The sequence below is a fragment of the Sulfuriflexus mobilis genome, from assembly GCF_003967195.1.
Taxonomy (GTDB): domain Bacteria; phylum Pseudomonadota; class Gammaproteobacteria; order AKS1; family AKS1; genus Sulfuriflexus; species Sulfuriflexus mobilis.
Genome location: NZ_AP018725.1, coordinates 1,770,692 through 1,828,362 on the forward strand (window position 1 = coordinate 1,770,692; position 57,671 = coordinate 1,828,362).

58 protein-coding genes and 1 tRNA gene (2 of these 59 running past the window's edge) are annotated in these 57,671 nt (G+C 50.6%); 4 read left to right on the forward strand and 55 right to left on the reverse strand.

Translation table 11 applies throughout. The features are described 5' to 3' along the window. From EL386_RS08755 to uvrB, 4 genes are all read right to left on the reverse strand, one after another. Positions 1 to 972 carry the 5' portion of a mannose-1-phosphate guanylyltransferase/mannose-6-phosphate isomerase gene (locus tag EL386_RS08755; RefSeq protein WP_126455368.1) on the reverse strand. 444 nt of this gene lie to the left of the window's left edge, so 972 of the gene's 1,416 nt are visible here — the first part of the coding sequence; its start codon is at positions 970 to 972; its stop codon lies beyond the left edge, outside the window. An 18-nt stretch (positions 973 to 990) separates the two neighbouring features. Further along, positions 991 to 1,959 carry a GDP-L-fucose synthase gene (gene fcl / locus EL386_RS08760; RefSeq protein WP_126455369.1) on the reverse strand — a complete coding sequence of 323 codons (969 nt, stop codon included), beginning with the start codon at positions 1,957 to 1,959 and terminating at the stop codon, positions 991 to 993. A 40-nt stretch (positions 1,960 to 1,999) separates the two neighbouring features. Then, a complete protein-coding gene (gmd, locus tag EL386_RS08765) occupies positions 2,000 to 3,088 on the reverse strand; it encodes a GDP-mannose 4,6-dehydratase (RefSeq protein ID WP_126455371.1) in 1,089 nt (362 codons plus the stop codon). A gap of 105 nt (positions 3,089 to 3,193) precedes the next feature. After that, positions 3,194 to 5,233, reverse strand: coding sequence for an excinuclease ABC subunit UvrB (gene uvrB / locus EL386_RS08770; protein WP_126455374.1), 2,040 nt, complete (start codon positions 5,231 to 5,233; stop codon positions 3,194 to 3,196). 94 nt (positions 5,234 to 5,327) lie between these two features. On the opposite strand from uvrB, the gene EL386_RS08775 reads away from it, so the two are divergent. Together EL386_RS08775 and EL386_RS08780 are read left to right on the forward strand one after the other, a co-directional pair. Next, a complete protein-coding gene (locus EL386_RS08775) occupies positions 5,328 to 6,515 on the forward strand; it encodes a pyridoxal phosphate-dependent aminotransferase (protein ID WP_126455376.1) in 1,188 nt (395 codons plus the stop codon). 85 nt (positions 6,516 to 6,600) lie between these two features. Then, positions 6,601 to 7,146 (forward strand): GspH/FimT family pseudopilin, encoded by a 546-nt coding sequence (locus EL386_RS08780; protein WP_172597677.1) that lies wholly within the window; start codon positions 6,601 to 6,603, stop codon positions 7,144 to 7,146. 124 nt (positions 7,147 to 7,270) lie between these two features. On the opposite strand, the gene EL386_RS08785 is transcribed toward EL386_RS08780, so the two are convergent. The 41 genes from EL386_RS08785 to cysM all read right to left on the reverse strand — a co-directional run bounded on the left by EL386_RS08785 (position 7,271) and on the right by cysM (position 49,127). Continuing rightward, a tRNA-Asn gene (locus EL386_RS08785) sits at positions 7,271 to 7,346 on the reverse strand. Between the two features lie 65 nt (positions 7,347 to 7,411). Then, a complete protein-coding gene (locus tag EL386_RS08790) occupies positions 7,412 to 9,238 on the reverse strand; it encodes a polysaccharide biosynthesis protein (RefSeq protein ID WP_232020181.1) in 1,827 nt (608 codons plus the stop codon). Between the two features lie 105 nt (positions 9,239 to 9,343). Then, positions 9,344 to 10,351: an NAD-dependent epimerase gene (locus EL386_RS08795; RefSeq protein ID WP_126455380.1), complete on the reverse strand. Its 1,008-nt coding sequence runs from the start codon at positions 10,349 to 10,351 to the stop codon at positions 9,344 to 9,346. Between the two features lie 121 nt (positions 10,352 to 10,472). Then, on the reverse strand, positions 10,473 to 11,486 hold the full coding sequence (locus EL386_RS08800) for an MraY family glycosyltransferase (protein WP_126455382.1): 1,014 nt from the start codon (positions 11,484 to 11,486) through the stop codon (positions 10,473 to 10,475). 245 nt (positions 11,487 to 11,731) lie between these two features. Next, positions 11,732 to 12,835, reverse strand: a complete 1,104-nt coding sequence (locus tag EL386_RS08805; protein WP_126455384.1) for a glycosyltransferase family 4 protein — start codon at positions 12,833 to 12,835, stop codon at positions 11,732 to 11,734. After that, positions 12,828 to 13,631, reverse strand: coding sequence for an NAD-dependent epimerase/dehydratase family protein (locus EL386_RS08810; RefSeq protein ID WP_126455386.1), 804 nt, complete (start codon positions 13,629 to 13,631; stop codon positions 12,828 to 12,830). The genes EL386_RS08805 and EL386_RS08810 overlap by 8 nt, the downstream gene beginning before the upstream one ends. Before the next feature lie 453 nt (positions 13,632 to 14,084). After that, positions 14,085 to 14,978 (reverse strand): glycosyltransferase family 2 protein, encoded by an 894-nt coding sequence (locus EL386_RS08815; RefSeq protein WP_126455388.1) that lies wholly within the window; start codon positions 14,976 to 14,978, stop codon positions 14,085 to 14,087. Next, complete coding sequence (locus EL386_RS08820; RefSeq protein WP_126455390.1) at positions 14,971 to 15,909, reverse strand: NAD-dependent epimerase/dehydratase family protein; 939 nt, start codon at positions 15,907 to 15,909, stop codon at positions 14,971 to 14,973. The genes EL386_RS08815 and EL386_RS08820 overlap by 8 nt, the downstream gene beginning before the upstream one ends. After that, positions 15,906 to 16,784 (reverse strand): alpha-1,2-fucosyltransferase, encoded by an 879-nt coding sequence (locus EL386_RS08825; protein ID WP_126455392.1) that lies wholly within the window; start codon positions 16,782 to 16,784, stop codon positions 15,906 to 15,908. Before EL386_RS08825 ends, EL386_RS08820 begins: the two co-directional genes overlap by 4 nt. 60 nt (positions 16,785 to 16,844) lie before the next feature. After that, the gene (locus EL386_RS08830) at positions 16,845 to 17,546 is read right to left on the reverse strand and encodes an FkbM family methyltransferase (RefSeq protein ID WP_126455394.1); all 702 of its coding nucleotides are present in this window, start codon (positions 17,544 to 17,546) and stop codon (positions 16,845 to 16,847) included. Continuing rightward, a complete protein-coding gene (locus EL386_RS08835) occupies positions 17,543 to 18,454 on the reverse strand; it encodes a glycosyltransferase family 2 protein (RefSeq protein WP_126455396.1) in 912 nt (303 codons plus the stop codon). The genes EL386_RS08830 and EL386_RS08835 overlap by 4 nt, the downstream gene beginning before the upstream one ends. Then, complete coding sequence (locus EL386_RS08840) at positions 18,447 to 19,961, reverse strand: oligosaccharide flippase family protein (RefSeq protein ID WP_126455398.1); 1,515 nt, start codon at positions 19,959 to 19,961, stop codon at positions 18,447 to 18,449. The genes EL386_RS08835 and EL386_RS08840 overlap by 8 nt, the downstream gene beginning before the upstream one ends. Positions 19,962 to 19,987: 26 nt before the next feature. After that, entirely contained in the window at positions 19,988 to 20,767 is a 780-nt protein-coding gene (locus EL386_RS08845; RefSeq protein WP_126455400.1) for a cephalosporin hydroxylase family protein, read from the reverse strand. A gap of 29 nt (positions 20,768 to 20,796) precedes the next feature. After that, a complete protein-coding gene (locus EL386_RS08850; protein WP_126455402.1) occupies positions 20,797 to 21,438 on the reverse strand; it encodes an acetyltransferase in 642 nt (213 codons plus the stop codon). Then, positions 21,431 to 22,540: a DegT/DnrJ/EryC1/StrS family aminotransferase gene (locus EL386_RS08855; protein ID WP_126455404.1), complete on the reverse strand. Its 1,110-nt coding sequence runs from the start codon at positions 22,538 to 22,540 to the stop codon at positions 21,431 to 21,433. Before EL386_RS08855 ends, EL386_RS08850 begins: the two co-directional genes overlap by 8 nt. Beyond that, complete coding sequence (locus EL386_RS08860; protein WP_126455406.1) at positions 22,537 to 23,763, reverse strand: class I SAM-dependent methyltransferase; 1,227 nt, start codon at positions 23,761 to 23,763, stop codon at positions 22,537 to 22,539. Before EL386_RS08860 ends, EL386_RS08855 begins: the two co-directional genes overlap by 4 nt. Beyond that, the gene (rfbC, locus tag EL386_RS08865) at positions 23,760 to 24,320 is read right to left on the reverse strand and encodes a dTDP-4-dehydrorhamnose 3,5-epimerase (RefSeq protein WP_126455408.1); all 561 of its coding nucleotides are present in this window, start codon (positions 24,318 to 24,320) and stop codon (positions 23,760 to 23,762) included. Before rfbC ends, EL386_RS08860 begins: the two co-directional genes overlap by 4 nt. Positions 24,321 to 24,322: 2 nt before the next feature. Next, a complete protein-coding gene (rfbG, locus tag EL386_RS08870) occupies positions 24,323 to 25,402 on the reverse strand; it encodes a CDP-glucose 4,6-dehydratase (RefSeq protein WP_232020182.1) in 1,080 nt (359 codons plus the stop codon). Next, entirely contained in the window at positions 25,384 to 26,157 is a 774-nt protein-coding gene (gene rfbF / locus EL386_RS08875) for a glucose-1-phosphate cytidylyltransferase (protein ID WP_126455410.1), read from the reverse strand. The genes rfbG and rfbF overlap by 19 nt, the downstream gene beginning before the upstream one ends. Before the next feature lie 129 nt (positions 26,158 to 26,286). After that, positions 26,287 to 27,579 (reverse strand): Vi polysaccharide biosynthesis UDP-N-acetylglucosamine C-6 dehydrogenase TviB, encoded by a 1,293-nt coding sequence (gene tviB, locus EL386_RS08880; protein ID WP_126455412.1) that lies wholly within the window; start codon positions 27,577 to 27,579, stop codon positions 26,287 to 26,289. 96 nt (positions 27,580 to 27,675) lie between these two features. After that, complete coding sequence (locus tag EL386_RS08885; protein WP_126455414.1) at positions 27,676 to 28,302, reverse strand: winged helix-turn-helix transcriptional regulator; 627 nt, start codon at positions 28,300 to 28,302, stop codon at positions 27,676 to 27,678. Positions 28,303 to 28,323: 21 nt separating this feature from the next. Continuing rightward, a complete protein-coding gene (gene rfaH, locus EL386_RS08890; RefSeq protein ID WP_126455416.1) occupies positions 28,324 to 28,842 on the reverse strand; it encodes a transcription/translation regulatory transformer protein RfaH in 519 nt (172 codons plus the stop codon). Between the two features lie 205 nt (positions 28,843 to 29,047). Next, positions 29,048 to 29,647 carry an adenylyl-sulfate kinase gene (gene cysC, locus EL386_RS08895; RefSeq protein ID WP_126457298.1) on the reverse strand — a complete coding sequence of 200 codons (600 nt, stop codon included), beginning with the start codon at positions 29,645 to 29,647 and terminating at the stop codon, positions 29,048 to 29,050. A 275-nt stretch (positions 29,648 to 29,922) separates the two neighbouring features. Further along, positions 29,923 to 30,216 (reverse strand): ComEA family DNA-binding protein, encoded by a 294-nt coding sequence (locus EL386_RS08900; RefSeq protein ID WP_126455418.1) that lies wholly within the window; start codon positions 30,214 to 30,216, stop codon positions 29,923 to 29,925. A gap of 55 nt (positions 30,217 to 30,271) precedes the next feature. Next, a complete protein-coding gene (gene pyrF, locus EL386_RS08905) occupies positions 30,272 to 31,006 on the reverse strand; it encodes an orotidine-5'-phosphate decarboxylase (protein WP_126455420.1) in 735 nt (244 codons plus the stop codon). A gap of 9 nt (positions 31,007 to 31,015) precedes the next feature. After that, a complete protein-coding gene (lapB, locus tag EL386_RS08910) occupies positions 31,016 to 32,182 on the reverse strand; it encodes a lipopolysaccharide assembly protein LapB (RefSeq protein WP_126455422.1) in 1,167 nt (388 codons plus the stop codon). After that, a complete protein-coding gene (locus EL386_RS08915) occupies positions 32,182 to 32,475 on the reverse strand; it encodes a LapA family protein (protein WP_126455424.1) in 294 nt (97 codons plus the stop codon). The genes lapB and EL386_RS08915 overlap by 1 nt, the downstream gene beginning before the upstream one ends. 106 nt (positions 32,476 to 32,581) lie before the next feature. After that, entirely contained in the window at positions 32,582 to 32,890 is a 309-nt protein-coding gene (locus tag EL386_RS08920; protein WP_126455426.1) for an integration host factor subunit beta, read from the reverse strand. Between the two features lie 75 nt (positions 32,891 to 32,965). Further along, on the reverse strand, positions 32,966 to 34,642 hold the full coding sequence (gene rpsA, locus EL386_RS08925) for a 30S ribosomal protein S1 (RefSeq protein ID WP_126455428.1): 1,677 nt from the start codon (positions 34,640 to 34,642) through the stop codon (positions 32,966 to 32,968). Between the two features lie 64 nt (positions 34,643 to 34,706). Continuing rightward, a complete protein-coding gene (cmk, locus tag EL386_RS08930) occupies positions 34,707 to 35,420 on the reverse strand; it encodes a (d)CMP kinase (protein ID WP_126455430.1) in 714 nt (237 codons plus the stop codon). A gap of 67 nt (positions 35,421 to 35,487) precedes the next feature. After that, positions 35,488 to 36,801 (reverse strand): 3-phosphoshikimate 1-carboxyvinyltransferase, encoded by a 1,314-nt coding sequence (gene aroA / locus EL386_RS08935; protein WP_126455432.1) that lies wholly within the window; start codon positions 36,799 to 36,801, stop codon positions 35,488 to 35,490. Positions 36,802 to 36,810: 9 nt separating this feature from the next. Then, on the reverse strand, positions 36,811 to 37,665 hold the full coding sequence (locus tag EL386_RS08940; RefSeq protein WP_126455434.1) for a prephenate dehydrogenase: 855 nt from the start codon (positions 37,663 to 37,665) through the stop codon (positions 36,811 to 36,813). Beyond that, positions 37,662 to 38,783, reverse strand: coding sequence for a histidinol-phosphate transaminase (gene hisC, locus EL386_RS08945; protein WP_126455436.1), 1,122 nt, complete (start codon positions 38,781 to 38,783; stop codon positions 37,662 to 37,664). Before hisC ends, EL386_RS08940 begins: the two co-directional genes overlap by 4 nt. A 19-nt stretch (positions 38,784 to 38,802) precedes the next feature. Then, positions 38,803 to 39,888, reverse strand: coding sequence for a prephenate dehydratase (gene pheA / locus EL386_RS08950; protein ID WP_126455438.1), 1,086 nt, complete (start codon positions 39,886 to 39,888; stop codon positions 38,803 to 38,805). 24 nt (positions 39,889 to 39,912) lie between these two features. Then, entirely contained in the window at positions 39,913 to 41,076 is a 1,164-nt protein-coding gene (locus EL386_RS08955; RefSeq protein WP_126457299.1) for a phosphoglycerate dehydrogenase, read from the reverse strand. Positions 41,077 to 41,103: 27 nt separating this feature from the next. Next, entirely contained in the window at positions 41,104 to 42,186 is a 1,083-nt protein-coding gene (serC, locus tag EL386_RS08960) for a 3-phosphoserine/phosphohydroxythreonine transaminase (protein ID WP_126455440.1), read from the reverse strand. Positions 42,187 to 42,268: 82 nt separating this feature from the next. After that, positions 42,269 to 44,857, reverse strand: coding sequence for a DNA gyrase subunit A (gyrA, locus tag EL386_RS08965; protein WP_126455442.1), 2,589 nt, complete (start codon positions 44,855 to 44,857; stop codon positions 42,269 to 42,271). A 173-nt stretch (positions 44,858 to 45,030) separates the two neighbouring features. Further along, positions 45,031 to 46,074, reverse strand: a complete 1,044-nt coding sequence (mtnA, locus tag EL386_RS08970) for an S-methyl-5-thioribose-1-phosphate isomerase (protein ID WP_126455444.1) — start codon at positions 46,072 to 46,074, stop codon at positions 45,031 to 45,033. Beyond that, positions 46,074 to 47,411 (reverse strand): 23S rRNA (uracil(1939)-C(5))-methyltransferase RlmD, encoded by a 1,338-nt coding sequence (rlmD, locus tag EL386_RS08975; protein WP_126455446.1) that lies wholly within the window; start codon positions 47,409 to 47,411, stop codon positions 46,074 to 46,076. The genes mtnA and rlmD overlap by 1 nt, the downstream gene beginning before the upstream one ends. A gap of 40 nt (positions 47,412 to 47,451) precedes the next feature. Then, positions 47,452 to 48,228, reverse strand: a complete 777-nt coding sequence (locus EL386_RS08980) for a 3'-5' exonuclease (RefSeq protein WP_126455448.1) — start codon at positions 48,226 to 48,228, stop codon at positions 47,452 to 47,454. Positions 48,229 to 48,233: 5 nt separating this feature from the next. Further along, positions 48,234 to 49,127 carry a cysteine synthase CysM gene (gene cysM, locus EL386_RS08985; RefSeq protein WP_126455450.1) on the reverse strand — a complete coding sequence of 298 codons (894 nt, stop codon included), beginning with the start codon at positions 49,125 to 49,127 and terminating at the stop codon, positions 48,234 to 48,236. Between the two features lie 112 nt (positions 49,128 to 49,239). Between cysM and EL386_RS08990 the strand changes: the two genes are divergently transcribed. Next, the gene (locus EL386_RS08990) at positions 49,240 to 49,575 is read left to right on the forward strand and encodes an Hpt domain-containing protein (protein WP_172597678.1); all 336 of its coding nucleotides are present in this window, start codon (positions 49,240 to 49,242) and stop codon (positions 49,573 to 49,575) included. Between the two features lie 42 nt (positions 49,576 to 49,617). Then, positions 49,618 to 50,112, forward strand: coding sequence for a hypothetical protein (locus tag EL386_RS08995; protein WP_126455458.1), 495 nt, complete (start codon positions 49,618 to 49,620; stop codon positions 50,110 to 50,112). A gap of 393 nt (positions 50,113 to 50,505) precedes the next feature. On the opposite strand, the gene acpS is transcribed toward EL386_RS08995, so the two are convergent. The 10 genes from acpS to EL386_RS09045 form a co-directional block, all read right to left on the reverse strand. After that, positions 50,506 to 50,895, reverse strand: coding sequence for a holo-ACP synthase (gene acpS, locus EL386_RS09000; RefSeq protein WP_126455460.1), 390 nt, complete (start codon positions 50,893 to 50,895; stop codon positions 50,506 to 50,508). Next, a complete protein-coding gene (gene pdxJ, locus EL386_RS09005) occupies positions 50,892 to 51,686 on the reverse strand; it encodes a pyridoxine 5'-phosphate synthase (protein ID WP_126455462.1) in 795 nt (264 codons plus the stop codon). Before pdxJ ends, acpS begins: the two co-directional genes overlap by 4 nt. Next, complete coding sequence (gene recO / locus EL386_RS09010; RefSeq protein WP_126455463.1) at positions 51,683 to 52,417, reverse strand: DNA repair protein RecO; 735 nt, start codon at positions 52,415 to 52,417, stop codon at positions 51,683 to 51,685. Before recO ends, pdxJ begins: the two co-directional genes overlap by 4 nt. A 4-nt stretch (positions 52,418 to 52,421) precedes the next feature. Further along, positions 52,422 to 53,327, reverse strand: a complete 906-nt coding sequence (gene era, locus EL386_RS09015) for a GTPase Era (RefSeq protein WP_126455465.1) — start codon at positions 53,325 to 53,327, stop codon at positions 52,422 to 52,424. After that, complete coding sequence (gene rnc, locus EL386_RS09020; RefSeq protein ID WP_197722044.1) at positions 53,320 to 53,994, reverse strand: ribonuclease III; 675 nt, start codon at positions 53,992 to 53,994, stop codon at positions 53,320 to 53,322. Before rnc ends, era begins: the two co-directional genes overlap by 8 nt. Next, a complete protein-coding gene (locus tag EL386_RS09025; protein WP_172597679.1) occupies positions 53,991 to 54,365 on the reverse strand; it encodes a DUF4845 domain-containing protein in 375 nt (124 codons plus the stop codon). The genes rnc and EL386_RS09025 overlap by 4 nt, the downstream gene beginning before the upstream one ends. Before the next feature lie 20 nt (positions 54,366 to 54,385). Then, on the reverse strand, positions 54,386 to 55,183 hold the full coding sequence (gene lepB / locus EL386_RS09030; RefSeq protein WP_126455469.1) for a signal peptidase I: 798 nt from the start codon (positions 55,181 to 55,183) through the stop codon (positions 54,386 to 54,388). A gap of 20 nt (positions 55,184 to 55,203) precedes the next feature. Next, entirely contained in the window at positions 55,204 to 56,997 is a 1,794-nt protein-coding gene (lepA, locus tag EL386_RS09035; RefSeq protein ID WP_126457301.1) for a translation elongation factor 4, read from the reverse strand. Positions 56,998 to 57,079: 82 nt separating this feature from the next. Then, complete coding sequence (locus EL386_RS09040; protein WP_172597680.1) at positions 57,080 to 57,355, reverse strand: glutaredoxin family protein; 276 nt, start codon at positions 57,353 to 57,355, stop codon at positions 57,080 to 57,082. Further along, positions 57,345 to 57,671: the end of a DegQ family serine endoprotease gene (locus EL386_RS09045; protein WP_126455471.1), read on the reverse strand. It continues 1,107 nt past the right edge of the window; only the last 327 of its 1,434 coding nucleotides appear in the window; the start codon falls outside the window, past its right edge — the gene reads right to left on this strand; its stop codon occupies positions 57,345 to 57,347. Before EL386_RS09045 ends, EL386_RS09040 begins: the two co-directional genes overlap by 11 nt.

Consider the following 57,671-nt stretch of genomic DNA (forward strand, 5'->3'; position numbering starts at 1 on the left):
AATCACCAGGCCCTGAACACCAACGGCCGCCAGCAGCCGGTTTTCCGCACGCACGTAGCAATTTTGGCTGTCTTCTATGAAGACATCACCACTGACGACATTTTCTTGTTCATCCTGCACCGATAAATCTGAAAGCGCTGACCAGGAACCGATATCATTCCAGCCCGCATCCAGCGGCACGACAACGGCCTTGTCGGTCTTTTCCATCACAGCATAATCGATGGAGTCACCCTTTATACTCATGAAGGCCTCATGCTCGAGGCGCACAAAGTCCATATCACGCCTTGCCGCCGAATAGGCCTGGCGACACAAACTCAGCATCTCTGGCGCATAGTGTTGCAACTCCTCCAGATAACAGGCGGCCTTGAACATAAACATGCCACTGTTCCAGAAGTAATCACCGGATGCCAGGTATGCGTTGGCGGTTGCCAAATCCGGTTTTTCCACAAAGTGTTCAACCACCAGTGCCTGACAGGCCTGAGCCTTCTCATAACGCGCATTGGCCTTGATATAGCCATAACCTGTCTCCGCCGCCACGGGGACTACACCAAAGGTCACCAACTTTCCCTGTCGGGCCGCTTCACCGGCCACCAGCAGGCTGTCATGAAAAATCGCTACGTTTTCGATGACGTGATCCGCCGGCAGCACCAGCAGCAGGGCCTCACTGTCTTGCTCGAGTGCGGCCAGTGCCGCAATCGCCACGGCCGGCGCGGTATTTCTGCCCTCTGGCTCCAGTACAATGGAATGCGGCAGTTGCTTCATTTCCCGCAGCTGCTCAGCCACCAGGAAGCGGTGTTCCTCATTACAAACCACAATGGGTTGCGCCAGTTCCTCCAGACCTCGCAGGCGTTCAAGCGTCTCGCGCAGCATGGTGTACTCTGAAGCCAGGGGCAAAAACTGCTTGGGATAACTCTCGCGAGACAACGGCCACAAGCGACTGCCGGAACCCCCTGATAAAATTACTGGAATCATCCCTATCTATACCTGTAGTTAAGCACGAAAGTGCCCTTCGTTATCCAGAAACCACTGATACGTCGACGCCAGGCCCTCTTCGAGCGGAATGGCGTATTCCCAGCCCATCGCCTTCAGACGGGTCACGTCAAGTAATTTCCGTGGCGCCCCGTCAGGTTTGCTTGTATCAAACACCAACTCCCCTTCAAAACCCACAACGCGCTTGACCGTCTCGGCCATCTCACGAATGCTGCAGTCAATCCCCGCGCCGACATTGATATGTGAAAGCATCTCGAGTGTATTCGCCTTGTAGGTCTCATCATCGAGCTGCAAAACAAACAACGAGGCCGCGGCCATATCGTCAACATGCAGGAACTCGCGTTTTGCTCTGCCTGTGCCCCAGACCACGACCTCGGCATCGCTACGCAACTTTGCCTCATGGAAACGGCGTATCAGGGCGGGAATGACATGCGAATCTTCTGGATGAAAATTATCGCCCTGTCCGTACAGATTAGTCGGCATGACTGAACGATAATCCGTGCCATATTGTCGGTTATACGACTCGCACAACTTGATGCCGGCTATCTTCGCCAACGCATAGGGTTCATTGGTTGGCTCGAGCACGCCGGTTAACAGGGCATCCTCACGCATCGGTTGTTCGGCATTTTTGGGGTAAATGCAGGAACTCCCCAGGAACAATAGGCGACTGACATTATTTCGGTACGAGGCATCGATGACATTGGCCTCGATCATCATATTCTTATAGATAAATTCGGCCGGATAGGTATTGTTGGCGTGAATGCCCCCGACCTTGGCGGCGGCCAGTATCACGTACTCGGGGTTTTCTTCTGCAAAAAATGCCTGCACTGCCGCCTGGTTACACAGGTCCAACTCAGCATGGCGGCGGGTGATCACATTGGAAAACCCTTTTGCCTCGAGCCGGCGCATGATCGCCGAGCCCACCAGGCCACGGTGACCGGCAACATAGATTTTTGCATTTTTTTTCATGAGAGCGGACAAGACAGGTTGTTATTATTCGCCGAAGCTATTATTCATGGTAGTCGTAGGCCTTGAAACCATGGTCCTTGACCAGTGCATCACGCTTGGCGAGTTCCAGGTCGTGTTCCATCATTTCATGTACCATTTCTTCAAAGGTGATCTTTGGCTCCCAGCCGAGCTTTTCTTTTGCCTTTGACGGGTCGCCAAGCAGGGTCTCTACCTCGGTAGGACGGAAGTAACGCGGATCCACCGCCACAATGCACTGACCGGTTTCCGCGTCGTAGCCTTTTTCATCAACACCCTCGCCTTCCCAGCGAATGGTCTTGTCGAGATGGGCATAGGCGGCGTTACAGAAATCACGCACCGAATACTGCACGCCGGTAGCAATACAGAAGTCATCCGGCTCGTCCTGCTGCAACATCAGCCACTGCATCTCGACATAATCCTTGGCATGCCCCCAGTCGCGCAGTGCATTCATGTTACCGAGGTAGAGACAGTCCTGCAGGCCCAGGCTGATACGCGCCAGGGCACGGGTGATCTTGCGCGTGACGAAGGTCTCGCCACGCACTGGTGATTCATGGTTAAAGAGGATACCGTTACAGGCATACATGCCATAGGCCTCACGATAGTTCACCGTGATCCAGTACGCATACAGCTTGGCCGCGGCATACGGTGAGCGCGGATAAAACGGCGTCGTTTCCTTCTGCGGGATCTCTTGCACATCACCAAACAATTCGGATGTCGAGGCCTGGTAGAAACGGGTCTTTTTCTCTAAACCCGCGATGCGAATCGCCTCAAGGACTCGTAACGCACCGAGCCCCACGGTATCGGCGGTATATTCAGGGCTTTCAAAGGAGACCGCGACGTGACTCTGCGCACCGAGGTTATAGATTTCATCCGGCTGAATTTCCTGAACAATGCGGATCAGGTTACTCGAGTCGCTCAGGTCACCGTAGTGCAGGATAAACTGCCGGTCGGATACATGAGGGTCCTGATAGAGGTGGTCAATCCGATCGGTATTAAACGATGAGGCACGACGTTTGATGCCGTGTACCTCGTAACCCTTCTTGAGTAGAAACTCCGCAAGATAGGCACCATCTTGCCCCGTCACCCCGGTAATTAATGCGCACTTCGCCATCTGTCCATCCTGCATCTATTAAATATATGCCACAACAGGCATATTAACCCTACACAATTTGCTAAATATTATCATAGTTTTATAAGCACTATTATACTTGCCCGGCTAACCAGCCTTTTTATTCACCGCTGTATCAATGATGCCCATACTGTTCTCCCGAATATGGGCGATTTCATCGCGCAGACGGCCGGCCTCTTCGAATTCGAGGTTTTGCGCATGTTTGTACATCTGCTGCTCCATTTCCGCGATCTTCTTCTCAACCTGTGCCGGCGGCATCGCCGCATACTCGATAATCTCTTCGGCGACCCGGGCATATTGCCGGGCATTGCCCTTCATGTTCGCATAACCGGCCTCCATGACATCATGCACGGCCTTTTGTATGCTCTTCGGGGTGATGCCATGTTCTTTGTTATAGGCCACCTGTTTCTCGCGCCGCCGCGAGGTCTCGTCCATGGCGCGCTGCATGGAACCGGTGATCCTGTCGGCATAGAGGATCGCCTTGCCGTTGAGATTACGTGCGGCGCGACCCATGGTCTGGATCAGCGAACGATCTGAGCGCAGGAAGCCCTCCTTGTCGGCATCGAGGATCGCGACCAACGAGACCTCGGGGATATCGAGGCCCTCACGCAACAGGTTGATACCGACCAGCACATCAAACTCGCCCAGACGCAGGTCGCGCAGGATCTCCATACGCTCTACCGTGTCGATATCGGAGTGCAGGTAACGCACGCGTATATCGTGCTCGGCAAGATAGTCGGTCAGGTCTTCGGCCATACGCTTGGTCAGGGTCGTCACCAGCACGCGCTCGCCCTGCTCGATACGCAGACGGGCCTCGGAGAGCAGGTCATCGACCTGCGTGGTCACGGGCCGCACTTCTACCTCCGGGTCTATCAGACCGGTGGGGCGCACCACCTGCTCAACGATCTGGCCTGAGTGTTCTTTTTCATAGAGCCCGGGTGTAGCCGAGACATAGATCGTTTGCGGCGCCAGCTTCTCGAATTCGTCAAAGCGTAGCGGCCGGTTGTCGAGTGCCGAAGGCAAACGGAAGCCGTATTCGACGAGGGTTTGCTTGCGCGAACGATCACCCTTATACATACCACCAATCTGCGGCACGCTGACATGCGACTCGTCGATGACAAGCAAGGCATCATCCGGCAGGTAATCGAAGAAGGTCGGCGGTGCCTGCCCCGGCTCCCGCCCGGACAGATAACGCGAGTAATTCTCAATACCTGAGCAGTAACCCAGTTCCTGGATCATTTCCATATCGAAATTGGTGCGTTGTTCGAGGCGCTGTGCCTCGACCAGCTTATCCACCGAGCGCAGTTGCTCGAGACGCTCTTTTAGTTCGACCTTGATCAGCTCAATCGCATCGAGCAGGGTCTGCCGGGGGGTCACGTAATGGGTCTTTGGATAGATCGTCAGACGTGGCACACGACGCAACACCTCGCCGGTCAAGGGGTCGAAGTAACTGAGCTGTTCGATCTCATCATCAAACAGCTCAACCCGGATCGCCTCACGGTCTGAATCGGCCGGGAAGATATCGATCACCTCACCGCGCACGCGGTAGGTGGTACGCCGCAACTCGACATCGTTGCGCGTGTATTGCAGTTCAGTGAGGCGGCGCAACAGGAAGCGCTGGTCAATCGGCTCGCCGCGCACCAGGTGCAGGATCATGCCAAGATAGAGCTTGGGATCACCGAGACCATAAATGGCCGAAACCGAGGCGACCACAATCGTATCCTTGCGCTCGAGGATGGCCTTGGTCGCCGACAGGCGCATTTGCTCGATGTGCTCATTGATCGAGGCATCTTTGTCGATAAAGGTGTCCGAGCTCGGCACGTAGGCCTCGGGCTGGTAATAATCGTAATAGGAGACGAAGTATTCCACGGCGTTATGCGGGAAAAACTCCTTCATTTCGCCATACAGCTGTGCGGCCAGGGTCTTGTTCGGCGCCATAATAATCGCCGGGCGCTGCAGATCCTGGATGACGTTGGCAATCGTGAAGGTCTTGCCGGAACCGGTTACCCCGAGCAGGGTCATGCCCGCCTCGCCGGCGGCCAGGCCCTCGTTGAGGCCGGCGATCGCAGCAGGTTGATCCCCGGCAGGAATGTATTCAGACTCGAGTTGGAAGGGTCGCGATGACATGGTCTTATTTCATGGTTTTTCGTGAATCAATCCAGTATATTACAGCCGTTTTGTTTTACGCGCTCGTTTATCGGGCCCTACGTGAGCATTTTAAGTGGACATTAAGCTTTCGCAACGCGTGCAACGCGTTAAACCCTCGCCCACCCTGGCCGTCACTGCGCGCGCCAAGGCCCTGCGTGATGCCGGTGAAGACATTATTGGCCTCGGCGCCGGGGAACCGGATTTTGATACCCCCGAGCACATCAAGGAAGCCGCCATAAAGGCTATCCGGGATGGTGAGACCAAATATACCGCCGTGGACGGCACCGCCGGGCTGAAACAGGCCATTATCGACAAATTCAGCCGTGACAACGGCCTCGACTATGCTCCGGAGCAGGTGCTGGTCTCGGTCGGCGGCAAGCAAAGTTTTTACAACCTCGCCCAGGCCCTGCTCGATGAGGGTGACGAGGTCATTATCGCGGCCCCCTACTGGGTCTCCTACCCGGATATGGTGCTACTCGCCGATGCCACACCCGTCATCGTCGAAGCCGGCATTGAGCAGGGCTTCAAGCTCACCCCGGCGCAGCTGGAGGCGGCGATCACGCCGAGGACCCGGCTGCTGGTGCTGAACAGCCCCTCCAACCCGACCGGTGTCGCCTACAATAAAGCCGAACTGGCGGCGTTGGCCGAGGTCCTGCTACGCCACCCGCAAGTGCTGATCGCCACGGATGATATGTACGAGCACATCCTCTGGACCGAGGAGCCATTTGCCAATATCGTCATGGCCTGTCCGGCGCTGTACGAGCGCACTATCGTCCTCAACGGCGTCTCCAAGGCCTATTCGATGACCGGCTGGCGAATCGGCTATGCCGGCGGCCCGGCCAGGCTGATTGGTGCCATGAAGAAGATCCAGTCGCAGAGCACCTCCAACCCTTGCTCCATCGCCCAGGCCGCGGCGCAGGCTGCGCTGGAAGGGCCGCAGGCCTGCATTACTGAAATGGTGACGGCCTTCAAACAACGCCATGATGTCCTCCTGGCCGCCCTGAACGCGCTGCCCGGCTTTAGCTGCCTGCCCTCTGACGGCACCTTCTATGCCTTCCCGGATGTTCGTCAGGCCATGCAGGCCCTGGGCAGTGCTGATGACATCGCCTTTGCCGAGACCCTGCTCACCGAGGCCGGTGTCGCCCTCGTTCCGGGTTCCGCCTTCGGTGCCCCCGGACATGTCCGCCTCTCCTATGCCACCAGCATGGACAACCTGACAAATGCTGTCAGCCGAATCAGCGATCGGCTTAAGGCAAATTAAGCCTTTTCCTACAGCCTCCCCTGCCATTCTGACGTAGTCTGAAACTGCCCACAGACGGGCATTTGACATGGAATGGGAGGTGGATATGGATATCCCCGCATTGCCCCGCCAGCGTGGCTTCACGCTGCTGGAGCTGATGAGCAGTATGAGTATCGCCGTCGTGCTCACGACCACGGCGATCCCGGCCCTCAATGGCCTGCTCCAGCGCAGTCGTATCACCACTGAAATCAATACCTTTGTCGCCCACCTGCACTATGCGCGCAGTGAGGCCATAAAACGTGGTCAGCGTGTGGTCATTTGCCGTAGCGCCGATGGCCTGAGCTGTGCCCGCACGGAGGGCTGGCACAGGGGCTGGATCACCTTTGCCGACAGCAATGCTAACCGTGAGCGGGATGACGGGGAGGCACTGCTCCGCGTTGAGCATGGTGAGGAAAACGGGATCATCATCACCTCGGGGCAGCGGCGGCGCGTAATCTATTGGCCCACGGGCTTCACACCCGGCACTAACGGCACCTACACCTTCTGTGACCCCGATTACCCCCAGTGGGCCAAGGCCGTGATCTTGTCGAATCCAGGGCGCCCTCGGCTCTCGGATACAAAACCAGATGGCAGCGCTCTGGATTGCGGATAAAAAACTCGTCCCCTCTCCCTCCGGGAGAAGGTTAGGTGAGGGGATATAAAGGCACGGGTTTTCGGCGAAAAACGAAAAAGGTGCTGAAAGGCACCTTTTTCGGGGGTTCAGATAGAACCAGATTTGGCTCCTCGGGACGGGCTCGAACCGCCGACCTAGTGATTAACAGTCACCCGCTCTACCAACTGAGCTACCGAGGAATTGAGGCCGGTATGTTACTGATGCACTCCGTCGTGGTCAAGCATGATAAACCCTTAATTGGGCATTATTGTTCGAGTTTTTTGACTTGATCGAAATGGATAACATTGCCTGTAGCAGACGACTCCGTCATTTCCGGAACGAGCTTTTTAATTAATTGCTCCAGTTTCGGCTCGTCAAAAGCCTCACTGGCAGCTTGCATAGCGGCAAAATCAGCTTGCAGTTGCTCCCAATCGACAATACGTGTTTTGGCCAACAGGATCTTTTCATGCGTCGTTGCCGACAGCTGTTCCTGTTCATGGAAGAGTTCTTCATAAAGCTTTTCACCGGGACGCAGGCCCGTATATTTAATCTCTATGTCCTCACCCGGCCTCTTGCCGGAAAGAATGATCATCTGCTCAGCCAGATAGGCAATTTTGACCGGCTCCCCCATATCCAGGACAAATATCTCACCACCTTCACCCTGTACAGCGGCCTGCAGGATTAACTGGCAGGCCTCGGGGATGGTCATAAAGTAACGAGTGATCTCCGGGTGCGTCACCGTCACCGGTCCGCCCTTGGCAATCTGCTCTTTAAACAGGGGCACCACACTCCCCGCGGAGCCGAGCACATTACCAAAACGTACGGTGATATAACGGGTTTTGGAGCGTTGATTCAGGTTCTGACAAAATATTTCGGCAATGCGTTTGCTCGCCCCCATATTATTGGTTGGGTTAACGGCCTTATCCGTTGAGATCATGATAAAGCTATCACAGCCATATTTATCAGCTACCAGTGCCATATTGCGTGTGCCGAGGATATTATTCCGCACTGCCTGACGTGCCTGGTGCTGCAACAAAGGCACATGTTTATAGGCGGCAGCATGAAAAATCACCTGAGGATGGTGCTCACTCATGCAGTGCTCTATCGCACTGTTATCACACACATCGCCGAGTACAGTATGTAAATCTATATCAGGATATTTCCCCGTTAGCTCACGATCTATCTGATATAAATTGAATTCACTATTATCAAAGACCACTAGCCTGGCCGGATCAAACAATAATATCTGTCTGCATAATTCTGAACCGATAGAACCGCCCGCACCCGTTACCATCACTGATTTTCCTGTAATCGAACCAGCAATAGAATCTCTGTTTAATGAAACCGGGTCACGGCCAAGAAGGTCATCAATTGACACCTCACGCAACGAACTAATTTCTGCACGGCCAGACACGAGGTCGGCCACATTCGGCAACGTTCTAAACGGTATGCCGGCATGTTCACAGTACTCGACGATTTTTCGCATTTGCGCCCCGGTCGCCGTAGCCGTTGCAATAACAACCAACTCTACAGACATTTTTTCAGCACAATCTGAGAGCTCCTGTATGCCGCCGAGGACAGGCAAGCCATGTACCTTGGAACCACGCAGCCTAGGCTCATCATCAAGAAAGGCGAGAGGAAGATACTCATTGCCACGCAACATCTCACGTGCAATTAATTCACCCGCCTGTCCAGCCCCCAAAATAATGACTCTTTTACTACCAACTGCGCTCAGGTTGCGTAGGCTTCGATCTCGCCAAACTCGATACAGTAATCGGGGGGAACCCAGCAAAAAGATTAACAGCAATGGGTAAAGGGCCAGTGAAGACCTGGGCACGCCCTCTACACGGTTTATAAGAAACAGGACAGTGACCAATAAGACGGTATTAATAACGGCCACACGAATGATATTCCACAAATCGGAAATACTGGCAAATCTCCAAACCCCGCGGTAGAGACCAAAGCCCCATGAAATAATCAGATATATAGGCAGCAAAATGAGCAGCACTTGCCAATAGGCGATGCTTTGCAGCATTTCCAGGCTAAAGTCAAAGCGCAGTAAAAAGGCCAACGTCCATGCTATTGTCGCCATTAGCATATCGTGCACTATAACGATAGCTCTACGTTGAATACTTGCTAATTGCATTTGATCCGTCTCATTATTTCAGCATTTGCCTGCTAGCCAGCACGAAACTTATTACACCTTGTAATAATCTTTATACCATTCTACAAACTTTTCAATTCCCTGCTCAATCTTTGTTGTTGGTTTATACCCAACATCGCGAACCAAATCATCAACATCAGCATAGGTTGCAGGCACATCACCATTCTGCAATGGTAGCATGTTCATTTCAGCTTTTTTTCCCAGGCAATCTTCGAGCACTTCTATATATCGCAACAACTCAACCTGGTTATTGTTACCTATATTATAAAGCCGATATGGTGCATAACTCGTCGCCGAATCCGGCGCATCTCCACTCCAGTCCAGATTAGGCTCTGGTATGCGATCCAATACACGAATGACGCCTTCAACAATATCATCAATATAAGTAAAATCACGGCGGTGCTGGCCATGATTGAATACGTCAATCGGTTTGCCCGCAAGAATATTCTTAGTAAACAGGAATAAGGCCATATCAGGGCGACCCCAGGGACCGTAGACAGTAAAAAAACGCAACCCTGTAGTTGGCAGTTTGAACAAATGACTATACGAGTGCGCCATTAATTCATTTGATTTTTTTGAGGCTGCATAAAGGCTAACCGGATGGTCTACATTATCATGCACCGAGAATGGCATATTCGTATTGGCACCGTAAACTGAACTGCTGGATGCATACACCAGATGTTCGACATTATTATGGCGACAGCCTTCAAGTATATTCACAAAACCGACTATATTTGTGTCTACATAAGAATGCGGGTTCTCAAGCGAATAACGCACGCCCGCCTGCGCGGCCAGGTTAACTACCCTATCTGGCTTATGTTCCATAAAAACTTTCGCCACGGCATCGCGATCTTCAATCCCAATTCGAACATCATGATAATTTTCATGACCAAGTGTCCGTTCGAGTCGGGCACGTTTCAGGTTGACATCATAATAATCACTAAGGTTATCAACCCCAATCACCTCATCACCACGCGCCAATAATCTGAGCGCGAGTGTAGAACCAATAAAACCCGCGGCACCTGTAATCAAAACTTTCATCAAATAATCTTCTTTATATAGTTATGTGGAATAAAAATCGCTAGTGTGACGATAGGTATAATCACGAACATGCTTGCCTTAATTGACTTTTCGACATGCATATTGCATTCAATCTCAGCCATTATCTGTCATCAGCAAAAGGACGCCCTGCGCCAAGCATTAAAGCCGCCAGTACTAGCGGCGCAAAGGCGACCATCGTAATTATCATTGCTGATTCTGGCCACTTGTATGCTATATACGTCAATGGTAACAACCAGCAACAATTTACAATATTGACCGTCAGGGTAACCCGTAAATGCCCCCATTTTCTTGCTGCCTGTTGGTAGGCGTGACTACAATGTGCTTCATACCAGCGTTCTCCACGTAGAAACCTGGATATCAGCGTAACAGTAGCATCTACAAGAAATACCCCGAACAACAAGAGCCATGGCCAGACTATACTTGTCTCAATCACCAGGGCAAATACCAGGGCGCCCAGTACGATCCCCAGGAAACCGCTACCCGCATCGCCCATGAATATCCTCGCTGGCGGCCAGTTAAATACGAGGAAGCCTGATGTTGCCATGGCAAGAACAAATGCCAGCAGTGCAATGCCCTGATGACCACCTATGTAGGCAAAGTATCCGATTGCCCCTGAAATAAAAATTGTTTCACTAGCGGCAATCCCATCAATGCCATCCATGAAATTATACAGATTTAACAGCCACACAAGAGAAACCGAGGCAAGGAAAAACATTAGCCAGTCTGATGCCTGATCGAAAACAAATACACTACTGGTTGGAACAGAGTTCAGCCAATATATTACCCAAAAAGCACTGAAAAAATGTACAACCAGACGCCATTTCGCAGAAAGATCACGATGATCATCCCAAAAGCCGATACCGGCCACGAGCACAGAGACTCCGGTCATGGCAATAGTTGTATTCAATTCAACTAATCCGGAAATTCTTAATATGGCAAGACCAAGCAGGAATGTAATAACAATAGCAGCCCCACCGCCTCTAGGGGTGGCGACTGCATGGGAACTACGCACATTTGGGACATCAATAACCTGCCTGGAGATAGCGTAGCGTCTGAAGAAAATCGTCAGAACTACTGAAACGAGGAAGCTGGACAATAATAGTACAATCGTCACTGTATATTCACATTGCAAAAGTCATTTTCTGTTTCTTCAGATTCACAATCCGCACTGCACAAATATCGGTTTGCCACGTTTAATAAATTCAATTTGTCTACCACGACTTCTTTATTCTCGTACCCTTTGCATAATATTATGCAGGGAAAATTTAATTATCCAGAGGTAATACTTTATGGGAGAGTCACAACATTAGAGCACTTATGCAGTCAGAAAACATCAAAAGCCAATTTTAGAATGCCACACTAAGTCAGTCCAGTCACACTATATGCCTCAAGCAAATGTTCACGAAAATTTGACTCCCTGAATTTTTCAGCAAATGTTACTGCGTTTTTTGAAAACGTTGCCATAACTGATGGATTTTCATAGAAAAACTTAATTTTACCAAAAAAATCATAAGCATTATCGTTTTCGCAAATAAATCCCGTTTCTTTATCAACCAGGGAATCCCTGACACCATATATATCTGAAACCAAAACAGGCAGGCCAGAGGCCTGGGCCTCAAGAAGCACCAGTCCGAAACCTTCCCTATGCGATGGAAAAATGAATATATCGCCTTTGGAAAGAACATCAAGTGGCCGAACAAATTCAGCAATCAACTGAACATTATCAAGCATGGCCAGTTTTTCTTGAAACAAAGAATAGTTTTTGAAGTATTTCTCAACTGGCCCCGCAATAACAAAATTTACATCAGGCAGTTCAGATGATTGCCGAACCAATTCAGCAATCTCCAAAATAGTAAACACGCCTTTTTCTTCAGCTATTCGGCCGACATAAACTATGTTGAGCCCTCGGTTAGACACAGCTCTTTCATGCGAGTTTATTGTAAAATATTCTTCCTTTATACCATTAATTGAGCCACCATTAGGCACAACAAAGCACGATCTGGGCTTTCGCAACCCCTTTGCCAAGAACTCTGCCTGGCTCATCCCATCACAAAAAAGGAAGTCACTAAACCGGGAAATAAAGTAGTCCACCCAGTACGAAGCAGACAGAAACTTATTTTTACTCACAGCCCACACTTGCCCAGTAAACCAATGCAGGTGTTTTTTATTAAACTGCAGATAACTCACAATCGAACAGATCAAACCGACTTTGGGTCCAGCTGTTATTATCAGATTGCTTTTTCTGAAAAGAAAGAAAAGATACATTAACAACAACTCAAGGGGTAGACTAAGAATTGACCTCCTGCCATAAACAAATTTAAAAAAAATATGTTCGTCAAGCTTAATTATTTCAATGCGCGAATTCTCAGAAAGCACATCAATGTGATTAGAAAAGTAATTATCGATTGCATAGGACAATCCCACAAAAACAATATTATTAGTATATGACTTCGAGTCAGCCATACCTAATACCCCGCAACAACATTCGGAGCTTTATCTCAATTTTTGCCGGCAAAAACACTGAGAGTGTGCGAAAGAAAAACATCGGCATACGCGGGATACGCAAAAACCAGCCGTCACCTACCTCACCTAGCAACAAATATTCCAATGAGACATGATTCGATAAAATAACATCCAGACTTCCATTTGACTTACATACATCCAGAATACCTTCAATCAATTCGTCACGATCTATATAACTTAGTTCACCGGGAAATGAAATCCGTTTCAGAAAAAAACCATAGTCATTTATTACTTTTAAATAACGCTCTAATGAGGATCTGCCATTTCTAGAATAGAAAGATGCAGGGTAAATCCCTCTTATAGAGGCACCTTCGCTCTCTCTTAAATAGGCAACGTATGTGTCAAAGTCATTCTTAGACTTACCGTACAAATCGATTGGGCTTCTTGGTGAATCCAATCCAATATGATCATCCACAACTCCAGAAAAGACTGCCAGACTACTCAAATACACAAAGTCCAATCCATTTGCAACCGATACATCTAACAATCTTTTAGGAAAGTCAAAGTTTAATGTGTTCATTATCAGTTCGTTACGACTTTCCCCCGAAATGAACAGCAATGCATCATAACTCTCACCTTGTACCATCCTATTTTCAACACTAGAAACAATATCATCCAGAAGGTTCGTATCCAAAGGTGCGGTCACCTCATAGACGGTGAGTACATTCTCAGCGGAAAAAAACGATATCAACTGTTTAGAAAAAGACCCTGCATTACAAATAAGTAATATATTCATATAAAAACTGGCGCCCTATATCTCCACATCACCTTCCACACTTTCGCAAACAGAAATAGCACTACTAAAACATATGACTCAAATATTCTTTGACATACTTTCGCCAAAATAGCCGCTTGATCAAGCCACCGCCACTCATTGCCGAGGTCCTTAAGCACAGTGACAAACAATATCTCTATCTTCAATAAATACGAGCAAATCACTGGCATAACAATATTATTTACCATTCTGAAAGACCATAGCCCTATTCGCCAACTGATTATTCCCACATGAAAAAATATGGATGGTCGTCCCCCTCCGTCTTAATATGAGCAAACCAGCTTGTTGCCAGTAAACCCGGCAGCTCCCATTGCTGAAACTGCATAGTGCTCTCAAGTTAAATATAGTCTTTGATTTGATTATTTTCAAAAATCTGAAAATAAGGTCGATTTCCATCCCATAAAATGATCGTATTCAGGACAGTCGTTTTCTAATTTCTGTCCATTCTATCTGTGCTGATACAGGGATACCTGTAAATTGACGCGAGGGAATATGGAGCATCTGTTTGCATAGCCGCCAGCAATCAGACAGCACTCTTGCGAGCAAGACCAAGGTTGCAAAGATAATGTAATGCCACTGACCATCACGTCTAAAAGACCGAAATTGAATGCCAAAAACGGCCAGCCGGGCCTTAATCTGATTTCTCATAACAATATTCTTCCGCACGCGATAAGCAAATAGTATTTCTGGTAGTATGCAGAACTGACTGGCTTTGTAGCTACGCAACAGTAAGTCCATATCCTCTGAATAATATGGTCCGGGAATAGTATAACGATACTTGCAGAACCACGAAGTTTTTCCCATCCATGTGGGGTGCGGTAAATAAAACCCGCGCCAAGGTCTTGCACATATCTCCTCATGGGTGGCTGCGTAAGGAAATACTCCGACCGGCTCGTCTTCGTCGGAAATAGAAATTGCGCGCACGGCAACCAGATCAAGCCTGGAATCATTATGAAGTACGCGCAATTGATGCTCAAACCGCTCTGGGTATGATACGTCATCCTGATCCATACGGGCAAAATATTGGCCGCTTGCCAAATCAATCGCCTCATTGAGCCTGGCCGCCAGTCCTTTATTTTCTCCATCACGTATAATTTGAATTCGAGAATCATCGATGTCCGCAATACTCCGCAACGCGTTATCCGTTGATCCATCGTCAATAATCAGAAACTCCCAATCCGTGAAAGTTTGTTTCACAATCGAGAGTACGGCCAGCCGTAAATACTTGCCCGCGTTATACACCGGCATGGCCACCGTTAGCAAAGGTGGCTTATTGCTCTTTGCCTGAGCCTGTAATATTTCAGTCACGGTAAGTCCTTAACCAATCCAGAGTACGACGTAACCCTTCATTAAAATCGATGGCTGGTTTCCAGTTCGTGTGCTCCTGTAATTTCGTTGAATCCAAGACATTGGCTTTTACATCAAAAGCGCGCTCAGGAAGATATTCTATAGCAGGCTCACAGCCTATCTCACGCATCAAGGGGGTCATCGCTTCGATTACATCTGTATTGGAAAGCCCGACCCCAGATCCAAGATTGTAGGTTTCAGATAGATGCCCCTTTTCCAGGGCACAGATAATACCTGCCGCAAGATCGCTGGCATAAATGTAGTCACGAACCGTACCTGTCTGACCAAATATCTTGATGGGTTGCCTACGCATCGCTGAGGCCATTGCGGTAGAAATGAAGCCTTGACCAACAAATGGACGCTGCCCTGCACCGTACGCATTCGCCGGGCGGATGCAGATATATTTCAACCCGTGTGTCACCCCATATAGATGCGCATAATTCTCTAACGTCAGTTTAGTAACGCCATAAGGAGAAATAGGCCTGGTCGGGTGATCCTCACAAATTGGTAATGTTATCGCCTCGCCATATACCGTCCCGCCGGAAGACACCAGCACCAGCTTCCCTCCTCTATCGGCCATTTCAGAAAACAACTGCACTGTGGCTGGCAAGTTTTGTAGCAAGTCCGCCAAAGGATTTTCAAAGGAGGTATTCGGTACGGTGGCATAGGCCAAATGAATTACTTCCTGATGGTGATCAAGCAAATCGCAGATCAATTCATGCTGAGAAAAATCACCTTTAATGTAGACAGCACCTTTCGGCAACTCATCTCCGGGTACTGATCTCCTACCAAGCACAGTGACACGCCGCCCTGTGGCTATGAGTTCAGGCACCAAATGCGAACCTATGTAGCCAGCCCCACCAATAACCAAAGTATTTTGCTCAAAGCTCACAACGACACCCAGCCTGGCGGGAACAGGTCCTTAATATTGTTTTTATTGGCGAACCACTTTTTCGGTGCAAGCACAATTTTTTTTGGGTCGGAATTCAGCCAAGCTCCCCACCAACTGAATGAACTGTTGGCAATAATATGATGTTGACACAAACTCATCAGATGCATGTCGTTGAAACTTTCAGCACCATGATTGTGATCTACATACTGACAGGGGAAGTCCAACTTTAGATTAGCTTTTACCCAGGCAATATCATCCGAAAATATAAAAAAAAATGGCTCTTCAACCCGTTCAGAAACGAACTTAATAGCCGCCTGGTAATAATCAAGTGAACATAAACCATGCGTGGCACTGGTTTTAGGGTTGTTGACATAATCGCCACGCCGCATGTGCAGACTTATCGCATTCACTTGGTCAATTTGTGCAGCGGTTTCAGCATTCCGGTTCACTAGCGGAGACTTGAAGCTAAAATCAGCACGAATATCTGCAGTAGCAGCCCGGAAATACCGCTCGGACTGCCAATAACCAAGCAGATAACAATCTCGAGGAACATTTTTTATTTCAGGCCAATAGTGGAAGTGCGGCTCAACGATAAAACCTTTGCGGCGAAATGCTGCCATGCCAGGTCGCGCTACAATTCTCCTGATGCCAGCGGAAAACTGCCAACCAAGAATGCCGCGAACATCCTCTTCGGTAGCGATTCCTATCGGACAATCGAAAACCCTCTGCAGCTCAAAGCCCTGGTGTAAACCGTAACCAGCGAACCCGGTAACGTCCAGCAGCAACGGCTGCCCTCGCACCAGTGATAATGCACGTCCCGCCGCATATTGAAACATCTGGTTGCCGAGGCCGCCAATAATCTGCGATATTATCATCTGTAACAGTCTTGAAATATCTGATTAATAAAAAAGAATTTACTCATTTAAACAATCCGATTACCAAATTTCTCGATCTACAAACAATGTGTTTACATTAGTATCCGCATAAGAAAAATACCCTTTATCGTTCATGAAGTCAGTAATCTCAATAATTTTCTTTCCTTGGCGATTTTCAGAAAAAGTAATGGTCTCAACGCAAATTACCTTAGGACGATAGAGAGAAAAATTCAGGCTACGCAAAATTGATAAATCCAGCCCCTCTACATCCAACGATATAAAATCCGGAGCACCAAAGAAGTTATCCTTTATCACATCATTTATATTCAGAACAGGAACATTTACGACTTCCTTGATTTTTACTCTACCTCCTTGCTCGGCTAATTTTGCATCGTTTTCTGAAAAGGTATTCAATGTACGCGTGTTCATTATATAGAACGGGATCTCACCTGTATTTTCAGCAATACCGACATTAAGGTTGATATCTCTCGGGCGTTCTTTTTGAAAAGCTTTAATTAGCGAAGGATCAGGCTCGACATTCACACCATGTGAACCCATATCATAAAAGATCCTTGTATTACTAAGGAAACTTGGGTGATGGGCGCCAATATCAAGATATGTTGGCGATGGAATTCGCAGGGCATCAAATATATGACGAGTAATTAAATCTTCACCACACTGGGAGTAAGATTTTTTATAGTCAATACCAATATGGTTTTTGATTTTCCCCAAAACCCTATACAAAATCCAGTTAATTGTCATCTCACATTTTCCGAAAAAACATTATTAATCACATATCTAATATGATATGTATATGCAAACATGTATTTAAGTGGCGATGTAAGTATCAACAAAAACCTTTCAAAACTAACAGACCGGCTAAAATAGCCATTTTGAATTTGTGGCTCAACTGGGAAAACAAGCCTTCTTGCTAATTTTAATAAATACCCTCTACTTTCATTATTAACTTCAGCCTCCGACTCCGCATGTATTCGCTTATAAAGTTGAACACCTTTAACTGAGGTTATTTCTGTCTTGTTTAGTAAATCAAAAATAACATGGTAGTCATGCTCATAGTCCAGTAAATTACAATCTTTCACTACGCTTTTTCTAAACAAGGAATAAAACAAGTTGGCTTTTCCCGCACCTTCATATTCCAGAAAGTACCTAATCCTGCGCATCAATCGTGTTCCCTGAAATCTAAAGAGTCTTCCAGTTGCGACGTGCAAAATAGGCTGGGAATATTTATTCATAGGCTTTACTTGACCAAAAGCTGCTCCTGTTCCCGTGGCTTCTAACATATGTAGCAATTTCTCTATCCAACTACTGTCCCATTTATCGTCGCAGGCTGCCCACATAAAATATTCGCCCCTCGCTTCATTCAAAACAAACTGAAAATTGAATAATGCCCCCGCATTATGGGTCTGTCGAATGCACCGAATCCTCTCATCTTTTTTTACATATTCCTGGCAAATATCACTAGTACTATCAGTCGATGCATTATCCGATATGATCAATTCAAAATCAGAAAAGCTCTGTTCTAACAGAGAATCCAAAGCCTCTCTGATATAATCTTCACCATTGTATACTGGCATACCGATGCTGACAGTCGGGAAACGGTTAGTCACTGATGAATCTGTAAATTCACGTTCGGTTTTTAGTTCAGCCATTGAGTACGTGCCCTCTAAGCGTTTTGAATTGGCGACGCAAGAATTCCCGCGAGGCCGGCACGGTCCACAGCACCACACCCATTACCAAAATACCAATGCCAGTCATAGTTGCAACCATCGGTACACGGCCTGACGGTAGAACAATCCAGTAGCGCAAGGCCAATACGGTAATTGTTCCGATGCTGAGCGGTTTTATAACAGCACCCCAATACCACCGCCATTTCTCGTCGGGCAGAAGTCTACGGTGCATGAAATGCACACCAATGAACACATATCCCGCATTGAGTGCGAACCACGCCCAGGCAGCACCGATGGCACCGAAACGCGGCACGGCCCAGAGGATGGCTGGGACGATGAAACACACCGCCACAATGTTTACGCGTACGGCGAAGCCCGTCCAGCCATGAGCCAGTTGCATCATATAGGGCACATGCATGAAGCCGTTGCACAATGTGCCCAGGGCGAGCAAAATCAGTAACGGCCCAGCCTGTTGCGCCAGACTGACGTTACCCGTCCAGGCATAGAGTAGCGGTTCGGCAAACGCTGCTATCACCAGCGCCGCTGGAATCAGCACCGCGGCCAACCATTGAGTTGCACGATGGTAGGTATCTATGAGCACCTGCTGTTCGGACTTGGCGACCAGCTCGGTCAGTCGCGGCGAAACGGCGGTGGCAATCGGAGCTACCAGAAAAGCCAGCGCACCCGCTACAGATGCGGCGAGAATGTAATAACCAAATTCCTCGAGAGACACTAACTTGCTCAACAACAACTTATCCACCTGTGTCAGCAACAAAGCCAGCAACGTGGTCGCTGCCATTCCTCCGGCGAAGCGGCGAATGCGTACGATAGCAGCCAGTTCGAAGCGGGCGGGCCTCTCTCCGGGCGGCAACAAATGGTAGGTCTTGCGGGAAAGGATGATCACGGTAAGTAGGGAGACTAGGCCCTGCCACAAAAAAAATGCCTCGATGCTGGTGTCAACCCAAGCCAACACGCCGACCACACCGCCCCACCTCAAAGTGGCTAGCACGCCTTGTGCGCCATTTAGCCAAACTTGATGCTGCAAGCCTTGAATCGCGCCGCGATAAACCTGTTCTGCCATGCGCGCAGCCAGCACCAGACCTATCATCCCAATCGCCTGCGCCACGGTTGCGGCTGATAAATTCACGACATTGAGCCAATGCGTGGCCACCCACGGTGCAATGAACCACACGATGCCCACCACCGCCACAGCTACACAGCCATAAATCACTTCTAGCGAACGCAACAAATCGCGAATGGTCTGCGCACTGTGCGCCCCAGCCTGAAAACGCGCCATTTCGCGACTCAAGGTCGGGGTGAGACCCATGTCTAACAGGGTGAGCCACGCCTGTAACATGGTCATAAAACCCACCAGGCCCCACGCCTCCACACCCAGATAATCGATATATACAGGAACGAAGGCCAGCCCCATCAGTGCAGTCCAGCCTTGGCCGAGGTAGTTGGCGATGATATTTTTCTTAAGCGACATTATTATAGAGCGTTATTGACTGGGCCTTAGCTAACGCGTTTTAAATACCCATCCGGTGCCACGGTAATCTGCAGTTTATGCTGAATGCTCTTGTCGATCTCAAATTCAGAATGTGTCTTCAGATATTCCCACACTGCCGTCTTTGGGTTATCACCAGGCCCCCAAGGGCGGTCTGGGAACATTTCTTCCGGCATGTCTTCGATCACGGTATCAAACACCACGCAATAGCTGTCTTTGCTTGTCAGTGGCGCGTAGGCCTGCAGTTCAGCCAGTACATGGTCGTGAGTATGGTTACTATCGAGACAAACCAGCACTCGCGAATAATTCGCGGCGGCGTGGCGTACCTGCTCTATAATATCGGGCGCAATGCTGGAGCCCTGTATCATCTGAATACGCGATGCCATAGGATGCACCTCGATAGCCTCACGGTTGTGGGAACGGATATCGATATCGATGCCAAGCACCTTACGGTGCGAAATATTCGGATCAACCTTTTCACCAGCCTCAATGGCATCACACATATCTAGCAGCGCCAACATGGAGGCGTTAAAAATTAGCGAGCCACCGTGCGCAATGCCGGTTTCAATGATGAGATCTGGCTTAATTGACCATATCAGCTCTTGCATCGCCACCATGTCTTGAGGGTACTGAATAATGGGGCGACCTTGCCATTCGAAATGATAAGAGTACTTGCAAGCATTTACATGATTGACCCACTGAAGTGATAATTTATTTAATTCTTTATCTCGGCCCATCAAATCAATTTCTGTTCGACACTCTTGTTTGAATTGATCATATAAGTTCATTTTTGTCTCCAAATAATTCATACGTTTACTCAGAATATAGGTCTTCCAGGGTTGCCGACAATAATTAACCCATCAGGAACATCCTTTGTTACAACTGCACCTGCCCCTATTATCGAACCAGGACCGATTTTCAGTCTTGGCAATACAACCGACCCAGCTCCTATCATGACGTTGTCTCCAATTGTGACACAACCACAAACCGTGGCTCCGGGAGCAAGATGGACACCATCACCTAAAACACATTCATGATCTACTGATGCTTTATGATTGATAATGCATGCATCTCCCAACCTGCTATCAGCGGCCACCACAGCCTGGGCCAGCACTTGGCTTCCTTCACCAATCGTGGTCGTATTGCACACAAAAGCGTTAGGATGAATTAAAGGTTCTAATTTTAAGCCTGCTGAGCGAAACATATGTTGAATTTCAATTCTATCACTCCCCCTATGTCCACCAATCGCCACAAGTCCCGTTACATTTAATAACCCTTGTGATTTGGAAAGCCATGTATTAAATCCAGCTTCTCCAAAATAAATGGGAACATCTGGTAATATTGAAGAAACCTCATTGTTATCAAAGAATGCAACAACCTGCCCGCCCTGAGATTTAATCAGGCTTACCAAAACCTTTGCGTGACCTGCACACCCCCATATAACAAACAATTTAGTCATTCAAAATGCTCTCAATCACATTGACTACACGATCCTGTTCGGTTTTTGAAATATCATGAAAGCTGGGTAAATTAATTGCCCTTGCAGGAATATCTGAAGATACCGGTGTATATATTTTCCCTTCAAACATTGGCAAACTTGATAGTGGATGAAAAAAGACTCTTGCATCAATGTTCTCTTCGGCAAATGTATTCTGAAGTTCTTCACGTGTAACACCTGTTTGTTGATCAAATACTATCGTTGGCATCCAGGCACCATTGACCGTATCTACTGGCTCTGGATTCATGGATAAACCCGAAAAAATTTCCAAACGACTACGATAATACGAAAGAATCTCACGCTTACGGCGAGTCAATTCGTCGGCACGTTCAATCTGAGCACAGCCGATCGCTGCCTGGATGTTCGACATCTTATATTTAAAACCAACCATATCCGGCCAAAACTGCTTAGTCTGTCCTCGCGCACGCCCATGATTACTCAACGTAAGTACATGTTCATATAAAACTGCGTCGTTAGTGACGAAGATCCCCCCTTCACCTGTTGTGAGCGTTTTGGTGCCATGAAATGAGAATGCGCCGAATTTCCCCATCGATCCCGCACGCTTACCATGGTAGATGGATCCGATCGCTTCGGCGGCATCCTCTATAACTGGGATGCTATGTTTTTCGCCAATAGCGAGCAACTTATCCATCTCACAAAGATTACCGTACAAATGGACAGCAACTATTGCCTTTGTGTTGGGCGTAATCGCTTCCTCGACCAGCTTCGGATCAAGGCACCAGGAATCAGGAAGAATATCGACAAAAACTGGTTTTGCACCCAAATGGACTATCGGTGAAGCCGTAGCAATCCAATTAATGTCGGCCATGATAACTTCATCACCAGGGCCAATTCCTAATGCTGCCATACCCATGTGGAGTGCCCCAGTGCAACTTGATGTCGCGATCGCGTACTTAACATCAAGATGATCTTTGAACGCCTCCTCAAAGCGATTGATGTACTCGTAACATTTCTCGCCCCAACCATTGGCGGCCGCATCAGTAGCGTAACGGACCTCTAGTTCGGTTATGGAAGGCTTAGTATAGTGAATACGGGACTTCATGCGATCTCCAGATGCGGCACCGCAGTAACGAACTGGCCGCCCCACTCGCGAATATAGGCCAATTGCTCGATCACCTCTGTACGCAAGTTCCAGGGCAGGATCAGCACGTAATCTGGTCGGCTTTGCTCTAGATGTAACTCCGCAACAATAGGAATACGACAACCGGGCAGGAATTTATCTTGCTTGGCGGGATTTCGATCTGCCACGTAAGGAATTAGATCAGGCCTCACACCAGCATAATTCAGAAGGGTATTTCCCTTGGCAGCAGCACCGTAGCCGGCAACCATTTTGCCTGCCTGCTGGGCATCAATCAGAAAAACCAGTATATCGTTTTTGACTTTATTCGCCTTGGCCTGAAAACCAGCATAGAACGCTGTACTGCTCATGCCTGCTTCTGTTTCACGTTCCAATAGTTTCATGACATTCTGGCTTGTCTCGTGTGCACCAGAATCCTTGCGTTGTGCATAGACACGTAAACTTCCGCCATGTGTAGGTAATTCTTCCACATCGAATACACTCAGGCCATTATGCTCAAAGATTCTCTTCACTGCAGTCAGCGAGAGATAGGAATAGTGCTCATGGTAAATGGTGTCAAACTGGTTCTCGGATACCAGCCGCAGCAGGTGCGGGAACTCAAAAGTCGCCACGCCGTTCGGTTTTAACAACACCGCAAAACCTTCAACAAAGTCATTAATATCTGGCACATGCGCCAGTACATTGTTCGCCGCGGTCAAATCGGCTTGCTTGCCTTGTGCGGCAAGACGCTGGGCCAGTTTCACACCAAAGAACTCTTCAACGATTTCAATCCCCCTGCTGCGTGCCGCCTCCGCCGTGCTGGTCGTGGGCTCAATACCCAGGCAGGGAATTCCTCGTGCTTTTGCGTATTGCAGCAGGTAGCCATCATTCGCAGCCACCTCGACGATATGGGAGTTTCCGTCTAGCGCAAAGCGTTGTGCCATATTCGCAACATATTGTTCGGCATGTTTTAACCAGGTTGTTGAAAACGAACTGAAGTATGCGTAATCAGCCGAGAACAACTCATCTGCCCCAGCATAGTCTTCTGTTTGTACCAGCCAGCATTCTGTACACACCAGTACCCGCAAAGGGAAATATTTTTCTGGTGCATGCAAGGTTTTCTGGGTGAGATAAGCATTGGACGGAGGTGCCGTACCCAGATCGATCAATGGCAGCGTTAATTCGGTCTGGCAATGGCGGCACTTCATAAAACAAGTCCTTGGTAATCCTGGTCTAATAATGAGTGGTTTCGATCACGCTCTGAAAGGTCATCAATAGGCAAAGGCCAGACAATACCCAACCTTGGGTCTGCTACATTAAGCGCGCCTTCTGCCTCGGGATGATAGGCCGCGGTGTGCAGGTAAATCAGCTCGCAGTCTTCAGTCAGCGCCTGAAAACCGTGCGCATAACCTTCAGGAATGAGCAAACCCCTACGGTTAGTGGCGGAAAGAATTTCGCTATGCCACTGCAGGAAGGTAGGCGATCCGCTCCGGATATCTACGGCCACATCCAGTACCTCACCCTTCAAACAACTCACAAATTTTGTCTCGGCATATGGAGGGTGCTGAAAATGTAGGCCGCGAACCGCACCTTTTTTTCGTGTGAGAGTCTGGTTAATTTGAGCTATTGGTTTGTTAAATCCTGCCTCCGAAAATTCCTCAGCACTGTAAAGGCGTGACAAGTATCCCCGATGGTCTTCTGTCGCTTTGCGCTGCACTACCATCAGGCCAGACAATGGCGTCTGAATAAAATCAAAACGTGACATGATTAATCATCTTGTCTTGCAGACTGGTAATCATTTATTTGTCCTAATGTGACCAATCTCATGTCCTTGGCTTGCCGCCATGCCTCATGCCATTCCAATGTTTTTTGTAATGCCGTTTGCAGTCGCCAGCGTGGCTGCCAGCTCAGCTGACTGCGTGCCTTGCTACTATCTAATTTAAGATAATTTGCCTCATGAAGTTGCGGCGACTCATCGCGCTGCCAATTTACGGCTTTACACATTTCGGCCATGCGCTCAATTATCCACTTTACCGGCCGCGCATCGTCATCTGCTGGCCCAAAATTCCAGGCTTCAGAAAATCCAGTGCCCTTAGTACAAAGCTGTTCTGCCAGCATCAAATATCCAGACAATGGTTCCAGCACATGCTGCCAGGGTCGCGTAGAGTTTGGAGAACGTATCGTGAGTGTTTCACCGGCATCCGAGGCCCGCAGGAAATCAGGAACCAAACGATCTTCTGCCCAGTCGCCCCCGCCAATCACGTTCCCCGCTCTGGCACTTGCCAGGGCGATGCCCGCCGGCTCTAAAAATGATTGCCGATAAGCCGATGTCACCAACTCTGCACAACCCTTGCTGCTTGAATAAGGGTCGAAGCCGCCCATCGCCTCATCTTCGCGATAACCCCATACCCATTCCCGGTTTTCATAGCATTTATCAGTTGTAACATTCACTACTGCTTTTACACCGGGCGTGGCACGCACTGCCTCGAGCATATGCACGGTTCCCATCACGTTCACCTCATAGGTTTCTACAGGTTGCGTGTAGGAGTAACGCACCAGGGGTTGAGCAGCGAGATGAAAAACAACCTCTGGTCTCGCCTGCTGCATTGCCTGGCTGAGCTTGTCCGGTTCACGTAGGTCTGCAATGACGCTGCTCGCCATGCCCTCGCTCACCTTCGCCACAGAAAATATATTGATATCCGTAGGCGGATTGAGCGCGTAGCCATGCACTTCTGCGCCCATGGATTGAAGCCACAGGGAAAGCCAGCCGCCTTTAAAGCCGGTATGTCCCGTCAGAAAAACGCGCTTACCACGCCAGAATTCCGGATTCATTTCCATACCTTCCATGGTGCCTTACCGCTTTGCCAAAGTTCTTCCAGGTGATTCATGTCGCGAAGTGTATCCATCGGCTGCCAGAAGCCGCTATGCTCATAAGCCATCAGCTCACCCTGAGCAGCAAGTTGACTCAGTGGTTCGCCTTCCCATGATGACTTATCATTTTCGATCAGGTCTATGCAGCCTGGTGACAAGACAAAAAAACCACCGTTAATCCAGCCGCCATCACCTTGCGGCTTTTCAATAAAGCCGCGCACTGACTTGCCATCCATATCAAGCGCGCCATAACGACCGGGAGGCTGAACCGCGGTGACTGTTGCGCGCTTGCCATGCTGCTTGTGAAAGGTCAGCTGCGCGGATATATCGATATCAGAGACACCATCGCCATAGGTAAAACAGAATGCCTCTTCGTCTTTCACATAATCCGCCACTCGCTTCAAACGACCTCCGGTCATACTGTTATCACCCGTATCAACCAGTGTTACGCGCCATGGCTCTGCATTCTGCTGATGGACTTCCATCTTGTTGTTCTGCATATCGAAGGTTACATCTGACATGTGCAAGAAGTAGTTGGCAAAATATTCTTTGATTACGTAGCCCTTATAACCGCAACAAATAATATAATCATGAATACCATGGGCTGAATAGGATTTCATGATATGCCACAGAATAGGTTTGCCGCCAATTTCTACCATAGGCTTTGGACGAGTCGATGTTTCCTCGCTTATACGCGTCCCTAAACCACCCGCTAATATGACTGCTTTCATATTGTCCAACCTGTAAAATCTAGTCTGATTTAAATTTGATGCGTCGTGCTGCATACACTCTATACCTATAACAAAAACAGGCATATTGGTTAGATTTAAGATGCGCCTCAAGTTTCCAGGATTTCCTCATCATAATCTTCCATCCACTTCATCTGCATTCAGGATGTATTTTATATCGTACAAAACATGGTTTTCCCTCCCCAGTCTCCTTAGCTGTTGTGCGCCCATTTCCCTAAACTCGTCATGGGCAACGGCAAGGACGATGGCATCGTATTTTCCTTCTATCGGCTTATCAACAGGCATAATGTCATACTCATGTTTAGCTTCAGCCTTGTCTATCCATGGATCAAAGACATCAACGTTACAGTTAAAATTTTTAAACTCTTCGACAAGGTCAACAACACGCGTGTTGCGAAGATCTGGGCAGTTCTCTTTAAAGGTGAGCCCCATAATAAGAATGTTTGCATCAACCACATGTATACGTTTTTTGGTCATCAATTTTGAGACCTGTTCCGCCACATAATTACCCATGCTGTCATTCAGCCGCCGGCCGGCCAGGATCATCTCGGGACGGTAGCCGACTTCAATCGCCTTATGCGTTAGATAATATGGGTCGACGCCGATACAGTGCCCACCAACGAGGCCAGGGCGAAACGGAAGGAAATTCCATTTTGACCCAGCCGCTTTCAGGACTTCTTCCGTATCAATATTTAGTCTATTGAATATCAATGCGAGCTCATTGATTAAGGCGATATTGACATCCCGCTGAGTATTTTCAATAACCTTAGCGGCTTCCGCTACCTTGATACTGCTTGCCTTATGGGTGCCTGCAGTGATGATGGTTTGATACAGAGTATCTATCCTGTCTGCTATTTCCGGTGTAGAGCCAGATGTCACCTTCTTTATGCTAGTGACGCGATGTTCCTTATCGCCAGGATTGATCCTCTCCGGGCTGTAACCACAATAAAACCCTTTCGTTATCTGTTTGCAGTTATCGGCATGAATATAAGTGAGACCGGATAACTGTTCCAGTATCGGAACACATACCTCTTCGGTTGCACCGGGATAGACGGTGGATTCATAGATGACAATATCACCGACGCTGAGTAGCTTGCCCACCGTCTCACTTGCTTTGATAAGTGGGGTTAAGTCAGGGCATTTGTCTTTATCAATAGGTGTTGGGACGGTGACAATATAAATGTTACAGTCACGGATATCATCTGAATTTGTTGTGTAGCAGAGCTTCGATGCTTGTTTAAGCTCTTCTGGCTCTACTTCAAGAGTACGATCTTCGCCATCACGCAGTTCTTGAATACGACCAGGGTTGATATCGAAACCTATCGTATCCAGCCGTTTACCAAATTCAACAGCAAGAGGCAGGCCTACATAGCCAAGGCCGATTATAGCAAGCTTATTTTGCATAATTGTTATCTATCATATAATTCATCATCAGGCACGCTACCGCCCTACAGTGCATCATTAATGCCCCGCATAGTCGGTCCATCACGGAAATCTCTTTTAGAGACTTTGTGAACTATTTTGTTTATCCAGACGCAACACGTCCGGAACGATGACCTTTGCAGGGTCTACCTTTGATATTAGGTGTTCATAACTAATTTTTGTCGCATTCAAATCAGTTATCAGGTATCCATCATGTTCTGGCAACATAGCAAGGTCGTGATAAACATCGTTGTTAATAAATCGAACATGCTCAGTATGTGGGTCATACAAAGCCACAATATCAATCCCACTATCATAGGAGCGAAGAATGGCTATTTCAGCCAAATCCGAAAGGCCACACAAAACTATCCTGTTCCAACCGTTCTCCTTACATTGAACGTATGCATTGCGGCATGACTCACCCGCTTCTCGATAAAAAGAAAATGAGTTTTTCAAATACCAGGCCGTTAAACGTCCCTTTTCGGAGAGACCCTTTGGTGTCAGGTAATACAAGTATCGATTCGCTGGTGCATCACTGATCTTTATAAGCCCCTTGCGTACACAGCGTTTTAAATAAGAATTGGCAAGACCCAGTGCAACACCGAGTTCCCGTGCCAGATGACGCTGACTGATATCACTCTTGCGGCCTATCGCATCAAGCACACTTAGTGTAATTTCTTCTTCTTTAAATTCTTTATTATTCATAGGAGATTATTGAGATAATAGTTAACTAACTACCTCAATTGCCTCCATATCTATTTGTACACGTGTCGTCTTACCCATTAACTCAAGCAGTAACATCACACGTTGCTCACCTGTCCTGGCAACAAATACGCCCTCAAGACCCGCCATTGGCCCATCCAGTACCCGTACGTTGACACCCTTGCTGATTTCATCTTTAACATGCTGCAAACCATCCGGGTTTTCACGACTACGGATCGCCTCGATGATTTCTTCGCTGATTGGCGTCGGCATTTGGCCGAAACGTACCAATGTTGAGACGCCTAGGGTTGAGCGAATGGGCGCCCAGTTGTCATGGCTCTGATCAAGGTGAATAAACAGGTAGCGGGGAAAAAATGGCTCATTGACATGGCGACGACGGCCATTTCGACGTTTTACATTCATTATCATGGGGAGATAGGTGACATAGCCCTGCTGCTCAAGCTGCTGTTGAGCCACAGTCTCCTGTTTAGGCTTGGTATAGACAAGATACCATGACCTACTATTTGCTTTTATTTCAGTCATTTATAATATTTACGGTCAAATAGCCGATTATCTCTGATCATGGCGTTCATTCTATGAACATAGTCGAGATTTAAACAAAATTTAACTGAAAAAACAAGGGAATAGATTGAGAAACAAATACTTATACTATCCAATAATCACTGCGAATATTATGGTTTATTCGTCGCCGTGATAAACGGAACGAAGTCCGGAAGAAAAACTCTATTTATAACCAAACGCCGCGTGCTTTAAGACATGCAATAATCGTCTCTGCACAGTCATCAAGCGAAAGACTGCCGCTCGTATCCACAACAATTTCTGCCGACCTGGGGACATCATAAGGAGCGGAAATGCCAGTAAACTCCTTGATTTCACCGGCCCTCGCCCTTTTATACAGGCCCTTCACATCACGTTCTTCACAAACCTCTATGGGGCAATCACAATAGATCTCGATAAAATCATCACCGACCAGGTCCCTGACCTTCTGCCGGTCTTCGTGCGAGGGGGAAATGAAGGCGGTCAGGGCAATCACGCCGGCATTAATAAACAGTTTCGACATCTCGCCTATGCGACGAATATTCTCACTGCGCGCCTCCTCCGAGAAACTCAGATCACCACACAGACCATGGCGGACATTGTCGCCATCGAAGACGAAGGTCCTGCAGCCCATTCCATGGAGTTTTTCCTCAACATAATGCGCAAGGGTGGATTTTCCGGAGCCGGAAAGCCCGGTAAACCAGAGGACCGCACTGCGATGGCCATTTTGTGCCTCACGACGCTCACGGGTGACAGTGGCGCAGTGCCATACGGTATTGCTAGATTTTATAGGCGCTTGCTTGTTTTCTGATTTAGGCACTTTGGGTTACTACTCTTCTACAACTGACTGATTATATTGTGCATTATAGCGGATATAGTCCGATTAGGATATTGCCTGATTACACTGTGCTAATCTGACCTTCATCTCTGCGATATAGATAACCGTAAAAAAACGGGCCCAATTGGGCCCGTCGATTATACTAGCAATGGCAGCTTTGGCATCCATGCCCTTGCCTTGCCGTCATCCCCTACTCGGCGGCATCCTTATCGCCTTATAGTGTCAGACTACTTTTTATCGCTCACGGCGGCCGTTTTTGCCCCCGTTGTCAGACGATCACGGTTTTTCGCTACCGTCTGCAGGCCTATCCCCTTCACCTTGGCCAGGTCGTCAACCGAGGCGAAACGGCCATTTTTCGTGCGGTAGGCAACAATGGCCTCAGCCTTGGCCTGGCCGACGCCCTGAATGGCTTGCGCCAGAGACAGGGCATCAGCGCTATTAATATCAACAGGCTCAATGGCAAAAACAGCAGTGGATAACAGTAGTGCGAACGCACCAATAAGACGGCGTAAATGATTCATCGTAACTCTCCTTTTATGAATAATCCCCGAAACTCCATGTCGGGGTAAGACAACGTTACGGATTCAGCGATGCAGGGTCAATACCCGGCAAGGAAGCAATTTCTGATTCTATTGTAAGCAAAACGCCCATTGGCTTGTCAGCCTGGGTAATCGGTCTGCCAATCACCAGGTAACTGGAACCCGCAGCCATAGCCTCGGCAGGCGTCAGGGTACGGCGCTGATCATCGGTGGCCGAACCGGCAGGTCGAATGCCCGGGGTGACCAGGGCAAAGTCTTTACCGAGGCTTTCACGCAGGGCTGTTACCTCTTTGGGTGAGCAAACCACGCCATCCATTCCCGAGTGACTCGCCAGTCTGGCAAGGCGCATCACATTCTCTTCTGCGGTGCCCATATAGCCCACTTCCTTAATATCTTCATCACTCAGACTGGTGAGGATCGTGACCGCGATCAACAACGGCGACTGGCTGGATTTCTCGATCGCCTCACGGGCGGCCTCCATCATGCGCCGACCACCACTGGCATGTACATTCATCATCCACACACCGAGATCACAGGCCGCCGAGCAGGCCGCCGCCACAGTATTCGGGATATCGTGGAATTTCAGATCCAGGAACACGTCAAAACCCTTACCCGCCAGTGTCTCGACAAAATCAGGTCCCAGACGGGTAAACATTTCTTTACCAACCTTCAATCGGCAACGCGAGGGATCGAGTTGTTCAACCAGGCCTAGGGCCGCGGCCTTTTCCGGAAAATCCAGGGCGACAATAATGGGCGAATTAGAATTAGACATAATCAATACTCAGCTTTCTACAATATCCTGCAACGGCTTGACACTGTTCCAGCGTTTGCAACTGGGACAATGCCAGTGCATGGCCTTGGCCTCAAATCCACAGGCCTGACATTTATATGATGACTTCAGGGTGGAGAGTTTGTTTATCAGGTCACTGAGAATATGCATATTCTCGCGCGCAGGCCCTTCAGTATTTTGCATATTATATTCGACGAGTCGTTCCAGACCACGCACCGAGGGACGCTTACGCAACTCTTCAATAATAAATTGCATGGCCGCACGCTCACCCTGTTCCTTCTTCATTAACTCGGCCAGGGCCAACATAGCGGTCACTCCACCATACTGGTTCAGAATGCCTTCAAGATAGTGGCGATACTCGGTAAGTTTTCCAATAGAACGATAGCATTTCTCCATTGGAATAATGGCTTCGGAAATATAACCCGCATCCTGCCCTTCAATAGCACGATAGGCGCGAATAGCCGCCTTACAATCACCTGACGAAGATTCAAGATCACCTTGCAACAGGCTGGCGCGCACACAAGACTTGTCGACGGCCAATGCCTTCTTGACGGCCTGTTGCGCCGTACGTATATCATGGTGGCTAATAGCCGCCTCAGCCTGTTCACAATAATAATGTGCAATCACGACATGAGTACGTTTACCGGTCACAAACTCATAACTACGGGCCGTTTCAACAGCCTTTGACCAGTCTTTTTCCTGTTCATAGATCTCGAGCAACTGTTTCAGTGCCTCGGCTTTATATTCACCCAGCTCAATCAGTTCCTGAAACAGGTTCTCGGCACGGTCCAGCAGGCCTGCACGCATATAGTCCTGTCCCAGTTCATAGAGCGCCAGGGAACGCTGACCACGACTCAGGGTTGGACGGGCAATAATATTCTGGTGAATACGAATAGCCCGATCGACCTCGCCACGACGTCGAAACAGGTTACCCAGGGCCAGGTGGGTTTCAACCGTTTCACTATCTACCTCAAGCATCTGGATAAAGACCTCAATGGCCTTGTCCGGCTGTTCATTAAGCAGGAAGTTCAGACCCTTGAAGTAGTCCGATGACAGATCGGGACGACCCCGCTGTTGCTGCCTGCGCATATCGCGGCGTGCAATATACCATCCGGAGGCAGCAGCGATCGGCAATAATAATGCGACCAACTCAAGCATTAATGCTTGTCCTTGATCGGCATGGTACGCAGATTCGTGAGTTCCTGCTCGGTGTGCTTGATCTGGCGACGCAATTTAGACACTTCATGACGTGTTGACATGATAATAACTACGCTGGAAATCAAACCCAGAATGGCACCGCCGACAAGCGCGAGAATAATTGTCAGGGCGAGAGGTGCCCGCACTTCACCAAAGTAGTAGTTTACCGTTACCGGTTCACCATTAAGAATAGTAAAAAAAAGTACCAGCAGAAGTACCAGGAGGATAATAAAAGCACTGACTAGCCGCGCCATGGCAAGCTCTCCCGTGATAAACGATTAGCAACAGGTATCCTGATTGTATTACAGCGCATTGTCAGCATAGGCAATGCTACGTGAATTGTTCAGGTCGCTGTATTAATCAAGCTTCTACAATAGCGTTATTCGCCGCAGCGGCATTAACGCGCTCGCGCAGTTCCTTACCCGGCTTGAAGTGTGGGACATACTTGCCTGACAAGGAAACAGACTCGCCTGTTTTAGGATTACGACCAACACGGGGTGGCCGAAAATGAAGAGAGAAACTGCCAAAGCCACGAATCTCGATGCGACTACCCGTCGCAAGAGACTGACTCATCTGTTCAATCAGGGTCTTCACTGCAAGTTCAACGTCTTTATATGGAAGCTGATTCTGTTTGCGAGCTAGAACTTCAATCAATTCAGACTTTGTCATTATTCTGATTCCCGTCTTGTTGTAATTATAGTGCTGCATCCGGTGCAGTCCCGATGGACTGCACCGGCAACAGTTTTAGTCTTTACCTTCCATCTGCTGCTTGAAGATATCACCAAGAGTGGCCTTCATGCCGCTGTCTTCACCGTTGGAATAATCCTGCAGAACAGCTGACTCGTCATCACTATCCTTCGCCTTGATGGACAAAGTAATCGTGTGGTTCTTACGATCAACACCAACAAACTTGGCCTCAATCTCATCACCTTCGTTGAGAACGGTACGAGCATCTTCAACACGGTCGCGAGCGATATCTGAAGCACGCAGGTAACCTTCTACGCCATCATCCAGTTCAATACGTGCGCCCTTGGCATCGACTTCAATGATCTTACCCTTAACGATGCTGCCCTTGGCATGCTCAGCAACATAGTTAGAGAACGGGTTTTTCTCCATCTGCTTGATACCCAGCGAGATACGCTCACGCTCAGGGTCAACAGACAGAACAACCGTTTCGAGTTCATCACCCTTCTTGTAGTTGCGGATAACTTCTTCGCCAGGGACACTCCAGGAGATATCAGACATGTGCACAAGACCGTCTATGCCACCCTCAAGACCGAGGAAGATACCGAAGTCAGTAATAGACTTGATGGTACCTACAACCTTGTCGTTCTTGTTGTGAGATTCAGCAAAGTCTTCCCATGGATTGGCCTGACACTGCTTCATGCCCATGGAGATACGACGACGTTCTTCATCAATGTCGAGCACGACGACTTCAACTTCATCACCTAACTGAACAACCTTGGATGGATGAATATTCTTGTTGGTCCAGTCCATTTCTGAAACGTGAACCAGGCCTTCAACGCCAGACTCGATTTCAACAAAGCAACCGTAGTCAGCAATATTGGTGATCTTGCCGAACAGGCGTGTACCTTCAGGGTAACGACGTGCAATATCAACCCATGGGTCATCGCCGAGTTGCTTCAGACCCAGCGATACACGGCTGCGGTCCTTATCAAACTTCAGCACCTTAACGTCGATTTCATCACCAACGTTTACAATTTCACTTGGGTGCTTGATGCGCTTCCAGGACATATCAGTGATATGCAACAGACCATCAACACCACCCAGGTCAACGAATGCACCATAGTCAGTCAGGTTCTTGACGATACCCTTGACACTCTGACCTTCCTGCAGGTTGGCCAGTAATTCTTCACGCTCGGCAGTCGATTCGGTTTCAACCACGGCACGACGCGAGACGACAACGTTGTTACGCGCACGATCCAGCTTGATAACCTTGAACTCAAGTGGCTTACCTTCGAGGTAAGTGGTGTCACGAACCGGACGCACATCAACCAGGGAACCCGGCAGGAAGGCACGAATGTCCATGACTTCAACGGTAAAGCCACCCTTGACCTTGCCGGTAATAATACCGGTGACGGTTTCATTGCCTTCCTGGGCAGCTTCAAGCTTGATCCAGGCTACGTTACGTTTCGCTTTTTCACGTGACAGCTTGGTTTCGCCATAACCGTCTTCAACGGCATCAAGCGCTACATCAACCTCATCACCAATAGAAACTTCAATATCACCATTCAGATCAAGGAACTGCTCTAATGGGATAACACCTTCTGACTTCAGGCCAGCGTGGACGATGACAAAGTCATCATTAATGTCCATAACGAGACCACTAATAATGGCGCCGGGACGCATCTTGTCATTGGATAAACTCTGTTCAAAGAGTTCGGCAAAAGATTCACTCATGAATAAAAACCTGATTTCTACTACATTAACCGTGCCGAAAAAAGAGGTCGGGCTTCAGCCGGATCTATAGATCCTGACTTAACGGTGTTTCCTCATAATCGAAGCGCTGCTGACAGAGCTCCAGTATCTTTGCCACCACGGCCTCAATATCAAGCTCAGTGGTATCAAGAAGAATCGCATCCTCGGCCGCTATCATCGGCGAGGCACCACGCTGACTATCACGCAAATCGCGGCGTTCAATATCCTCTAAAAGAGGCGCGAGATTAACACTCATTCCTTTCTCTTTCAACTGTTTATAGCGTCTTTCGGCCCTCGCCTCGGCACTCGCGGTGAGGAAAATCTTCAATGGTGCATCGGGGAAAACCGTGCTGCCCATATCCCGCCCATCTGCCACCAAACCGGGCATTTCCCGAAAGGCACGCTGACGTGCCAGCAAGGCCGCCCGCACCCCCGGCAGGGCCGCGACGATCGAGGCGGCATTTCCGACTATTTCACTGCGGATTTGCTCGGTGACCGGCTCACCCTCGAGCAGAATGACGGTCTGGCCATCCTTGCCCAGGGCGAATTCCACATCGAGGTGCTCAGCCAGGGTTTCCAGTGATTCGGCATCATCCAGCGCCAGGGTATGGTTCTCGGCCGCCAGGGCCAGTACACGGTAAAGCGCCCCGCTATCGAGGTAATGCCAGCCCAGGCGTCGGGCGATGATCTGGCTCACCGTGCCCTTACCAGAGCCACTGGGGCCATCAATGGCCAGTAATGGTACATGTTCAGTATTCACATTAACTTCCTTTACTTTTAAATCTCCATTCCCTTTTTTTTCAGATAGTTATATTATTTTTTTAATGTTAGTTCTGGGTGATATTCAGGCCACAGCGTGCGGCCAAATCAACGAAACCGGGGAACGAGGTGTTCACATTGGCACAGTCTTCGATCGTGATCGGCCCACTGGTGCGCAGGGCGGCCATGGCAAAGGACATGGAGATACGGTGGTCACCGTGGCTTTGCACCGTGCCGGAACCCAGTTGCCCACCCTCAATACGGATACCGTCCGCGGTCGGCTCGGCACGGATCCCCAGCACCTGCAGGCCATCGGCCATGACCTGGATGCGGTCACTCTCCTTCACACGTAGCTCCTCGGCCCCGGTCAGCACCGTCGTGCCTTCGGCACAGGCCGCGGCGACAAAGATCGCCGGAAACTCATCAATCGCCAGCGGTACCTGCACCTCCGGGATGTGAATGCCCTTCAGCCGGGCAGAACGCACGCGGATATCGGCCACCGGCTCGCCGCAGACCTCACGGCGATTCAGGACCTCGATATCCGCCCCCATCTCGCGCAGGATGGTGATCACCCCGTCACGGGTCGGATTAATACCGACATTTTCCAGGGTAATATCCGAATTCGGTGCAATCGAGGCGCCGACCATAAAAAAGGCCGCCGAGGAGATATCCGCCGGCACATCAATCTGCGTCCCGCTTAATGTTCCCCCACCCTGCAGGCAGGTCCTGGCACCACTGCGCTGTACGGCATAACCAAGGCCATTCAGCATGCGCTCGGTATGATCGCGGGTCGGTGCCGGTTCGGTGGTACAGGTCTCGCCTTCGGCATACATACCCGCGAGGAGCACACAGGATTTTACCTGGGCGCTGGCCATCGGTAGCACATAATCCATGCCCTTGAGAGAATGGCCACCGAAAATTCGCAATGGCGGTGTCCCCCCCTCACTGGTCTCGATCCTTGCCCCCATCGCCATAAGAGGATCTGTCACGCGGCGCATCGGTCGTTTGCTTAACGAGGCATCACCGATAAGTGTGACGTCAAAGTCTTGCCCTGCGCAGATGCCGCTCATCAAGCGCATCGAGGTCCCGGAGTTACCGAGGTCCAGCGCCGCCGCCGGTTTTTTCAGACCCTTCAGGCCAACACCTTCAATACGTACCTGGCCTTCACCAAGGTGGTCAATCTTCACACCCATGGCCCGGAAGGCATTCATGGTCGCCAGGCAGTCTTCGCCTTCAAGAAAACCGTTCACCTCGGTCACGCCCTCAGCCAGTGAGCCGAGCATAATACTGCGATGGGAGATCGACTTGTCACCGGCAACGCGAACAGTACCCGCCAGGGCACCACCGGCTGCAACATAAAAAACTGTATTAGAACCACTCATGGATAAAACTCAACAATATTGATCGCGTGCCTGCTTGGCACGGTTAAAGGTCGCTTTAATCGTTGCGCTATCTTCATCCTCGATAGCCTTGGCCAGGTCGGCCAGGTCCATACTGAAGCGCCGAATCATGTCCAGTAAGGCATCTTTATTGGCCAGACAGATGTCATGCCACATCTGCGGGTCACTCGAGGCGATGCGTGTAAAGTCACGAAAGCCGCCTGCCGCAAACTGGAACATCTCGCGGCGTTCGTGCATACGCGCCAGGGTATCGACCAGGGCGTAGGCAATCACGTGCGGCAAATGGCTGGTAGCCGCCAATACCTCATCATGGTGCTCAACCGACAGCGAGATGACTTCGGCACCTGCCGCCTGCCACATCTTATGTATGACCTGTGTCGCGGCCGGGTCCGTAACCTCAAGCGGTGTGAGGATGACACGTTGTTCATTAAACAATTCGGCAAACGAGGCCTCCACACCATTTTTTTCCGTACCCGCAATCGGGTGGCCTGGGACAAAATAACTCTCGTCGCCACCAAAGACTTCGCGGGCGGCCAGCACCACACTGCCCTTGGCACTACCCACATCGGTGAGTACTGCGCCGGGCTTTAGATGGCCCTTAATCGCCGCGAAGACCGCAGGCATTGCCCCCACCGGCACGGCGACGACGATCACATCGGCATCGCTCACTGCCTTGGCAATATCGGTTTCAAAGCTATCGATCACACCCAACTCAACAGCCCGCTCAAGCTGCATTGGGTCGCGACCGCAGCCGACAATGCTGCCCACTGCCCCGGCCGCCTTCAATGCACGACACAGGGAACCACCGATCAAGCCCACACCGATCATGCAAAGACGACTAATCATCTGTTCGATTCCTTGGCTAATATCTTCTTCAGTGCTTCAATACAGCGCGTATTCTCGTCACCTGTACTAATCGTGATGCGCAGAAAACTGGGCAACCCGTAGTTATCCACCGGGCGGGCAATCACACCTTCATGGAGAAGTTGGTTAAAGACCTCACGGCCATCACGTTTAAGGTCGACACTGATAAAATTCCCTGCCGTTTGGATCCAGTTAAGACCCATCGCCCTGAAGGCCGTCTGGTATTGGGCAAGGCCTCGACGATTCATATGTAAACTGGTATCCAGGTGCTCTTTGTCTTCCAGTGCCGCCAGTGCCCCGGCCATTGCAAAACTATTGACATTAAACGGCTGACGTACACGGTTGAGAAAATCCGATATCTTCGCCGAGCTGACACCATAGCCCATGCGCAAACCGGCCAGGCCGTAGGCCTTGGAGAAGGTTCGCGTGACGATCAGGTTCGGGAAATCCTGCAACCAGCCGCTGGCCGATTGGTAACCCTCAAACAGGTCTTGTGCGTATTCGAAATAGGCCTCATCGATCACAACCAGCACATTCGTCGGCACTGACTGGATAAACGACCTGAGTTCATCAGCACCTATACAGCTGCCCGTTGGATTATTCGGATTGGCAACAAAGATCACCTTGGTTCGTTCGGTGACCGCCCCGGCCATGGCCTTAAGGTCATGGCCCCAGTCTTTTGCCGGTACGACAACCGCCGTTGCACCCACGGCCTGCGTAACGATCGGATAAACGGCAAAAGCATGTTCAGAGAACAGCACTTCGTTATCGGTGCTGACAAAGGCACGGGCGATCAATTCGAGGATATCGTTGGAACCATTGCCAAGGGTGACCTGACTGGCATCAATCTGGTGTATTGCCGCCAGGGCCTGTTTGAGCTGAAAACCATTACCATCCGGGTAACGGGCCAGATCGGCCATTTGTGCCCGCAGTGACTCGACAACGCGCGCACTGGGGCCCAGCGGATTTTCATTCGAGGCCAGCTTGATAATACCGGTAATACCCAACTCGCGCTCAAGCTCATCCACTGGCTTACCGGATTCGTAAGGGCGCAGTTTCTGCACGCCGGGCAAGGCGAGGTCGTTAATCGATACAGACATATTAATACTGTCCTTAAGCCTAAAGTACGGCCTTGGGATAAGAACCCAGCACTTTGAGCATGGCAGCCTTTTCACCCAGTTCCTTCAGGGCATTGGCAACCGGGGCGTCCTCACTGTGGCCATCGACATCGATGAAAAACACATAGTCCCACATGCCACGACGTGAAGGGCGTGACTCAATACGCGTCAGGCTCACATTATGCCGCGAGAATGGCGCCAGTAATTCATGCAAGGCACCGAGTTTATTCTTGATAGAAACCAATAAGGTTGTTTTATCCATACCACTGGGGGCGACCGGTTTAGGTCCGATGATCAGGAATCGTGTGGTGTTATCCGGTTCATCTTCAATATTCGGGGCAATAATATCGAGACCATAAATCCCTGCCGCGGTATCACTGGCAATCGCCGCGGTACCGTCTTCATTGCTGGCACGACGGGCGGCCTCGGCATTACTGCTCACTGCAACACGCTCGGCCTCGGACAGGTTCGCATCCAGCCACTCTCGGCACTGTGCCAATGACTGCTGGTGCGAATAAATGCGTTTGACTCCGGCGAGATTCGACATCTTGCCCATCAGGTTATGATGGATTCGCAATTCCACCTCACCACATATCTGCAGTGACGATTGCATGAACATATCCAGGGTATGGCTGATCACCCCTTCCGTCGAGTTCTCAACCGGCACCACACCATAGTGTGAGTTGCCCGCCTCCACATCACGGAAGACCTCGTCAATCGCCGCGAGAGGTTGAGAAACAATGCCTTGCCCGAAGTGCTTCAGTGCAGCGGCTTGCGTGAAGGTCCCTTCCGGGCCGAGGAAGGCGATCTTCATTGGCAACTGCAACGCCAGGCAGGCAGACATGAGTTCACGGAACAGGTGTGCAATGGTCTCATCATCAAGTGGGCCGTTGTTGCGTGCCTGCACCATGCGCAGCACCTCGGCCTCGCGCTCGGGACGATAGAAGTCGGCGCTCTCACCACTGGCACGCTTGGAGTGAGCCACCTCAAGTGCACATTCGGCACGCTGACGAATCAATTCCTGGATCTGCTCATCCAGGTCATCAATGCGCCCTCGGATACCCTCTAATGTCAGTTCTTTACTCATATCTTCTTCAGTCAATCTATATCATCACATTGCCCGGACAGCCAGCACACCTTCAATAGCGGATATCACAGCAATTGTCGTCTCCGGAATTTCCGACTCGACATCAACCAGTGTATAGGCAAGATCGCCCCGTGACTTATTCAACATGTCGATAATATTCAAGCCGGCATCAGCCAGTGCTGTCGATATCTGTCCAAGCATATTGGGCACGTTTGAATTCACCACTGCAAGACGGTAACCAGCATCACGTGGCATCAGCACTTCGGGGAAATTCACCGAGTTGTGGATATTGCCGTTTTCCAGATAATCTTTAACCTGTTCAGCGACCATAATCGCGCAGTTATCTTCCGCTTCTTTGGTAGACGCCCCCAGGTGTGGCAGGGTGATCACGCGCTCGTGCTGCTTCAACAGATTACTCGGAAAATCGCAGATATAGGCATTTACCTTACCGGCCTTGATCGCAGCAGAGACGGCTTCATCATCGACAATACCGTTGCGGGCGAAGTTAAGGATAGTCACATTGTCCTTCATGATCTTCAGACGTTCGGCATTGATCATATTACGGGTGGCATCAACCAGCGGCACATGGAAGGTTACAAAATCAACACGTGATAACAGGTCATCAACGCTGCTGGCCTTCTGTACTTCTGCAGACAGCTTCCAGGCGCTCTGTACGGTGATATCCGGATCATAACCAACCACCTTCATACCGAGTTTCAGGGCCACATTGGCGACCAGAATACCGATAGCCCCAAGACCAATTACACCCAGGGTACGACCCGGCAATTCAAAACCGCCGAAATTCTTCTTGCCGGCCTCGACCTGCTTGTGGATTTCTTCATCGCTGCCTTCGAGCGTACGGGAAAAGTCCCAGCTCTGGCAGATGTTACGTGCAGCCAGCAACATGCCGGCAACCACCAGTTCCTTTACCGCGTTGGCATTGGCACCCGGCGCATTAAAAACCGGAATACCCAGCGCGCTCATCTTGTCGACCGGGATATTGTTGACACCGGCGCCGGCGCGGCCAATGGCCCTGACGGTTTCCGGCAGTTCCATATTATGCATGTTATATGAACGCAGCAGGATTGCATCCGGCTGCTTTATTTCAGCGGCAACTTCGTAAGAATCTTGCGGCAGGCGTTCAAGGCCCGCGGCAGAAATATTATTGAGTGTTTGAACCTTATACATCATTATCCCCAGATTTCTTGTTATTCTCTAAGCGTGGCGCTTTTCGAAGTCGACCATGAAATCCACCAGTGCCCGCACGCCCTCTTCCGGCATTGCATTATAGATACTGGCACGCATCCCCCCCACCGAGCGGTGGCCTTTGAGTGTGACCATGCCATTAGCTTTCGCCTCGGTCAGGAACAGGCTATCGAGTTCGGCATCAGCGAGGGTGAAGGGCACGTTCATCCAAGAACGTGACGGCACTTCGACCGGGTTGGCATAAAACCCAGAGCCATCGATGGCGGCATACAGCATATCGGCCTTACGCTTGTTGATCTCGGCCATGGCCGTGAGACCACCTTTTTTCTTCAGCCAGTCAAACACCAGCCCTGCCAGGTACCAGCCATAGGTCGCCGGGGTGTTATACATCGAGTCATTATCAGCGTGATTTTTGTAATCAAACATCGCTGGCGTGCCCTTGATGGTTTCACCAATGAGGTCTTCACGGACGATCACCACCGTCAGGCCGGCCGGACCGATATTTTTTTGCGCCCCGGCGTAGATCACGCCGTAGTCACTCACATTGATCGGCCGCGACAGAATTGTCGACGACATATCCGCGACTAGCGGCACATCACCGGTGGCTGGCACATAGGGGAACTCGACACCACCAATGGTCTCATTCGGTGTGTAATGCACGTAGGCCGCATCGGCACTCAGCTGCAAATCCGCTTGTGCCGGCGTAGTCATGAAATTAGTCTCTTCGCTGGAGGCGGCAATGTTCACATCGCAGTAGTTTTTCGCCTCGGCAATGGCCTTCTTCGACCAGGCACCGGTATTGATGTAGTCGACCTTGCTTTTGCCGCGCAACAGGTTCATCGGCACCATCGCGAATTGGCTGCTGGCACCGCCCTGCAGGAACAGGACCTTGTAATTGTCCGGCACGCCCAGCACTTCGCGCAGATCGGCCTCGGCCTTTTCCGCGATCGACATATACTCTTTGCCGCGATGGCTCATTTCCATCACCGACATGCCACTACCCTGCCAGTCCAGCATTTCCTCACGGGCATGCTCAATGACTTCCTGCGGCATCATGGCCGGTCCTGCACTGAAATTGTAAACGCGTGTCACTCCATCACCCTCAATATAAATGTAAATTCTTATTCACTTTCTCATTTTCACATTGAGAAAATATTATTATTAAGCTATTTCACTATTCACCAGCAGGGCTGTCAGCACCGGCAAGACCGACAGCATCAACCTCATCATCGCCATCCTGAACATCTTCAATACGTTCAAGACCCGAGAGACTTTCACCTTCACCCAGGCTGATCAGGCGCACACCCTGGGTATTACGCCCAACAATGGAAATCTCCTCGACCTTGGTACGTACCAGTGTGCCACCACTGGTAATCAACATGATCTCGTCGCCCTCACCAACCAGCGTTGCAGCGACAACATTACCATTACGTTCCGTAGTCTGAATGGCGATCACACCCTGACCACCACGACCATGTACCGGGAAGTCATCCATCTCGGTACGCTTGCCGTAGCCCTTCTCGGTGGCCGTCAGCACATGACCTTCGTCAGCGATAATCAGTGAAATGACACGCTGACCTTCCTGCATCTTGATCCCGCGCACCCCGCAGGCGGTACGGCCCATCTGGCGCACAGTCGATTCGTTAAAGCGCACTGACTTGCCCGCACTGGTAAACAACAACACATCGCGTTCACCATCGGTGATATCCACACCGACCAGCTGATCATTATCACGCAGTTCAATGGCGATAATGCCATTGGCGCGTGGCCGGGAGAAATCTTGCAGACTGGTCTTTTTCACCGTGCCGCTGGCGGTGGCCATGAAGATGAACTTATTTTCTTCATACTCACGTATCGGCAGGATCGCGTTAATGCGTTCGCCCTCATCCAGCGGCAGCAAGTTCACAATCGGTCGGCCACGCGAGGTGCGGCTGGCCAAGGGCAATTCAAAGACCTTTTTCCAGTAGACCTTGCCACGACTGGAGAAGCACAACATGGTGTCGTGCGTACTGGCGATAAACAGCTTGTCGACAAAATCTTCTTCCTTGACCTTGGTCGCCGCCTTACCCTTACCACCACGGCGCTGTGCGCGATAGGAAGACAGCTGCTGTGCCTTGATATAACCTTCATGCGACAGCGTCACCACCACATCCTCTTCGCTAATGAGGTCTTCAAGGGTCAGGTCTTCATGGGCATCGAGAATTTCAGTACGACGTTCATCACCATACTGTTCATTCATCGCCACCAGTTCTTCGCGGATCACCTCCATCAGGCGATCAGGATTATTCAGTATCTCGAGATACTCGGCGATGTTATCGAGGATCTCCTGGTATTCTTTGAGGATCTTGTCCTGCTCCAGCCCGGTCAGGCGATGCAGGCGCATCTCGAGGATCGATTGCGCCTGTATGGGTGAAAGATGGTAACCATCTTCACGCATACCGTACTCGTCACCGAGGTCGTCAGGGCGAGACGATGAGGCACCGGAGCGTTCCAGCATGCCCGTCACATCACCAGGCTGCCAGACTTGTGACACCAGCGCCTCTTTTGCCTGGGCGGGGGTCTTCGACGCCTTGATGAGCGCAATCACCGGGTCAATGTTTGCCAGGGCAACAGCCAGCCCTTCCAGGACATGGGCACGATCGCGCGCCTTGCGCAGGTCATAGACAGTGCGACGGGTAACGATTTCACGACGGTGACGAATGAAGGCATCCAGTATCTGCTTCAGATTCAGCAGGCGTGGCTGGCCGTCCATAAGCGCGACCATATTGATACCGAACACGGTCTGCATCTGGGTTTGCTGGTAAAGGTTGTTGAGCATCACATCGGCCGGCTCACCACGGCGCAGTTCGATGACCATGCGCATGCCGTCTTTATCCGATTCATCACGCAGCGCGGTAATGCCTTCAAGTTTTTTATCGCGCACCAGCTCGGCGATCTTCTCGAGCAGGCGTGCCTTATTCACCTGGTACGGCAACTCAGTAACAATAATCGTCGATTTGTCTTTTTTCTCGTTGTACTCAATCTCGGTACGTGCGCGCACGTGGACGCGGCCACGACCGGTCCGGTAGGCCTCACGGATACCCCGCGCGCCATTGATGATGCCGGCCGTCGGGAAATCCGGTCCCGGGATATGCTGCATCAGACCGGGAATATCCGTATCCGGCGCGTCGATCAGCGCCAGACAGGCATTAATGACCTCGGTGAGGTTATGCGGCGGGATATTCGTCGCCATACCCACGGCAATACCGCTGGAACCATTAATCAGCAGGTTCGGGATCTTGGTCGGCATGACCGCCGGCTCAGACTCGGATTCGTCGTAGTTGGGGACGAAATCGACGGTTTCCTTGTCCAGGTCGGCCAGCAGCTCATGCGCAATACGCGCCATGCGCACCTCGGTGTAACGCATCGCGGCCGGTGAATCACCGTCCACCGAACCGAAGTTACCCTGGCCATCGACCAGCATATAACGTAACGAAAACGGCTGGGCCATGCGGACAATGGTGTCATACACGGCGGTATCACCATGTGGGTGGTATTTACCGATCACATCACCGACCACGCGGGCGGATTTCTTGTAGGCCTTGTTCCAGTCATTGCCCAGCACACTCATGGCGTAGAGCACACGACGGTGAACCGGTTTCAGGCCGTCGCGAACGTCTGGCAGGGCTCGCCCGACGATGACGCTCATGGCGTATTCCATGTACGACTGTCGGAGTTCGTCTTCTATGTTGACGGGCAGTATTTCGCGCGCGATATCGTCCATTAGACTGTCTGCTTATCCTGTAATAATTCTTTTATTATTCAGCAACTTGTAAGCCCTGCGTAAGGGGCCGGCCAAGCGGCAATATAAGCCGCTAATAATACCATACCGCGGGGATAAAGGGCAGTTTCGATCAGGCTTTTAGCCTATGCTAAGCACTTGTAAAACGTGAATTTTCAGGAGGCCATGAGGGCGGCCATTTTCGCCGCATCGGGCCGCTCGACCACGCCCTTTTCGGTGACGATGGCGTCAATCAGCGCGGCCGGGGTGACATCGAATACCGGGTTCCAGGCCCCGCTACCCTCGGCGGCCACCACCTGCTTGTTGAGGGACAGGATCTCGGCGCCATCACGGGCCTCAATGGGGATATCGGCGCCGCTCGCCACGTTCATATCGATAGTCGAGGTCGGTGCCACGACCATGACCTTGAGGCCGTGGTGTTTGGCGAGGATGGCCCCGGCATAGGTGCCGATCTTGTTGGCGACATCGCCATTGGCGGCAATACGGTCAGAACCGACAATAAACCACTGTACGGCACCCGTCTGCATCAGCGCCGCGGCTGCGCCTTCGACGATCAGCGTCACCGGGATGTGGTCCTGCAGCAATTCCCAGGCGGTCAGGCGCGCGCCCTGCAGCCAGGGCCGGGTCTCATCGGCATAGACCTGCCTGAGCTTGCCCGCCGCACTGGCGCTACGGATCACCCCTAACGCGGTGCCATAGCCACCGGTCGCCAGCGCACCGGCATTACAATGTGTTAACACACCGGCGTTGGCATTGATCAGGGCCGCACCCAGCTCACCCATTTTTTTATTCGCGGCGATGTCCTCCTCGTGAATCGCAATCGCCTCATCCAGTAACACGTTGACCGGGTTAGCGGAAAGACTCGCCATACGCTCACGCATACGTCCAATGGCCCAGAATAAATTAATTGCCGTCGGTCGTGAGGCGGCAAGATATTGCAAATCAGACTCGATTAGAGATCTCCAGTTTGCCGCGTCTTCACGATAGCGTTGCCCTGCCGCCAGCACAATCGCATAGGCGGCGGTGATACCAATCGCCGGTGCGCCACGCACAACCATATCCGTGATCGCATCAGCGGCCGTTTTGACATCGGTGATATCGAGGTAGACGACTCGCTGCGGTAACAGCCGTTGGTCCAGCAGGCGCAGATGATCGCCTTCCCAAAGGATCGCTTGTGTATTATCACTCGATGTCATCATTATTTAACCCGTTCAAAGACTGCAATCGATTCAACATGCGCCGTATGCGGAAACATATCCATGATCCCGGCGCTGACTAATTTATAACCCTGATGGGCTACCAGTTCACCGGCGTCGCGCGCCAGGGTTGCGATATTGCATGAGACATAAACAATCCTCTGCGGTTTGAGTTTTTTCATGCGTTCAACAACTTCCCATGCACCACTACGTGACGGGTCAAGCAATAATCGATCAATAGGCTCATCGGCCGATGGCTCATCGGCCGATGGCACATAGGTTGTCAGGTCTGCTGCCAGGTAGTCAACATTCATAATGCCATTACGCTCGGCATTCTCTTTTGCCCGCGCTACCAGGGCCTCACTACCTTCGATACCGACCACCTTGCGTGCCTTACGTGCCAGCGGCAGACTGAAGTTACCGATACCGCAAAACAGGTCCAGGACATTGTGTTCAGGTTTAAGCTCGAGTAACTCAATGGCCCGCGCCACCATCTGGTGGTTAATGCCATAGTTCACCTGGGTAAAGTCGGTGGGTAGAAAATCCAGCTCAATATTATATTCCGGCATGGCGTAATACAGACGTGAATCCTTTGGCCATAATGGATAGGCCGTACTTGAGTTACCCGGTTGCAACCAGACCTGAACATTGAACTGTTTTGCGAAGGCTATTAATTTCTCCTGATCACCCTCAGCAAGTTCGATAAGGTTACGAAACACCAGTGTGGTGAGTTCATCCCCCACCGCAACCTCGATCTGTGCAATGGACTGATAGGCATCGAGACTACGAACAAGGGCCTGCAGGTCTTCGATATGCTGACCGACCGATTCATGCAGCACCGCGCAGGAACTCATATCCGTCAGAAAACCGCTGCTGCGTTCACGGAAACCCACCAGTAACTTGTCTTTTTTGACCACGAAACGCACACCGAGGCGCGCCTTGCGCCGGTAACCCCATTGTTCGGCGGTTATCGGCGGCAGGATATTTTCTACTTTTAACTTGCCGATATGCAGAAACTGATCGATTAAAGTGGATTGTTTATGCGCAAGCTGCGCCTCGGCAGACATGTGCTGCAGGCTGCAGCCACCACACACGCCAAAGTGCGGACAGGCCGGTTCAACCCGATCGACCGATGGTTTGATGATTTCAACGGCACGGCCCTGATCAAAAGCCTTACGCTGCGAGGTATAGATAAACATCACCTCTTCACCGGGCAAGGCGTTATCGATAAACACGGCCTTGCCCTCAAGGTGGGCAACACCACGCCCCTCATGTGAGAGTGATTCAATCTCGGCGCGAACCGGGGTAATGGGAAGTGTCTTTTTTCTGCGGCGGGCCATAAATATCAGTCAGGGGTAAAAAATGTAACAGCGAAGGAAATCAGGATGCGTGCCAGGCACGTTCAAACTCAAGCAGGTGCCCGGCTGTGGAGTGCGCCAAGACTTCACGCAGCAACGCACACTCGGCCCTGTACTCTGCTTCAAGCAGATTGCCGCGAATCAATTCAAAGCGCAGGTAAACTAAATACGTATTCAATACATCGGTCTCACAGTAATTGCGGATGGCAGCCATCTCACCATTGCGGAAGGCGTCCCATACCTTGGAGCCATCCATACCCATCTTGCCGGGAAAACCAAGCATGGTCGCGATCTCATCCAGTGGCGCATTGGCGCGCGGCTGGTAACCCGCCACCACGTCCATCAGGTCGGTATGCCGTGAATGATAACGGCTGAGATAGTTGTTCCAACGGAAACTTTGATCATTATCCCCTGTCTCCCAGTAACGCGGCGCACTCACGCCGTGCAGCAAGGCACGGTAATTTAATACCGGCAAGTCAAAGCCCCCGCCATTCCATGAGACCAGTGTCGGGCTGAATTTTTCGATGCCATCAAAGAAATGCTGGATCAATTCCTTTTCGTCCGCGTCACTCTCACCGAGTGACCAGACCTTTACCGCGTTGCCGGAACGAAACACCGCCGCGATCGCAACAATGCGCTGCAGGTGCAAACGCAGGAAATCCGAACCGCCAGTCTCCTGGCGGCGCTTGTGAAACATAATGTTGGCGACTTCCTTATCGGTCAAGCCATCCAGGTCGTACAGGCGACGACCGCTTTCCACATCGGGAACGGTTTCAATATCAAAGACAAACACATTCATGGTGATTACTCGGCGGGAAAGACGTCGGTGGAAAGATAACGGTCGCCACGATCGCAGATGATGCTGACAATCACGGCATTTTCGAGCTGCTGTGACAGGCGCAGGCTGGCGGCCACCGCACCCCCGGAAGAGATACCGGCAAAGATGCCCTCCTCTCTCGCCAGTGCCCGTGTCGTCGACTCGGCCTCTTCTTGAGTTACATCAATGATCTGGTCAACTCGCGAGGCCTCGTAGATCTTCGGCAGGTATTCCTTCGGCCAGCGACGGATCCCCGGGATCGATGAACCCTCACTCGGCTGCACGCCGACGATCTGGATAGCGGGGTCCTGCTCCTTGAGAAAGCGCGAGGTGCCCATAATGGTACCGGTGGTGCCCATGGCGCTGACAAAATGTGTAACCTGCTGCTCGGTATCGCGCCATATTTCAGGACCGGTGCCCTCGTAGTGGGCCAGCGGGTTATCCGGGTTCGAGAACTGGTCTAATACCTTGCCCTGGCCTTCGGCTTCCATCTTGCGGGCCAGGTCGATGGCCGCCTCCATACTGCCCTCACGCGGGGTAAGGAGGATCTCGGCGCCGTAAGCCCGCATCGTCGCCCGCCGCTCAATACTCATGTGTTCGGGCATGATCAGCACCATGCGATAGCCCTTCATCGCCGCGGCCATCGCCAGGGCAATGCCGGTATTGCCACTGGTCGCCTCGACCAAGGTATCTCCTGGCTTAATATCCCCCCGCGCCTCGGCATGGCGGATCATGCTCAGCGCCGGCCGGTCCTTGACCGAACCGGCGGGATTATTGCCCTCAAGCTTGACGAGGATGGTGTTCGAGGTCTCACCCGGCAGGCGTTGCAGGCGCACCAGCGGCGTATTGCCAACAAAATCTTCAAGTGTTCGATAAGTCATGGACGCATTCTAACTGAAAACCCTGCCCGGTGGCAGACGGGCTAACTGGCAAAAACCGTCCGCAGGCGGTATAAATACTCCTGTCAGGATGACATGGAAACGGGGGAACAACATGGAAACAACTACACCAATCTACGATAAGGACCTGTCGCTGCAACTCGCCGGCGGCAAGCCCGATCTCGCCGAGCAAATGCTCGGCATGCTGCTTAGAGACTTGCCACAACTCTGTGAACAAGCCAATGTCGCCGCCGCCGCGAATGATAATGAGGCCCTGTTCCGCTCCGTGCACAAGATCAACGGCTCCACACGCTATTGCGGTGTACCAGCACTCGGCGAGGCCGCCGATGAACTTGAGTTAGAGATCAAGGCTGGAAGTACTGATATCACCGCCGCTATACAACGATTGAATGAAGAAGCAGAAAGGCTGATTGCTCTGAAAAAACAATAAAGGGTACAACCCCCTTTAGTTTGTAAAAAATGGAGATTCTCAATGGGTGATGAAACAAATGATAAAGTAAAAATAACTTTCGAAGAATCCATAAATGAACAGAGTCGTCATTTTTTAGACCATATCACACCTGAGAAAATCAATCTTGACCGAACTTCTGCCTATGCTGTATCTGCTATTTCATTTGCCACAATACTGGCACTTCTACAAATAAACAATTTACCCACAGCACTACATGTTTCAGTATTATTTTTTTCTCTAGCTATTCCAATTCTAATATTCTGCGCATTACTGAATGAAGCATTTCTTTGGTTGGGAGAAAAATCATATGAATATTACAAAGGAATGCATAAGCGAAAAGGTTTTTTTGTTATTACTTTATCTGGATATGCTCTTTTTGGATTTGGTTACTTTTCCATAATTTGGCATATATCGATATTAGCGTTTGCGATTTCATGTATTGCAATTTTCTTGTTGGTTCCAACATATAACTATTTGATGCATCAGATATCAAAATCATTAGATACTAAAAAGTAATAAAGGGGTCAGAGCACTTGATGGATAGGTTTTTGACCCCTTCGATGCAGCCGAGCCGCGCAGGAAATTTCCGGAAAATCACGCGCAGTCGACCCCGTTTGTAGGCGCAATCGGAACGAAGTGGAGATTGCAATAAGCCGTTAAGCAAACGGGAGGAGTCTGCGCGTGCCGGAAATTTCTGAGCAGTGAGGGAACTCATGTATTCAGTGATAACTGAATATATGAGCAAATCGCAGGGCGCACTTTCTTTGGTTAGCTTTCTTTGTGCGAGCAAAGAAAGTAACTCGCGCGCGGGTGGCGCGAAAAGAACAATGGCTTTTTAAAATTTAGAAGCTCATAAAATAAAAAAATAATACCACCTCACCCTAACCCTCTCCTTGAAGGAGAGGGGATCTAAGGTGTCGCCGACGTCATAAGAGTTACAAACGCCACCGCATGATCATCTTCATCGGCGATGCTGATATACGCCTCACCAATGCCCAACTCATCACACAGTTCTTCCGCCCGTGCGGAAAATTCCAACACCGGCTTGCCATTGGCATCGTGCCCGACACCGATATGCGTCAGGCTCATACCACGACTAAAACCAATACCCATGGCCTTGGCGGTCGCCTCCTTGGCCGCGAAGCGCTTGGCGAGGAAGTGTGCAGGGGATTTGCTGGCGGAAAAATCGCTTAGCTCATTATCGCTAAGGATACGGTGGGCAAACTTATCGCCATATTCCTGCAAGTTATCCTGCATACGCCCAACGCGCACGATGTCAGTGCCGACACCGAAGATCACGAGGCCTTACTCGCAAGTGCCTGCGCGCGCGCATCAACCATGAGACGTTTCATTTCACGCACCGATGCCTGCAGACCATTAAACACGGCATGGGCAATAATCGCATGACCGATGTTCAACTCACGCACATCGAGCAGGGCTGCGATAGGTTGTACATTTTCATAATGCAGGCCATGACCGGCATTCACATGCAGGCCGGCCTTCACGCCCGTATCAACGGCATCACGAATGCGTTCAAACTCGACCTGGCGTTCAGTCTCAGTTTCCGCATCGGCGAAGCGTCCAGTATGGATCTCGATCACAGGTGCACCGACCTCGGCGGCGGCCTCAATCTGCGCCGCATCGGGGTCAATAAATAGTGATACCCGTATGCCCGCCTCCGTCAGTCGCAGGCAGGCCTCACGCATGCGGGTCAACTGGCCCTTCACGTCCAGGCCACCTTCGGTGGTCAGTTCCTCGCGACGTTCCGGCACCAGGCAACACTCCTGAGGGCGATATTTCTCGGCGATGAGCAGCATCTCGTCGGTGACAGCCATCTCCAGGTTCATGCGTGTCTTTAATAGGCCGCGCAGTATGTCGACATCACGTTCCTGGATATGCCGACGGTCTTCGCGCAGGTGCAGGGTAATAGCATCGGCACCGGCCTGCTCGGATTCTATCGCGGCCTGAACCGGATCGGGGTAAGTCGTACCTCGCGCCTGGCGCAGGGTCGCGACGTGGTCGATATTCACACCAAGCAGGATTTCATTATTATGCGGAGTGCCTTGGGCCACGCGATAGTCCTCGTTCATTCAGTGATGGATTGCGGTTTAGCCTGATTATATAACATTCGGCTTTGCAAAGGTTTATCGCCGAGGTATTGACGTAATATCGCCCGCATCAGGCGTTTACTGTCACGCAGGCTGGTGGCATCGGCCAGTTCATTACGGGCCAGGGACAACAGGCTTTGCCCGGAGATGATCGGCCCCGAGGCGGGCCGACCGATGGCTCGCGGCACCGGGCCACGCTCCGGTTCATAACAATATTCACCGTTCGCATCGATGACTTGACCGCTATCTGCCTCACACTCCAGCATCAAGCCATAACCGAGTTCCTGTAGTAAGGATTTCTCAAACAGGCGTAAGACACGTTCACTGGCGGTTGCCGTAGTCGCTAAGGGGATATCCTGCAGAGCTTGTCGATACAAGGCATAGACTTCCTCGTGGGCATCATCACGCTGCAACAGGCGCATGAGTAATTCATTCAGGTAAAAACAGCTTGCGTAGTCCACCCCGTTCACCGGGCTGACAAAACTATCTGCCTCGACCTGGGTCAGGGTGTAAAGCTCGCCCCTGCCCGTCCAGGAGATCAATAAGGGCCGGAAAGATTGCAACAGGGCATTCTTCTCTGAACGCGGACGACGTACACCACGGGCGACCAGGCCGATACGGCCAAACTCGGGGGTAAAGGCCTCGACGATCAGACTGGTGTTACGAAAATCACGTCGATGCAGGACATAGGCAGGCTGCAGGTCAACACGCATAGTGCTAACTGTCTTCCGAATAACCCAGGCTACGCAGGGCGCGCTCGTCGTCCGACCAGCCTTCGCGCACCTTGACCCAGAGACGCACAAAGACCTTGGTCTCGAGCATCTTTTCCAGTTCTTCGCGTGACTGGCGGCCGATCTCCTTGAGCATGGCACCACCTTTACCGATCACAATGGCCTTTTGCCCGGGGCGTTCGACCCAGATCACCGCGCCTATCGTCAGCACCCCATCATCCTGTTTGTATTCTTCGATCTCAACTGTCAGGGCATAAGGCAACTCCTTTCCCAGACGACGTATCAGTTTTTCACGAATAAGCTCAGCGGCGACAAAGCGCATACTACGATCGGTGATCTGATCCTCAGCAAAAAAGAATTCCGAGTGCGGCAACATGGTCGCCAGTTGCTGCTCCAGCACGTCGATATTTATACCCTTAGTTGCTGACAAGGGGATAATATCCTTGAATGACATCTTCTCATTCAAGTCGGCAAGTAACGGTAACAAGGCCTCCTTGTTTGTCAGCCGATCAACCTTATTCACCGCCAGCACCACCGGTGCGTCGGCCTGCTTGAGTTTTTCCAGTACCAGTTCATCATCTTTTGTCCAGCCGCCGGCCTCGATAACAAAGACGATCACATCCACATCGAGAATGGTCGTAGTCGCTGCACGATTCAGGTAACGGTTCATGGCATGTTTGTTATCGACATGCATGCCCGGCGTATCAACAAACACATATTGCACATCATTGGTGGTTTTTATACCCATAATGCGGTGACGTGTCGTTTGCGGCTTACGTGAGGTAATGCAAAGTTTTTGTCCGATTAGACGATTGAGCAGGGTTGACTTGCCTACATTGGGACGACCAACCAGGGCAATATATCCACAGCGGGTGGCGGGCAACTCAGTCATTGACGATAGCTCCCAGTATCTTGCTGGCAGCGGCCTGCTCGGCCTTGCGGCGACTACTGCCCTGTGCACGCACGGCCTGCTCCCCCTCCACCCGGCATTCAACCGTAAAGGTCTGCGCATGCGCCTCGCCGGCGATATCAACCACTTCATAATCCGGCAGGGCCTGCTGACTGGCCTGAAGGTATTCCTGTAAACGTGTCTTCGGATCCTTCAGCGCGGTTTCAGGTGAGGTCATCGCTATGCGCGAGGAAAAGTGTTTGAGAATAATACGACGACAGTTTTCAAAACCACCATCCAGATAAATGGCGCCGAGTATGGCCTCAAAGGCATCGGCAAGAATGGATTTGCGACGAAAACCACCGCTTTTCAATTCACCCTGTCCAAGCCTGATCACATCACCCAGTTCAAAAGAACGGGCGACCTCCGCCAGGGTATCACCCTTGACCAGACTGGCACGCAGGCGGCTCAATTCCCCTTCGCTGGCACTGGGAAAACGCCTGAACAACTCTTCGGCTATCACCATACCCAGCACCGCATCACCGAGAAACTCCAGGCGTTCATTATTATTCTGGGTGACACTGCGATGCGTCAGTGCCGTTTCAAGCAGGCCTTCATCACCAAAACGATAATCAAGATGACGTATCAGCTTATCCAGCGATGCTATCAATTACCGATTACCTCGACAGACTCATCAAACTCGGCGATCAGGCTTAATGGGCCAAAGAGTTTGGTCTTTACATCGTATTTGACCGATACCGTCAGCACACCCCCACGTTGGGTAATGGTGATATCCTTGCGTGTGGCATTCTTTACATCGTTAATCTGAAAACGATTGGTAATCAGGCGCAAAATTTCTGCCTTGGGCTTTTTCGTCACCTGGGGCTCGTTCTTCAACGACTCAAGCGATGAGACCACACTGAATTTTTCTATATAAATCGGGAACAGACGCAGGCCGATAAGCACAAAAAAAGCTATCAGGCCAAGAATAATCAGCCAGCCGATACCTGTGACACCTTGTTGTTTTTTTAATGTTTGCATGATCACACCCTCTTTTGTCATTACTTTATAGATGTACCAATTCGACCCCAGCGAATTCGCTCACCGGAGAACCAGCCCTTTGATGCATCGGAACTGAACCAAATCATCTTTGCCCTGCCAACCAGGTTCCTCTCGGGCACGTAACCCCAGTAACGGCCATCGTTACTGTTATCACGATTGTCACCCAGCGCCAGAAACTGCCCTTCGGGTACGGTAAACTCATAGGCACGGTCCGGTGCCTGCGGGCAAACGTAGATCCGATGCGCCACGCCGGGCAGATTTTCAACACGTTCAATGGCCTTGTAGCCACCACACTGCCCCGCGACCTCAGCCTGGGTCTCCTGGGAGACAGGCTCATTATTAATATAGAGCATTTTGTTCATATAAAGTATGTGATCGCCCGGTAGACCTACGACACGCTTGATGTAATTGGTTTCATTATCACGTGGATAGCGAAATACCATCACATCACCGCGCTGGGGACTGTCGACATCAAAGAGCTTTGTATCAATGACGGGTAAACGGACCCCGTAACTGAATTTACTGACAACAATAAAATCACCCACCAATAGCGTTGGCTTCATCGAACCCGAAGGTATCTCGTAGGGCTCGGCCACAAAGGAGCGCAACAGCAGCACAATAAAAAACACCGGGAACAAGGAGCGCGCATATTCGACTACAACCGGCTCGCTCGCTGCCTCTTTTCCAGACTGAATGTCGGCCGTAACCGCCTTTGCAAAAAACACTCGATGTAATGCCCAGATAGCCCCGCTTGCAGCGGTTAGCGATACCAATAAAAGCTCAAAATCAAAATCCACCTGGCAATCTCCTTAGCCTGTTACTTCTTACTTACTTTCAATACTGTCATAAAGGCCTCTTGTGGGATTTCCACAGAACCGACCTGTTTCATGCGGCGTTTACCGGCTTTTTGTTTTTCAAGCAGCTTGCGTTTACGTGACACGTCGCCACCATAACACTTGGCGGTCACATTCTTGCGCAAGGCCTTTACATTGGAGCGCGCTATGATATTCGAGCCAATCGCTGCCTGTATAGCCACATCAAACATCTGTCGCGGAATAATCTCGCGCATTCTTTCAACCAGATCACGGCCACGTGCCAGACTCTGCCCCCGGTGCACAATCGCGGAAAGCGCGTCAACACGCTCGCCATTAATCATCACATCCAGCTTGACCACATCGGCGTACTGGAAACGATCAAAATGATAATCCATTGAGGCAAAACCACGACTGACTGACTTTAACCGGTCAAAAAAGTCCAGCACCATTTCATTCATCGGCATTTCATAGCTCAAGCTAACCTGATTACCCAGATACTGCATCTTTTTCTGCACGCCGCGTTTCTCAATACAGAGGTTAATCACATTCCCCACATACTCCTGTGGTGTAAGGATATTCGCAACAATGATTGGTTCGCGGATCTCCTCAATGTAATTGGCCTCAGGCAAGGCGGCCGGGTTTTCTATCTTCAGTATCTCGCCCTTGGTAGTCAGCACTTCATAGACCACGGTGGGTGCAGTGGTGATTAACTCCAGATTGTACTCACGCTCGAGTCGCTCCTGAATAATCTCCATATGCAGCATACCAAGGAAACCGCAGCGAAAACCAAAACCCAGTGCCTGGGATGTTTCGGGCTCAAAATATAGCGAGGCATCATTCAGGCTCAATTTCTGCAAGGCCTCACGGAAGTCTTCGTAGTCTTCCGTGCTAATGGGGAACAGGCCGGCAAAGACACGAGGCTGGACCTTTTTGAAACCCGGCAAGGGCTTGCTTGAAGGATTATCTGCCCGGGTCAGGGTGTCACCGACCGGGGCGCCGGCGATTTCCTTGATACCGGCGACCACATACCCCACATCCCCAACTTCGAGAGATTCCGTCTCAATACGCTTGGGTGTAAACCTGCCAACCTTATCAACGAGAAAATCCCGACCCGTAGACATGATTCGCACCTTCTGTTTCGGCCTGAGACTACCGTGCATGACACGGACCAGCGACACCACGCCGAGGTAGTTATCAAACCAGGAGTCGATAATCAGTGCCTGCAGTGGTGCATCGGGGTCGCCTTCAGGCGGCGGGATACGCGCAATCAGTTGCTCGAGGCAGTCCTCGACACCGACACCGGTCTTGGCGCTGACGCGCACGGCATCTTCGGCCTCAATACCGATGATCTCCTCGATTTCCTTAATCACCCTCTCCGGCTCGGCTGCCGGCAGGTCGATCTTGTTCAGCACCGGTACCACCTCCAGGCCGAGGTCGATGGCGGTATAACAATTGGCGACACTCTGTGCCTCCACGCCCTGCGAGGCATCGACGATCAACAGGGCCCCTTCACAGGCCTCCAGTGAACGGGAGACCTCGTAGGAAAAATCGACGTGCCCGGGGGTATCAATAAAGTTCAGGTGATAGGTCTGGCCATCGCGTGACTTGTAATCAAGTGAGACGCTCTGTGCCTTGATGGTGATACCCCGCTCACGCTCGATATCCATGGAATCGAGGACCTGCGACTGCATCTCCCGGGCACTCAGCCCCCCGCAGACCTGGATAAAACGGTCAGCCAGGGTCGATTTACCGTGGTCAATATGGGCGATAATGGAGAAATTGCGGATGTTCTCCATTTTCATGGGATTCTTACCTGGTAGGGTTCTGGCATAAGGACACAATAAAAAACCGGCGCCCGACAGGCGCCACATGGGGGGATTATAACTGATTCAGGCTATGGGCTAAATGCTCATGTAGCCTCTTGGGGTCAAGAAAATAGTGGCAAATCTCCAGCTCGCCGTCCTTGAGCACCGGCACCAGCCTGCCATAGGCCTCGGCGAGGGCCGGGTCGCTATCCACATCGAGCCTTTTCAGGACGAAACCCCACTCGCGTTGAAAATCGAGCAAGGCCTCCTCCATGTCTTCACAGAGGTGGCAGCCACTGCGGCCATACAGGGTCAGATTGATGGCCGCAGCACGGGCATCACTCGTCATTCGTGATTTTCAGGGCCAGGAAGACCGGACCGCTACGGGCGCGATGCACCAGCACCGGCACAGAACGGTTTTCCGGCAGTGCTTTCACCAGTTTTTCAAAATGCTCAACATTCTTGATATCTTCATTGTTCAGCATCTCGATGATGTCACCCTGGCGTATGCCGGCGCGCGCAGCAATCCCGCCTGACTGGCTCACCAGTACCCCGCCTTTGGCAATTTCGCGTTTTTTGCGCTGGGCATCGCTGAGGTCCGTAACGGTAAGACCAATACGGTTTTGTTTGCTGGTCTTGGGTTTGTCTGAGGCGACGCGTATCTC

Excerpts from the sequence above, each read along its gene's own strand:
- fcl (WP_126455369.1), bottom strand. The coding sequence starts at position 1,959 with ATGAAAAAAAATGCAAAAATCTATGTTGCCGGTCACCGTGGCCTGGTG.
- gmd (WP_126455371.1), bottom strand. The coding sequence starts at position 3,088 with ATGGCGAAGTGCGCATTAATTACCGGGGTGACGGGGCAAGATGGTGCC.
- uvrB (WP_126455374.1), bottom strand. The coding sequence starts at position 5,233 with ATGTCATCGCGACCCTTCCAACTCGAGTCTGAATACATTCCTGCCGGG.
- EL386_RS08780 (WP_172597677.1), top strand. The coding sequence starts at position 6,601 with ATGGATATCCCCGCATTGCCCCGCCAGCGTGGCTTCACGCTGCTGGAG.
- EL386_RS08790 (WP_232020181.1), bottom strand. The coding sequence starts at position 9,238 with ATGGCGACAATAGCATGGACGTTGGCCTTTTTACTGCGCTTTGACTTT.
- EL386_RS08795 (WP_126455380.1), bottom strand. The coding sequence starts at position 10,351 with ATGAAAGTTTTGATTACAGGTGCCGCGGGTTTTATTGGTTCTACACTC.
- EL386_RS08805 (WP_126455384.1), bottom strand. The coding sequence starts at position 12,835 with ATGGCTGACTCGAAGTCATATACTAATAATATTGTTTTTGTGGGATTG.
- EL386_RS08810 (WP_126455386.1), bottom strand. The coding sequence starts at position 13,631 with ATGAATATATTACTTATTTGTAATGCAGGGTCTTTTTCTAAACAGTTG.
- EL386_RS08825 (WP_126455392.1), bottom strand. The coding sequence starts at position 16,784 with ATGATAATATCGCAGATTATTGGCGGCCTCGGCAACCAGATGTTTCAA.
- EL386_RS08830 (WP_126455394.1), bottom strand. The coding sequence starts at position 17,546 with ATGACAATTAACTGGATTTTGTATAGGGTTTTGGGGAAAATCAAAAAC.
- EL386_RS08835 (WP_126455396.1), bottom strand. The coding sequence starts at position 18,454 with ATGGCTGAACTAAAAACCGAACGTGAATTTACAGATTCATCAGTGACT.
- EL386_RS08840 (WP_126455398.1), bottom strand. The coding sequence starts at position 19,961 with ATGTCGCTTAAGAAAAATATCATCGCCAACTACCTCGGCCAAGGCTGG.
- EL386_RS08845 (WP_126455400.1), bottom strand. The coding sequence starts at position 20,767 with ATGAACTTATATGATCAATTCAAACAAGAGTGTCGAACAGAAATTGAT.
- EL386_RS08850 (WP_126455402.1), bottom strand. The coding sequence starts at position 21,438 with ATGACTAAATTGTTTGTTATATGGGGGTGTGCAGGTCACGCAAAGGTT.
- EL386_RS08855 (WP_126455404.1), bottom strand. The coding sequence starts at position 22,540 with ATGAAGTCCCGTATTCACTATACTAAGCCTTCCATAACCGAACTAGAG.
- EL386_RS08860 (WP_126455406.1), bottom strand. The coding sequence starts at position 23,763 with ATGAAGTGCCGCCATTGCCAGACCGAATTAACGCTGCCATTGATCGAT.
- rfbC (WP_126455408.1), bottom strand. The coding sequence starts at position 24,320 with ATGTCACGTTTTGATTTTATTCAGACGCCATTGTCTGGCCTGATGGTA.
- rfbG (WP_232020182.1), bottom strand. The coding sequence starts at position 25,402 with ATGGAAGGTATGGAAATGAATCCGGAATTCTGGCGTGGTAAGCGCGTT.
- rfbF (WP_126455410.1), bottom strand. The coding sequence starts at position 26,157 with ATGAAAGCAGTCATATTAGCGGGTGGTTTAGGGACGCGTATAAGCGAG.
- tviB (WP_126455412.1), bottom strand. The coding sequence starts at position 27,579 with ATGCAAAATAAGCTTGCTATAATCGGCCTTGGCTATGTAGGCCTGCCT.
- EL386_RS08885 (WP_126455414.1), bottom strand. The coding sequence starts at position 28,302 with ATGAATAATAAAGAATTTAAAGAAGAAGAAATTACACTAAGTGTGCTT.
- rfaH (WP_126455416.1), bottom strand. The coding sequence starts at position 28,842 with ATGACTGAAATAAAAGCAAATAGTAGGTCATGGTATCTTGTCTATACC.
- EL386_RS08900 (WP_126455418.1), bottom strand. The coding sequence starts at position 30,216 with ATGAATCATTTACGCCGTCTTATTGGTGCGTTCGCACTACTGTTATCC.
- pyrF (WP_126455420.1), bottom strand. The coding sequence starts at position 31,006 with ATGTCTAATTCTAATTCGCCCATTATTGTCGCCCTGGATTTTCCGGAA.
- lapB (WP_126455422.1), bottom strand. The coding sequence starts at position 32,182 with ATGCTTGAGTTGGTCGCATTATTATTGCCGATCGCTGCTGCCTCCGGA.
- EL386_RS08915 (WP_126455424.1), bottom strand. The coding sequence starts at position 32,475 with ATGGCGCGGCTAGTCAGTGCTTTTATTATCCTCCTGGTACTTCTGCTG.
- EL386_RS08920 (WP_126455426.1), bottom strand. The coding sequence starts at position 32,890 with ATGACAAAGTCTGAATTGATTGAAGTTCTAGCTCGCAAACAGAATCAG.
- rpsA (WP_126455428.1), bottom strand. The coding sequence starts at position 34,642 with ATGAGTGAATCTTTTGCCGAACTCTTTGAACAGAGTTTATCCAATGAC.
- aroA (WP_126455432.1), bottom strand. The coding sequence starts at position 36,801 with ATGAGTGGTTCTAATACAGTTTTTTATGTTGCAGCCGGTGGTGCCCTG.
- EL386_RS08940 (WP_126455434.1), bottom strand. The coding sequence starts at position 37,665 with ATGATTAGTCGTCTTTGCATGATCGGTGTGGGCTTGATCGGTGGTTCC.
- hisC (WP_126455436.1), bottom strand. The coding sequence starts at position 38,783 with ATGTCTGTATCGATTAACGACCTCGCCTTGCCCGGCGTGCAGAAACTG.
- pheA (WP_126455438.1), bottom strand. The coding sequence starts at position 39,888 with ATGAGTAAAGAACTGACATTAGAGGGTATCCGAGGGCGCATTGATGAC.
- EL386_RS08955 (WP_126457299.1), bottom strand. The coding sequence starts at position 41,076 with ATGTATAAGGTTCAAACACTCAATAATATTTCTGCCGCGGGCCTTGAA.
- gyrA (WP_126455442.1), bottom strand. The coding sequence starts at position 44,857 with ATGGACGATATCGCGCGCGAAATACTGCCCGTCAACATAGAAGACGAA.
- mtnA (WP_126455444.1), bottom strand. The coding sequence starts at position 46,074 with ATGATGACATCGAGTGATAATACACAAGCGATCCTTTGGGAAGGCGAT.
- rlmD (WP_126455446.1), bottom strand. The coding sequence starts at position 47,411 with ATGGCCCGCCGCAGAAAAAAGACACTTCCCATTACCCCGGTTCGCGCC.
- EL386_RS08980 (WP_126455448.1), bottom strand. The coding sequence starts at position 48,228 with ATGAATGTGTTTGTCTTTGATATTGAAACCGTTCCCGATGTGGAAAGC.
- cysM (WP_126455450.1), bottom strand. The coding sequence starts at position 49,127 with ATGACTTATCGAACACTTGAAGATTTTGTTGGCAATACGCCGCTGGTG.
- EL386_RS08990 (WP_172597678.1), top strand. The coding sequence starts at position 49,240 with ATGGAAACAACTACACCAATCTACGATAAGGACCTGTCGCTGCAACTC.
- EL386_RS08995 (WP_126455458.1), top strand. The coding sequence starts at position 49,618 with ATGGGTGATGAAACAAATGATAAAGTAAAAATAACTTTCGAAGAATCC.
- pdxJ (WP_126455462.1), bottom strand. The coding sequence starts at position 51,686 with ATGAACGAGGACTATCGCGTGGCCCAAGGCACTCCGCATAATAATGAA.
- recO (WP_126455463.1), bottom strand. The coding sequence starts at position 52,417 with ATGCGTGTTGACCTGCAGCCTGCCTATGTCCTGCATCGACGTGATTTT.
- era (WP_126455465.1), bottom strand. The coding sequence starts at position 53,327 with ATGACTGAGTTGCCCGCCACCCGCTGTGGATATATTGCCCTGGTTGGT.
- EL386_RS09025 (WP_172597679.1), bottom strand. The coding sequence starts at position 54,365 with ATGCAAACATTAAAAAAACAACAAGGTGTCACAGGTATCGGCTGGCTG.
- lepA (WP_126457301.1), bottom strand. The coding sequence starts at position 56,997 with ATGGAGAACATCCGCAATTTCTCCATTATCGCCCATATTGACCACGGT.
- EL386_RS09040 (WP_172597680.1), bottom strand. The coding sequence starts at position 57,355 with ATGACGAGTGATGCCCGTGCTGCGGCCATCAATCTGACCCTGTATGGC.